We start from the raw sequence: 56168 nt of genomic DNA on the forward strand, positions 1-56168 counted from the left end.
TGCTGTCGAGGCGCTGCAGGACCCGCGAGAGCCGGATGAGCTCAGGTCGGGTGCCGACGACGGTCATGACCTTCATGGGTTGCTACTCCTGGGGGCGAACGGGCTCGGGGAAGGTGTCGGGTGCCTCTGGGCGGAAGAGCTCGTGGCTCCAGAACTGCGTGAAGAGCACCTCGTCACCCGTGTTGGTGATGTTGTGGACCCACCCGACGGGCATGTCGACCGCGGCGGGGGAGTCCCCTTCGGCCTCGAAGGTGATCACCTCGTCGGTGAACATCTTGCGCAGCTCCATCGTGCCCTTGCCGCGGATGACCGCGAAGCGCTCGATCTTCGACAGGTGATAGTGCTCACCGCGCGTGATACCCGGGACCGTCGTGGAAAATGACGTCTGCCCCTCGCCGCCGCGGCACCGCACCGTCTCGACGAAGGCGCCGCGTGGGTCCGCGTGCGGCACCAGCTGGATCGGGTAGTGCTCGGGGAAGAGAGCTGACCGGTAGGTGTTGAAGAGATCGATGCGGAACTTGCTCGACAGGTCGGGGATCTCACCCGTCGGCACATAGGTCGCGTGGAACTCCTGCAGCAGGTCCCAGACCTCCTGCACTCCGTGTGCCTCCGGCTCGGGATGGATCTCGGCGGCCTCGCCGGTCAACCCGTCGAGGAGCGCCTGGGCGGCGTCCTGCACGTGGAGCAGGCCCACTTGGTTGTCGTTGATGGTCACCTCCTCGCCCGTGATGACGGCGTGGACGAAGGTCGCGACGAAGGAGTTGTAGCGGGGGCGCCCGTGCTCACCGAAGATGTTGGGCAGGTGGACGTCGACGAGGGTGCCACCCGCGGCCTCGGTCGCGCGGTCAAGGATGCTCGCGGCCTCTTCCTTGCCGCTGCCGTAGGGGGTGCCGTTGCCGGCCTGGGTGGAGTTTGCGTAGACGACACGAAGGGGGCGCCCGGACCGCGTGATCGCCGTCGCCAGGTCGGTGGCGAGGGAGCGGTTGCCCTCGCGGACCTCGTCGTCGGAGTCGGCCCGGTTGACCCCGGCGATGTGGATGATCGCGTCGGCGTCCGCGACAAGTGCCGGGAGGCCCTGCCACTCGTCCCGGCCGACGGGGATCACCTCGTGCGTGGTGAGGGCGTGCATCCTCAGCCTGGTGTGCCACCCGAGGAAGCCTCGGGCGCCGGTCAGGACGACCTTCATGCCCGACCCTCGATGATCGCCTGCATCTCCGGCAGGGCCGCGATGAGCGTCTTGGCCTGCTCGACGTCCATCTGCTCGGTGTTGTCGGAGTCGAACTCGGACGCGTCCGCCGTCTCGTCGTCACCCTCCTCGACGTACTTCGAGTAGTCGAGGCTGCGGGCGTCCAGGGGGACCCGGAAGTAGTCGCCTTGATCGGCGGCCTTGATCATCTCCTCCGGCGAGAGGAGCGTCTCGTACATCTTCTCGCCGTGGCGCATCCCGATCTTGCGGATCTCCGGCTGCTCCACGCCCATGAGTGACGCAACCGCACGCGCGAGCGTGTCCACCGTGCAGGCTGGCGCCTTCTTGACGAAGAGGTCTCCGGGCTCGGCGTGGAAGAAGGCGTGCTTGACGAGGTCTACGGACTCCTCGAGGGACATGAGGAACCGGGTCATCCGGGGCTCGGTGATCGTGAGCGGCTTGCCCTCGCGGATCTGCCGGACGAAGAGCGGGATGACCGAGCCGCGCGACATCATGACGTTTCCATAGCGGGTGATCGAGACCGTCGTGGGTGAGCCGGGGTTGTTGCGAGCGAAGGCTTGGGCGCTCTTCTCCATCAGGGCCTTGCTCATGCCCATCGCGTTGACCGGGTAGACGGCCTTGTCCGTGCTCAGGCACACGACGGACTTCACCCGGTGGGCGTGGGCGGACTCGATGATGTTCTGGCTGCCCACGACATTGGTCTTGACCGCCTGGTCGGGGAAGAACTCGCAGCTCGGCACCTGCTTGAGCGCCGCAGCGTGGAAGACGAAATCACTGCCGGCCATGGCGGCGTCGACGCTGTGCCGGTCGCGGACATCACCGATGAAGAACTTCACCCGCGAGTCCGCCAACGACTGCCGCATCTCGTCCTGCTTGGCCTCGTCCCGGCTGAGGACGTGGACGGTTGCCGCATTTTCGGCCAGAAGGTACTCGACCATCGTCTTGCCGAAGGAACCAGTGCCGCCCGTAATGGTCACGGTGGCGCCGCTGAAGTCGCTCATCTCACTCCGCTGTCGTCAGGACCCGGGTGAGGTGGTCGATCACCCGGTCGATCTGGTCGTCGGTCAGGGCCGGGCCACTGGGGAGTGTGACTCCGCGCCGGAAGAGGTCCTCGCTCACGCCCGTGGTGAAGGCACGGCAGTGGGCGAAGACGGGCTGCAGGTGCATCGGCTTCCACAGGTGACGCACTTCGATGTCGGCGGCAGACATGGTGTCGACGATCTTGTCCGCCGGAGTGGTTTCGAGGCCACTCCGTCGCTCCTCAACCACCGTCTGGTCGACGACCATGGTGGTGAGCCAGCAGTTGTCACCGTCGTCGGCGCGGCCGGCGGCATCGCGTCCGGGGAAGCGGACCCGGAGGTCGCCGAGCGCGTCGACGTAGCGATCGCGGATCGCACGCCGTCGCTCGATCATGCCGTCGAGCCGCTCGAGCTGTCCACGACCGAGCGCAGCCAGGACGTTGGACAGGCGGTAGTTGTAGCCGACCTCGGTGTGCTCGTACCACGGCACGGGCTCGCGGGACTGCGTCGACAGCTTGCGCGCATGGTCGACGAGCTCCGCGTCGTTGCTGAGGAGCATGCCGCCGCCGGACGTCGTCATGATCTTGTTGCCGTTGAAGGACAGAGCAGCTGCGGTCCCGAAGGACCCGGCCGCACGGCCACCGACGTGGGCACCGAGAGCCTCGGCCGCGTCCTCGAGGAGAGGGACCCCCAGGTCGGCCAGGCCCGGCTCGAGGACGGAGTAGTCGACGGCCCTGCCGAAAAGGTCGACCGGGATGGCGGCCACGACCGTCTCGCCCTCGGCCTGGAGGGTGCGGACGGCCGTGAGCATGAGCTCCGGGTCGACATTGCCGTCGTCGGCGACGCCGTCGACGAAGACCGGCTCGGCACCCGTGTAGACGACGGCGTTGGCCGTCGCGGCGAAGGTCATGCTCGAGAGCACGACCTTGGTGCCCGGGCGGGCCCCGAGGTGGAGCAGGGCGAGGTGGAGCGCGGCCGTGCCGGAGCTGAGCGCGAGGGCGTGGTCGACTCCGACGCGCTCGGCGACCTCGCGCTCGAAGGCATCGACGTGGGGGCCGAGGGGGGCCACCCAGCCGGATCGCAGGGCGTCGAGGACGTATCGCTCCTCGACCTCGGACACCTGCGCCTGGGACATGAGGATTCGATCGGTCACACGGACCTCGCAGTCAGGTCTTCGGTCGCCACCCGGTGCATCCACTCGGCAGAGGCCCGGGGAGAGCCGTGCTCGAGGTCGCCGACGACATCGCTGTCGAGGCGGGGAGCGTGGACGCTGGTGACGAGGTGGTGGGCAGTGGTCTGGATGCTCTCGCCGGGGGTGAAGAGCTCCTCGGACATCTTTTCGCCGGGACGCAGCCCGGTGTAGACGATCTCGATGTCGCGGCGGCCGGAGAGGTCGACCAGGGTCTGGGCCACCTCGACGATCTTCATCGGCTCGCCCATGTCGAGCACCATGACCTCGCCGTCGCGGCCGATCGCGGCTGCCTGCAGCACGAGCTGGCAGGCCTCGGGGATGAGCATGAAGTAGCGCTCGACGTCGGGGTGGGTGACCGTGATCGGGCCGCCCTGCTCGATCTGCGCGGTGAAGGCGGTGATGACCGAGCCGCGCGAACCCAGGACGTTGCCGAAGCGCACGCTGACGTAGGTGTGCTCGTCCTTGTCGGCGAAGTCCGCGGTCAGGCGCTCGGTGACTCGCTTGCTGTAGCCGAGGACGCAGGACGGATTGGCGGCCTTGTCGGTCGAGACGTTGACGAAGGTGCTCACACCGGTGCGGTGGGCGGCACGTAGGACGTTGAGCGTGCCCAGCACGTTGGTCTTCCACGCCTCCTCCGGGTACATCTCGAGCAGCGGCAGGTGCTTGAGCGCGGCGGCGTGGAAGACGACCTCGGGGCGGTGCTGCTCGAAGACCTCCACCATCCGGTCGCCGTCGCGGATGTCGGCGAGCACCACGTCGTCGGACTCGAGGAGGCCCTGACCCGTCACGGACAGCTGGGTGCCGTGCAAGGCCGACTCGTCGCGGTCGAGCATGACGAGCTTCTTGGGGCCGAACCGGGTGATCTGCCGGCACAGCTCCGAGCCGATCGATCCGCCGGCGCCGGTGACGAGCACGGTCCGGCCGGAGATGGAGTCGGTGATCGCCGAGGCATCGAGCTGGATCGTCCCTCGGCCGAGGAAGTCCGCGAGGTCGAGGTTGCGCAGGTCGCCGCCCCCGGGGCCACCGAGCAGCTCGGTGGTCCTTGGCAGGATCTTGGTGTCCAGGCCGGCCTCGTAGGCGCTGGCTCGCAGCCTCTTGACCAGGGCCGGGCTGGCGCTGGGGACGGCGATGGCCAACGTCGTGGCCTCGTGGTGGGCGGCCACCCTGACCAGGTCCTCGGAGGTGCCGAGCACCCGGACTCCGTCGATGCGCATCCGGCGCTTGCTCCGGTCGTCGTCGAGCAGGCCCACGGGGGTCATCTTGGTCCCGGGGTCGCGCGTCAGGGCGCGGACGAGCTGACGGCCACCCTCGCCGGCGCCGAAGACGATGACCCGCGTCTCGGCGACGCCCTGCGGGTCGACCCGACCGCGGAGAGCGCGCAGGACGAAGCGGGCACCGAACATGCCAAGAAGCGCGATGGCTCCGGCGGTGAAGGGGAGCGACCGTGGTCCGAGGGGCCAAGGGCCGAGCAGGGTCGCGACCTGGAGCGGGATGGCCCAGAGGATCGCGGCGCGCGTAATGTCGACGATCTCCTCGTAGGAACCGCGCAGGTGGCCCACGGCATACGGTCCGAAGATGCTGCCGACGAGTAGGTGCCCCGCGGCGGCGACGGCCGCCACGGTGAAGACCGGTGTGGTCAGCGCTGACTCGAGGTCGAAGTCATAACGCAGCCAGGCGGCGAAGCAGACGGCCGTGAAAATGACGAGGACGTCGACCCCGGCCCACACCCAGCGATTGCGACGGTGACGTCGGGACGTGGTCGAGTGGGAGCGGTTCGCTGCCATCGAAGTCACAGTGGGCCATGCCTCCCTTGGGATACTCCGGTACGAGCAGAGTTTGGCACAGCATCTGGCGCCCGGCGACGTGGGTCCGGAGAGAGGGCGGCGATCGGCCCACCACGTCCGGGTCGACGTGGTGGGCCGGTCGCCGTGCGGTCGTGAGATCCTAGTTCAGATCACTGCGGCTGTAGCCGACCTCGATGATCGAGCCGACGGGGAGCCCGGCCACCCCCTGGAGGAGCTCGACGCGGAGCATCGTCACGGACATGCTGCCCTGGCCCTTGATCTGCTGGTGCACCACGACCTTGGCCACACCGGGGATCTCGATCGTCGAGTTGGGTGCGAGGTCGACGTCGGCCACGGGCTTGCCCGCGATCTTCAACCCGACGAACTTGGAGGTGTCGTTGTACGTCGTTCGCCCGCTGTCTTTCCACTTGCCGACAGTGGTCTCCGCCACGATGGCATCGGCTGTGATGAGCCCGCCGAGGAGGCTCGGCGACGCGGTCCGGTTGGTGACCCGGGTCCAGTCACGGGTGGAGTCGGTCAGTCCCCGTGCCGTGGTCTCGGTCGTCCCGGTGTTGACGAGCAGCGGCACGTTGACCCCTGCGAGCTCGTTGCGGTTGGTGCCGCCCAGACAGGGGACTCCAGCGCTCGCGGTCTCTGCTGAAGTGACAGCGCCACCCAGGGCGCGGACTCGAGTCGAGAAACCGCGTCCCGCATATGTCGAGTCCCCGGGAGTGGTGGCTACCGTTGCCGTGGCGCCGGCGATGTTGATCTTCGTGCTCGTCGGCAGACCGAGCGGGTTGTCCTCGAGCAGCTCGACGCTCAGGCCCGTCGTGACGGCGCTGTAGTAACCGGTCTTGCTCAGGCCTTGGGTCTGCTTGTTGACGGTGACCTCGGCAACACCGGGGATGGTGACCTTGGTGTTCTTCGCGACGTTGGCCGAGATCGGGCGTCCCGCGATCGTCAGGTTGGTAAGGGTCAGGGTGTTGACCCCGGTGTTGACGCTGCCGGCCTTAGCGTAGGCGGAGGCATTGGCATTGATGGCGTCGGCCTTGATCTGCCCGCCCAGGAGGTTGACGCCGGCCACCCGTGACTGGGCGTTGGTGCGCTTGTGTGTGCTGGTCTCCGTGGTTCGGACGAGAGTGGTCACCGCACCCACGTTTCCCACGAGGGGGAGCGTCACCCCGGCAAGGGACTTCGTGGTGTAGGTACCTGCCTTGGAGGTGCAGCTCACGGAGGACACGGGCGTCTTGCCTAGCCGGACAGTCGAGTCGAGTGCCGACACCTGAGTGCCGTAAGCCAGACCCGTGTAGGCGACGCTCGGTGATGGCCCTGCTGTCGTATCGGCGTGGGCCGCGGTGGGCTCGGACAGGACGAGCGCAGACGTCGCCGCGCAGGCGGCGACCATGGACAGTTTCATCGTAGGACTCCCCTCGGAAGGCTCGCCCGCTCATGGCATGAGCACGTGCGCAGAGCCTAGTGAGGGGGCGCGCGTCGCGCACCGCTTTGAGGGGATTTTTGTCAGCGAGACCTGGTGAGCACCTTGGACTTGCGGCCGTCCCTGCCCTCGCGCCGCGCCGAGCGCGACGTGGGGTGGGTCTCCGGGTCGTAGTAGCCGTAGTACCCGGCGCCGTAGCCGCCGGAGCTCTTGTGCCCCACCCGGTTGAGCACCAGCCCGAGCATCGTGTTGTCGACTGCGGCCAACGACTCGAGCGTCGCCGCGAGCTGCTCCTTGCGCACGATGGTCGTGCCGACGAGGACGATGACGCCGTCGACCTTGGTGCTCAGCACGACGGCGTCGGTCACTGGCAGCACCGGAGGTGTGTCGATGAGGACGTAGTCGAACCGTGCGGACAGCCGCGCGAGGACGTTCGTCATCGCGTCGGAGGCGAGGAGCTCGCTCGGGTTGGGCGGGATAGCTCCGGCGCCGATGATCTCGAGGCGGTCCGCGCCGTAGGGCTGCAGGACGTCGTCGAGCTCGGCGCGGTCGATGAGCACGTCGGTCAGGCCGGCGCTGCCCTCGAGGCCGAGGTAGTCGAGCAGGCGCGGGCGACGCAGGTCACCCTCGATGAGGCAGACGCTCGAGCCCGACTTGGCGAGGGTCAGGGCAAGGTTGGCGATCGTCGTCGACTTGCCCTCACCCGGGATCGAGGACGTGAGCAGGATCGTGCGCGGGTGGTTGGCCGCGTTGACGAACATCAAGTTGGTGCGGACCGCGCGGAAAGCCTCGGACCGCGGCGACGAGGGGTCGCTCTCGACGATGAGCGGCTCCTTGCCGGCTCGCGGGTCGTAGTGCACCGCACCGATGACCGGCTCCTCGGTGATCTCCTCGACGTCGTTGTCCGTACGCACGGTCGTGTCGAGCAGGTGACGCACCACGGCCAGCCCAAGGCCGAGCAGGAGTCCGAGGAAGACGCCGAGCGCGAGGTTCCGGACGGGGACCGGGCTCGTAGGCTTCATGCTGGTCGATGCAGGCTCCACCAGGGACACCTTGATCGGCGACGCCTGACGCGAACCTTCCGGTCGCTCGACCTCGGCCACGACCCGAGGAAATGTCTCGCCGATGGCGGTGGCGACCTTCTGGGCGTGCCGGGGGGATGTGTCCATGACTGCGACCTCGAGCATCACAGTCTCGGGTGGGGTGGTCACGTTGATGGAGCTGGCGAGATCAGCGGTCTTGGTGCCGTCGTCGAGCTCCTCGACCACGGGATCCAGTGCGCGCGGCGTCTTGAGCAGCTGGGCGTAGGACTTCACCCGCTCCTGGGTGAAGGTGCTCCCCTGCTGCAGGGCAGTGGTGTCCGCCCCCGAGACGGAGACGAAGAACTGCGTGCTGGAGGTGTACTTCTTCTCCTGCAGGGCCGTGAGGAGACCAGCCAGCCCCACGACCACGAGCATGGTCACCACGATGGTGATCCACCTCTTGCGAAGGATCCTCAGGTAGTCCTGCAGCTCCACGCGCCCCGTGCCTCTCATCTGATGAGCGAATCAGGGGAGAGTGTCGCACACGCTCGCGGGCACGGCATGATGTGGCCATGGCCGTGACCCTCATGACCGTCTGCACCGGCAACATCTGCCGGTCCCCCTACGCCCACCTCACTCTGCAGGCAGCCTTGGAGCAGCTGCGGCCCGGGAGCTTCGAGGTCAGCAGCGCCGGGACCGGGGCGCTCATCGACAACCCGGTCGATCCCGGCAGCGCGCACATCCTCGACGCGCGAGGAGTGCCCCACGAGGAGTTCCGGGCACGTCAGATCTCCGAGGCGATGCTCGACGACGTCGACATCGTCCTGCCGCTCGAGGTCAGCCACCGCAAGGCGGTGCTGTCCCACTCGCCGCGGCACCTCAAGCGCGCCTTCACCCTCAAGGAGTTCGCGCGGCTGCTCGACTCCGCCGATGCTCGGGAGCCGTGGACGCAGCGGCTCGCCGGGTTGACCACGCCGGAGGAGCGGTGGGCGGCGCTCCCTTCGCACCTGGCACGTGAGCGGGGGCTGAGCCGGGTGGCCGACGGCGCCGACGACATCGCCGACCCCTACCGGCAGCCCCAGGAGGTCTTCGACCAGATGGCCCGCGAGGTGGACGCCGCGGTCGAGCGGATCGTGGCCTTCGAGCGGCAGTTCGCCTAGCCGCGAGCGGGCCGCGGATCGATCTGGAAGCTAACGTGCCCGGTATGTCATCCAAGGTGTGGAGCTCACGCGTCGTCGCCCTGGCGACCGTTGCCGTCCTGCTGCTCGTCGTGGGAGGCCTGTGGGCCTACGTCTTCGCGTCGGCCGGGCGGGCCAGCGACTCGATCGACCAGCAGGCGTCCCCTTCGTCCTCGTCGGCGAGTACGACGCAGGCTGACACCGAGCCGACCTGGACCACGGACGATGCGCGCGATGCGCTCGCCGGCGACGGGTCGCGGGTGCTCGTGCTCGGGGACTCGACCGGCAACGGCAGCGAGGACTGGGTGAGCCAGTGGGGGCAGCAGGCCCAGATGCCCGTCGCGCTCTGGGACACGGCGGGCGAGGCGGGCTACGTCGACGAGACCGAGGAGACGCGGATCTGGTCGGGCGCCATGAACAGGGGCACTGCCGACTACCCGCTCGACCACGACGCGATCTGGCCCGCGCAGGACCCGGACCTCGTGCTGCTCAACTACGGCCACTACGAGGAGTCGGGCGACGCCGCAGCGGAGGGGCTCGAGGAGCTCAGCGAGCAGGTTGCCGACCGCTACCCCGAGGCGCCGGTCGTCGTCGTCCTGCAGAACCCGCAGGCCGACGACGCCAACGAGCCGACCCGCACCGCCATTGCCGACTGGGCGGAGGGCGCGGGGCTGCCGACGATCGACGTCGCGGCGGCCTTCGAGGACGCCGACTCAGCGCAGGAGCTGCTCGACGGTGAGATCAACCCGTCGGTGGCGGGCTCGCAGCTGTGGGCGGAGACGGTGGCGGAGGCGCTGGGGTAGGGGGGGGCCGAGGCTCCGCAGGGTCTCGGGGCTCGTCGCAGAGCTCCTCGCACCTCGACCAACGGTTAGAGGCAGAGCTCCTCGCACCTCGACCAACGGTTAGAGGAGGTCGAGGAGGTACTGGCCGTAGCCGCTCTTGACGAGCGGCTCGGCGCGCGCGCGCAGACCGTCGTCGTCGACGAAGCCCATGCGCCAGGCGACCTCCTCGGGGCAGCCGATCTTCAGGCCCTGCCGGTTTTCGAGGGTGCGCACGTAGTTGCTCGCGTCGTTGAGCGCGGCAAAGGTGCCGGTGTCGAGCCAGGCCGTGCCGCGGGGGAGCACCTCGACGTGGAGGCGACCCTCGTCGAGATAGGTGCGGTTGAGGTCGGTGATCTCCAGCTCACCGCGCGCGGACGGGCGCAGCCCCCGGGCTCGCTCGACGACGCTCTCGTCGTAGAAGTACAGGCCCGGGACGGCGAAGCGGGACCGCGGTCGGGCCGGCTTCTCCTCGAGGTGACGGGCCCTCCCTTCGTCGTCGAAGTCGACCACGCCGTAGGCGGAGGGGTCCGCGACCTGGTAGCCAAAGACGGCGGCGCCCTCGATGTCGTCGAAGTGCCGCAGCTGGGTGCCCAGGCCCGGCCCGTAGAAGATGTTGTCGCCGAGGACGAGGGCCGACGTGTCGCCGGCGACGTGCTCCTCGCCGATGACGAAGGCCTGGGCCAGCCCGTCGGGGCTGGGCTGCTGGGCATAGGTGATGGTGATGCCGAACTGGCTGCCGTCGCCGAGCAGCCGCTCGAACTGGGGGGCCTCGTGCGGGGTGGTGATGACGAGGACCTCGCGGATGCCGGCGAGCATGAGGGTGCTCAGCGGGTAGTAGATCATCGGCTTGTCGTAGACCGGCACGAGCTGCTTGGAGATGCCCTGGGTGATCGGGTGGAGCCGGCTGCCTGTGCCCCCCGCGAGGATGATGCCGCGCATGGGTCGAGGGTAGCGACGCCGACACCTCCGCGGGTCCGCGGCCGATAGCCTCCGAGCATGGACCTGAGCATCGAGCGCACCCTGATCCCGGGCCTGCTCGTCGTCCGTCGCCCGGTGCACCGTGACGCGCGGGGGTGGTTCACCGAGTCCTGGCAGCGGGCGAAGATGGTCGCGGCGGGGCTGCCCGACTTCGGGCCGGTGCAGCACAACGTCTCGCACAACGCCGCTCGCGGCGCGACTCGCGGCGTCCATGCCGAACCCTGGGACAAGCTCGTCACCGTCGTCCACGGCCGGGTCTTCGGCGCGTGGGTCGACCTGCGGGCGGGCACGGGCTTCGGCGCCACCGTCACCCTCGAGCTCGACGAGAGCACCGCGGTCTTCGTGCCGCGCGGCGTCGGCAACTCCTACCAAGCCCTCGCCGACGAGACCGTCTACTCCTATCTCGTCAACGAGCACTGGCGACCCGACCTCACCTATCCCGCGCTCGCCCTCGACGACCCGACCGCCGCCATCGAGTGGCCGATCCCGTTGTCGCAGAGTGGGTGTGAGGGGGCGCAGATCAGTGACAAGGACCGGACCAACCCGCGACTGGCGGAGGTCACCCCCTTCGTCCCGAAGCCGGCCCTGCTCCTCGGGGGCAGCGGGCAGGTCGGCTCCGCCCTGCGTCGACTCCTGCCCGACGCCGTCGCGCCGGGGCGCGACGAGCTCGACCTCACCGACCCCGCCGCCGTCGAAGCCCTCGACCTCAGCGGCCACGACCTCATCATCAATGCCGCCGCGATGACCGCCGTCGACGCCGCCGAGACCCCCGACGGCAGCCGGCTCGCCTGGCGGCTCAATGCCGAGCTGCCCGCCCAGCTCGCCCGCCGCGCCGCGGCCGCCGGCGCCACCCTCGTGCACTACTCCTCGGACTACGTCTTCGACGGGCAGCGCGAGGTCCATGACGAAGGGGAGGCCCTCACCCCGGTGAGCGAGTACGGCCGCACCAAGGCCGCCGGCGACCTCGCCGTCGGCGTCGCCCCGCGCCACTACGTGCTGCGCACGTCCTGGGTGGTGGGGGACGGGGGCAACTTCGTCGCGACGATGGCCCGCCTGGCGGACGAAGGGAGGTCCCCCCGCGTCGTCGACGACCAGTGGGGCCGCCTGAGCTTCGCCGACGAGATCGCGGCGGCCACGCTTCACCTCGTGGCGAGCGGGGCTCCCTTCGGCACGTACAACCTCACGCAGGCGGGGGAGCCGATGACGTGGGCCGCGATCGCCCGGGCGGTCTTCGCGCTGCGGGGGCGCTCGCCGGACGACGTGACCGCGGTGACGACGGCCGACTACGAGGCCGGGCTCGGCGACCGGGTGAGCGCCCCGCGGCCGCGGCACTCGACGCTCGCGCTCGACCGGCTGGTGGCGACGGGGTACGAGCCCGTGGACCAGGTGGAGGCGCTGCGGGACCACGTGGCTTCGAGACGGCCGCGGACGGCCTCCTCAGCCACCGAGACGGAGGGGAGCTGACATGCGCGTGCTCGTGACCGGGGGAGCCGGCTTCATCGGGAGCAACTTCGTCCACCAGACACTGGCGACGCGACCGGACGCGGAGGTGACCGTGCTCGACGCGCTCACCTATGCGGGGTCGCTGCGCTCGCTCGACGGGGTGATCGACGACGTGCGCTTCGTCGAAGGCCGCGTCGAGGACGCTGCTCTCGTCGACCGGCTCGTCGGGGAGGCCGACGTGGTGGTGCACTTCGCCGCCGAGTCGCACAACGACAACTCGCTGGCGTCGCCGGGGCCCTTCGTCCAGACCAATGTCGTCGGCACCTACGAGCTGCTCGAGGCCGTCCGACGCCACGGCGTGCGCTACCACCACATCTCCACCGACGAGGTCTACGGCGACCTCGAGCTCGACTCGCCGGAGCGCTTCAGCGAGGCCACGCCCTACAACCCGTCGAGCCCCTATTCGTCGACGAAGGGGGCGAGTGACCTGCTCGTGCGGGCGTGGGTGAGGTCCTTCGGCGTCGAGGCGACGATCTCCAACTGCTCGAACAACTACGGCCCCCGCCAGCACGTCGAGAAGTTCATCCCGCGCCAGATCACCGAGCTCATCGACGGGCGCCGGCCGCGGCTCTACGGCGACGGGCTCAACGTGCGCGACTGGATCCACGTCGACGACCACAACAGCGCCGTCTGGGCGATCATCGACCGCGGGCAGCTCGGCGAGACCTATCTCATCGGCGCCGACGGCGAGGTCGACAACAAGACCGTCGTCGAGTCGGTGCTCGAGCTCATGGGCCGCGAGGCCGGCTACGACCACGTCACCGACCGCCCCGGGCACGACCGGCGCTACGCCATCGACTGGAGCCGGCTGCGCGAGGAGCTCGGCTGGGAGCCTCGGTACCGCGACTTCCGCTCGGGGCTCGCCGCGACGATCGAGTGGTACCGCGCCCACGAGGACTGGTGGCGCCCGCACAAGACGGCGACCGAGGCCCGCTACGCCCGGAGCGAAAAGGTGCTGTGATTCCCCTTCGCCCTCGGTTTTTGGGACCATGCCGGGATGCGCAACGGCTATCTCGACCTGCTGCGGGTCGTCGGCACGGTCGCGATCGTCCTCGGGCACATCGAGGGCCTCAAGCCGCTGCCGGACTACGTCTACCCCTGGCACGTGCCGCTGTACTTCATGTTGTCGGGGTGGCTGTGGCGGCCGGGGTCACGTGACTTCGGCAGCGAGGTCAAGGTGCGCGCCAAGACCCTGCTGCTGCCGTACGTCCCGTGGTTTGCGATCGTCTCCCTCGTCTACGGGCTCGAGCTGTGGCGAAGGGGGCGCGACAGCACCGGCAAGGTCGAGGAGCAGCTGCCCGGTGGGGCCTATGCGATCGAGCCGTACTCCGCCTTCTGGTTCATCACCGCGCTTTTCGTCGCCGTCGTCGTCGTCCGCGCCATGGAGGCGCTGCGCCTGCCGCTGTGGCTGCAGATCGGGGTGGGCGTGGGGCTGTGCGCGCTCGTGCAGATCTACCAGGACATCTCGGTGAACTCGCCCTTCGCGATCGCGCAGGGGCTGGGGTGCGTGATCTTCGTGCAGGCGGGCTACCTCGCGCGGCTGCTCACCGGGCGCTCGGGGCAGCGCTCGCGGTGGAGTCGCCGGACGCTGTGGGTGATGGCGATCGCGACCTTCGCCCTCGGGGTGTGGATCACGACCCGGCCGGGGGTGGGCAACCTCAACCTGAAGTTCGCGCAGTTCAACGAGCCGGTGTGGGCCGTCCTCGCGGGGATCCTCATCAGCGCCGGGATGATCATGGCCCCGATCTACATCGGCGGGATCTGGTCGCACCGGATCAGCACGCTCGCCCAGTCGGGCATGGCGGTCATCCTGCTGCACGCGCTCTTCGTGTGGCTGGGCAAGGACTACAACCCGTGGCTCGTCGCCGTCGTGGCGGTGGTCGCCCCGTGGACCCTCGGGCTGCTGCTCGCGCGCACGCGGTGGGGGTGGGTCTTCGGCTGCTCTCGGCCCAAGCCGCTGGCTCCGGCTGCGTGAGCGGCTGGGTCGGGAGGTCGCGAGGTCGGTTGCCCCACCCCCAGCAGCTCGGTTGAGGTAATCGCGACCGTCTATTCGGTCGGAGGTACCTCTACTGGCGGGGTCAGCGGGGCGTGCTCGCGCTCATGGCGCTGGGTCGAGGTAACCGTGACCGACTAATCGGTCGGAGGTACCTCGTCCGCTGATACCTCGACGCGTCGACACGGTTGTCCCCAAGTTTGTCTGGGCGGGTCCAGTTGTCCACCGATCTCGCGAGGGGGGGCCGCGAGGGGAGCACTCTCCTCCACTGTTCGGAGATGACCGACACCACGCCCGAGCAGCCAGAGGATGCCCACAGCCACGACGACGAAGGGGGTCGACCGCACGTCACGCGCGAAGGACCGCTGGACCGCCATCAGCGGGTGCTCGCCGTCGCGGAGGACACCGACTTCGTCGTTAGCCACCAGATGCTGCGCGCCATCGGAGTGAGCCGGCAGCAGGCAGCGCGTCAGGTCTCGGCCGGTCGTTGGACGAAGTGCGGCAGCCGGACCTTCGCTGTGCGCACCGGGCCGTTGGCGTTTCACGCCCGGTGCTGGCGAGGCGTGTGGGAGACGGGGGAGAGGATCGCCGTCATCGACGGGGTGAGCTCGCTCCAGCTCGCCGGGCTCAAGGGGTGGGACGAAGGCGACGTCGTCTTCGTGTCCGTCGTCCACCGGCACGACCGGACCCACCGTGAGGGAGTACAGGTGCGCAAGCTCGCTCGCCGCGTCCCCGACGAGGTCATCTCCTCGGGGGTACCGCGCACGCGCCCCGCAGTGGCAGCGATCCGGGCCGCGCACTGGGCGGCGAGCGACCGCGCGGCAGCGACTCTGCTCGCGATGGCCGTGCAACAGCGCCTTGTCACCCCCGATCAACTCGTCACGGCAGGGCAGATCGTCAAGGGGCGGACGCGCAGAGCCTTCATCGCACAGGTCGTCGCCGACATCGCCACCGGCGCCCACTCGCTCAACGAGCTCGACTTCGCGGCGGCATGCCGGGCGCGCGGGCTTCCGGAGCCGACTCGCCAGGCGGTGCGCACGGGGTCCAAAGGGAGGGTGTACCTCGACGTGCTCTTCGAAAAGCACGGGCTGGTCGTCGAGATCGATGGCGCCGGCCATCTCTGGGGACTCAACGGTGTCGCCGACGCCCTCCGAGCCAACCAGGTCGTCATCGACGGGGACCGCGTGCTGCGCATCAACGTCCTGGGCTGGCGGCTCGATGCCGACGCCTTCATGGATCAGGTGACTGCCGCCCTTCGCTCCGGGTGGGCACGGGAAAACCTCGCCAGACACAACGCAGACACGCTCGAGGTGCCACCGGACGAGGTGTGAGCGACCGGATAGTCGGTCAGAGATACCTCAACCCGCGCGTTGGGGGAGCTGGGGTCGGAGGTTGCCTGCTGGGTTGAGGTGGCGGCGACCGGATAGTCGGTCAGGGATACCTCAACCGAGCGGGCCGGGGGCCCTGCAGGAGGGCTCGCAGGAGGCGAGGAAGGTGGGAAGGGGGACCGGGGTCAGCCGATCCACTCGCCCCAGCCGTGGTGCAGCACGAGCCAGGCGATCAGGCCGTAGCCCGCCTGGCCGGGGTGCACGCCATCAGCGGAGGCGGCGATGTCGGACTCCCACTGGTCGTGGCCGGCCAGCGGGGTGTAGGTATCGACGAAGGTGACGCCCCGGCGGTCGCAGACGTCGCGCTGGGCCTCGACGACGTGGCGCAGCTGGTTGTTGACCTCCGGGTCGGCGGAGGGCGGGGGGCCGACGACGAAGGTCGCGACACCCTGGCTCGAGGCCTCGTCGAGGATGTTGGCGAGGTTGAGCCGCAGGCGGGCGATCGAGGTGGCCTGGGCGACGTCGGCATGGCCGATCTGGACGACCAGCCGCCGCTCGAAGACCCCCTCGAAGCGGGCGGGGGACTCGCGCAGCCAGCGCTCGGCGACCCCGCCGGCGGTCTCGCCGCGCACCCCGAGGTTGTAGTGCGCGACGACCGCGTCCTTGACCTGGGTGCGGGCCATGACCCGACCGACCCACCCAAGAGCCTTGTCGTCACCCTCGCCGGCGACGAAGGAGTCGCCGATGAAGACCAGCGAGATCTCCCGGCGCCCGTCCTCCTGGCCGAAGGTCGCGCTGGGGGTGAACTCGTTGCCGGCTGCGTCCGTCATCGGGTGGCCGCTCACGTGGGGTACTCCTGGGGTGGGTCGGTCTGTGGGTCCCGGCCGACGTTACTCGTCGTCGAGCTCCTCGTCGTCGAGGCGTGCCAGCCACGACGCGAGTCGCTCGATCGGCGTCTCGAACTCGGGGTTGAGGTCGACGAAGGTGCGGAGCTGGTCACTCACCCACTCGAGAGTGACCTGCTCCTCACCACGTCGGTCCGCGAGCTCCTCGATGCCGCGGTCCGTGAAGTACATCAGCGGTCGAAGGCGCGGTCGATGAGGTCCGCCTGCTCCTGCGCGTGCTTCTTCGCGGTACCGGCAGCGGGGGAGGCGCTCGGCGGGCGGGTCACCGCGGTCAGACCGCGGGTCTCGCCGTGCTTGGCCAGGTCGGCCGGCAGGTTCATGGCCAGGAAGGGCCACGCACCCTGGTTCTCCGGCTCCTCCTGCACGAGCACGAGCTCGGCGTTCGGGTACTTCGCCAGCTCGGCCGCGAGTTCCTCACCCGGCAGCGGGTAGAAGCGCTCGAGGTGCAGGATCGCGGTCTGCTCGTCGCCGCGCTTCTTGCGCTCGGCCTCGAGGTCCCACGTGACCTTGCCCGCGGCGATGAGCACCCGGGTGACCTGGTCCCCCTTCGGCTGGGTCATGTCGGGCAGGACCGCGCGGAAGCCGCCGGAGGTGAAGTCCTCGGGCTGGCTGCTCGCGGCCTTCAGGCGCAGCATCGACTTCGGGGTGAAGACGATGAGCGGACGACGCGGACGGTGGTAGGCCTGACGACGCAGCAGGTGGAAGTAGCTCGCCGGCGTCGACGGGAAGGCGACCGTCATGTTGTTCTGCGCGCACAGCGCGAGGAAGCGCTCGATGCGGGCGGAGGAGTGGTCCGGCCCCTGGCCCTCGTAGCCGTGCGGCAGGAGGAGGACGACCGAGGAGTTCTGGCCCCACTTCTGCTCCGAGGAGGAGATGAACTCGTCGATGATCGTGGCCGCGCCGTTGACGAAGTCACCGAACTGGGCCTCCCACATCACGAGCGCGTCGGGGCGCTCGACGGAGTAGCCGTACTCGAAGCCGAGGGCAGCGAACTCCGACAGCAGCGAGTCGTAGACCCAGAAGCGGGCCTGGCCGCCACCGAGGTAGTTGAGCGGCGTCCACTCCTCGCCGTCGTTCTTGTCGATGAGGACCGCGTGCCGCTGCACGAAGGTGCCGCGACGCGAGTCCTGACCGGCCAGACGCACCGGGGTGCCGTCCATGAGCAGGGAGCCGACGGCGATCATCTCGCCGGTGCCCCAGTCGATGCCGCCCTCGCTGACGGAGGCGGCACGCTTCTGCATGGCCTGCTGCAGCTTGGGGTGGATCGTGAAGTCCGCCGGCGGGGAGTCGAAGACGTCACCGATGTGCTTGAGGTCGGTCTCGGAGATCGCGGTCTCGTCGGCCGAGCGGGTCGTCGAGTCGCTCGTCTGCGAGGACGGGCGCTCCAGACCGGCGTTGTCGGGGGCGTCGGAGCCGGTGTCACCGGAGTCGCTCGACGCGTCGGCCGGCGACGCGGGGGCCTTGAGGGCCTCCTTCGTCTCGACGAAGACGCGCTCGAGCTGGGCCTGGTAGTCGCGCAGCGCGGCGTCGGCCTCCTCCGGCGTGATGTCGTTGCGGCCGATGAGGCTCTCCGTGTAGAGCTTGCGCACCGAGCGCTTGGACTCGATGAGCTTGTACATCAGCGGCTGGGTCATCGACGGGTCGTCGCCCTCGTTGTGCCCGCGGCGGCGGTAGCACACGACGTCGATGACGACGTCCTTGTGGAACTTCTGCCGGAACTCGAAGGCGAGCTCGGCGACCCGCACGCAGGCCTCCGGATCGTCACCGTTGACGTGGAAGATCGGCGCCTGGATCATCCGCGCGACGTCGGTGCTGTAGACCGACGAGCGGCTCGCGGACGGCGAGGTGGTGAAGCCGACCTGGTTGTTGACGATGACGTGGATCGTGCCGCCGGTGCGGTAGCCGCGCAGCTGGCTCTGCTGCAGCGTCTCCGCGACGACGCCCTGGCCCGCGAAGGCCGCGTCACCGTGCATGAGGATCGGCAGGACGGGGAAGTCCTCGCCGCCGTGGTTGAGCCGGTCCTGCTTGGCGCGCACGATGCCCTCGAGCACCGGGTTGACCGCCTCGAGGTGGCTCGGGTTGGCCGCGAGGTAGACCTTCGTCGTCTCGCCGTCCTCGCCGGTGAAGACGCCCTCGGTGCCCAGGTGGTACTTCACGTCGCCGGAGCCCTGGACGGACTTCGGGTCGAGCTGGCCCTCGAACTCGCGGAAGATCTGCCCGTAGGACTTGCCCGCGATGTTGGCCAGCACGTTGAGCCGGCCACGGTGCGGCATGCCGATGCAGACCTCGTCCATGCCCTCGCTGGCAGCGCGGGTGAGGATGCGGTCGAGCACGGCGATGACGGACTCGCCACCCTCGAGGGAAAATCGCTTCTGCCCGACGAACTTCGTCTGCAGGAAGGTCTCGAAGGCCTCGGCGGCGTTGAGGCGGCGCAGGATCCGCAGCTGCTCGTCGCTCGTGGTCTTCGCGTAGCCGACCTCGACCCGCTCCTGCATCCAGCGGCGCTGCTCGGGGTCCTGGATGTGCATGTACTCGATGCCGGTGGTGCGGCAGTAGGAGTCACGCAGGATGCCGAGGATCTTGCGCAGCTTGAGGAAGGGCTCGCCGCCGAAGCCGCCGGTGGCGAAGTGGCGCTCGAGGTCCCACAGCGTCAGGCCGTGGCTCGTGATGTCGAGGTCCTCGTGGCGACGCTGCTTGTACTCCAGCGGGTCGATGTCGGCCATGAGGTGACCGCGGACCCGGTAGGAGTGGATGAGCTCCTGCACGCGCGCGACCTTGTTGATGTCGTCGTCGTGCGTGGTGGAGATGTCCTGGACCCAGCGCACCGGCTCGTAGGGGATGCGCAGGCTCTCGAAGATCTCGTCGTAGAAGTTGTCCTTGCCGAGCAGCAGCTCGTGGACGATCCGCAGGAACTCACCCGACTGCGCACCCTGGATGATGCGGTGGTCGTAGGTCGAGGTCAGCGTGAGGATCTTGGAGACCGCGTTGCGGTTGAGCGTCTCGGTGCTCGCGCCCTGCCACTCGGCCGGGTAGTCGAGGGCCCCGACGCCGATGATCGCGCCCTGGCCCTTCATCAGGCGGGGCATCGAGTGCACGGTGCCGATGCCGCCGGGGTTGGTCAAGGACATCGTCGTGCCCTGGAAGTCCTCGACGGTCAGCTTGTTGCCGCGGGCCTTCTTGACGACCTCCTCGTAGGCGCGCCAGAAGGTCGTGAAGTCCATCTGCTCGGCCGGCTTGATCGCGGGCACGAGGAGCTGGCGGGAGCCGTCGTCCTTCTGCAGGTCGATGGCGATGCCGAGACCGACGTGGGCCGGCTGGATGACGACCGGCTTGCCCTTCTCGTTCGTCGTGTAGCCGACGTTCATCTCCGGCATGGCGCGCAGTGCCTTGATGAGCGCGTAGCCGATGAGGTGGGTGAAGGAGACCTTGCCACCGCGGCTGCGGCCGAGGTGGTTGTTGATGACGATGCGGTTGTCGATGAGCAGCTTCGCCGGGACGGCGCGCACGCTCGTCGCGGTGGGCACCTCGAGCGAGGCCTCCATGTTGGTCACGACCCGAGCGGCAGCACCGCGAAGGGGGGAGTGCACGTCCTCGTCGGCCGGCTCGGGGGCCTTGGCCGGCTGCTCGTCGCGCGGGGTGGGCGCGGCCTTCTTGGCGGCCTCGGTCTTCGCGGGCGCGGCCTTGGCCTCCGCCTGCTTCGGCTCGGCCTTGGCCTCCGCCTGCTTCGGCTCGGCCTTGGCCGGGGCGGCCTCCGCCTTCTTGGGCTCTGCCTTCTTCGGCTCCGCCTTCGCCGGGGCGGGGGCCTGCGCGGCAGCCCCCTTCGGGCTGGTGCCGTTGTCCCCGCCGGACTGGCCCGGAGTGTAGTTCTCGAAGAACTCCCACCAGGCCTTGTCGACGCTGTTGCGGTCGTTCTTGAACTGCTCGTACAGCTCGTCGACGAGCCACTCGTTGGGGCCGAAGTCGTTCAGGGACACGGAGCCATCCTGGGGGTCAGGCACGGCGCATACGCCTCTTTCGTCACAGTCGCGAATCAGGGCCCGAAGTCAGCGCGGACCCCACTCGGACCAGCCTAACGTGACGCAGCCCATGCGCGAGCCCCCGGTCCGCTCCCTGAGGCGAGGCGCGAACCGCCACCCCCCGCTCCCCAGAACGTGACGAAGGGGGGAGCGCTCGCTCCCCCCTTCGTCCTGCTGGTGCCTCGCTCCTCAGGCGATGTCCTTGCGGACGGTGAGGAGGGTGCCGATGCCGGCGAGGACCGCGGCGTAGGCGATGAGCACGAGCGCCCCTGCCCACCACTGCAGCTGGTCGCCGCCCGGGCCGCCCATGGCGCTGGCGTCGACCCCGCTGACGATCGCATTGGTCGCACTCGACGGCAGGAACTTCGCGATGTCGGCGCCCCAGTCCCAGAAGCTGAGGATGACGCCGGCGATCGGCTCGACGATCCACGCGACGCCGATGGCGATGAGCAGCGCGGCCACCTGGTTGGGGATGAGGATGCCCACGCCGAGGCCGATGAGCGCCCACAGCCCGAGGACGAGCAGGCTGAGCAGCAGCGTGCGCCCGACCTCCGCGCTCGGGAAGACCTCGGCCCCGCGTGCGGCGAGGACGATGCCGCCGGCGCCCACCGAACCGATGAGCGAGATGACGCCGTAGAAGGCGCCGATGACGAGCAGGGAGATGACCTTGGCGCCCATGACGGTGGTGCGCTTGGGCGTCGAGAGGAAGGTGCTCGTGATCGTCTTGTGGCGGTACTCGCTGCCGATCTGCATGACGCCGATGGCCAGCGTGATGAGGTAGGCGATGCCGAGACCGCCCGTGTAGACGGAGTTGGCGATCTGCGTCGGGTCGGCCTGCATCTGCGACTCCGGCGGCACCCCGCTCTGGTCGAGGGTGTAGACGATGCCGAAGAGGGCCGCGAAGGCGGCGCTCACGAGGAGCACGGCGATGGCCATGCCCCACCACATGCGCGTGGAGAAGTACTTGAGGAACTCGGATCGGATCGCACCCAGCATCAGTGCGTCCCTCCTTCCTGGCCCGGGGCCGAGACCGGGGAGATGCCGGCCATCGGGTCGTCGCCGAGGTTGCGGTTGGTCCCCTCGGTGAGGGAGAAGAAGAGCTGCTCGAGGTCCGCGGAGAGCGGCCGCAGCTCGTGGACCGGCACCCCGGCGCGAAGGGCGACGTCGCCCACCAGCCGCAGGTCGTCGGTCTCGGCGACGATGCCGCCGTCTGCCTGGACCGCGGCCGGCACGTCGGCGATGCGCAGCGCGCCGACGAGCGCGTCGGAGTCGGTCGTGCGCACGAGCGACGTGGCGGTGCCGCGCAGCTCGCCGACGGTGCCCTCCTTGACGAGCTTGCCGTTGGCGATGATGACGACGTCGTCGACGGTCTGCTCGATCTCCTGCAGCAGGTGGCTCGACACGAGCACGGTCTTGCCCTCGGCGGCGAGGTGGCGCAGGAAGCCGCGCAGCCAGCGGATGCCCTCGGGGTCGAGGCCGTTGGCCGGCTCGTCGAGGACGAGCAGCCGCGGGTCGCCGAGCAGGGCCGCGGCCAGGCCGAGGCGCTGGCGCATGCCCATGCTGTAGCCGCCGGCCCGCTTGCGGGCGGCAGCGGGGATCCCGGTGAGCTCGAGCAGCTCGTCGACGCGGGTGGCGGGGAGGCCGGCGGTCGCGGCGAGGGCCCTCAGGTGGTCGCGGCCGGAGCGGCCGGGGTGGAAGTTGGTCGCCTCGAGCGCCGAGCCGACGACCCGCAGCGGCTGGTCGAGCTCGCGGTAGTCCTGGCCGTCGATCGTCGCGGTGCCGGAGGTCTGGTGGACGAGGCCGAGCAGCATGCGCAGGCTCGTCGTCTTGCCGGCGCCGTTGGGTCCGAGGAACCCGGTGATCCTCCCGGGCTCGACGTTGAAGCTGAGGTCGTCGACGGCCGTGAAGCCGCCGAACCGCTTCGTCAGGTTGCGCACCTCGACGCGCGCTCCTGTCGTGGTCATCAGGTCCCCTTCGTCGGTGATGTCGCAGCCCATGCAACCATCCCGGCCGAAGGGAGGGCATCCGCCTTTCGTCTGAACCTCGCCTCCCCCCGTCGGGGGAGACCGCCCAGCCGAACTCTGCAAAACCCTGGGGTTTTGCAGAGTTGGCGCACACAGGCAATGCTCAGCGGGCTCCCCGTAGAATCTCGCCCACCATGACCATAGGTCTTCTCATCCTGGCCCTGGTGCTCACTCTGGGTACCGCCCTCTTCGTGGCTGCCGAGTTCTCCCTCGTCGCCCTCGACCGACCCGCCGTCCAGCGAGCCGTCGACCACGGCGACACCGCGGCCAAGCCCGTGCTGGGCTCCCTTCGCCAGCTCTCCACGCTGCTCTCCGCGTGCCAGATCGGCATCACCGTCACGACCCTGGCGCTGGGCTACATCGCCAGCCCCGCGGTCGGCTCGCTCATCCAGCCGGGGCTCGAGGCCCTCGGGCTGCCGGAGAGCGTGGCGTCCTCCTCGTCCGACGGCCTGGCCCTGATCATCGCCACCGTCTTCTCGATGATCCTCGGCGAGATGGTCCCCAAGACCCTCGCCGTGTCGGCGCCGCTCGGCGTCGCCAAGCTCGTCGCCGTGCCGATGCGCGTCATCGGCGTGCTCTTCAAGCCGCTGATCTTCGTCCTCAACGGCAGCGCCAACTGGGTGCTGCACCGCATGGGCATCGAGCCGCAGGAGGAGCTGTCGGCCGCCCGCAGCCCCGCCGAGCTCGCCTCGCTCGTGCGCACCTCCGTCGAGGCCGGCACCCTCGACTCCGGCACCGCCCGGCTCGTGACCCGCTCGCTCGGCTTCGGCGAGCAGACGGCGGCCGACGTCATGACCCCGCGCAACCGCGCGAGCGCCATCGACCGCACCGCGTCCGCCGAGGACCTCGTGTCGCTCGCGCGCCGCACCGGCCACTCGCGCTTCCCCGTCACGGGGGAGGACTGGGACGACATCGACGGCGTCGTCCACGTCAAGAAGGCCATCGCCGTCCCGCACGAGCGCCGCGCCGGCGTACCCGTCTCCGCGCTCATGATCGACCCGATCGTCGTCCCCGAGACCCTGCGCCTGGACCCGCTGCTCATCCAGCTGCGTGACTCCGGCCTGCAGATGGGCGTCGTCGTCGACGAGTACGGCGGCACCGCCGGCGTCGTCACGCTCGAGGACCTCGTCGAGGAGATCGTCGGCGAGGTGAGCGACGAGCACGACCTCGCACAGACCACCGGTCGCCGCCTCCGCGACGGCGTGTGGACCGTGCCCGGCCTGTGGCGCCCCGACGAGGTGCGTGACCGCCTCGGCGCCGAGGTTCCCGAGGGCGCGGCCTACGAGACCGTCGGCGGCTGGGTCATGGCCGAGCTCGGCCGGGTCCCCGAGGTCGGCGACGTCGTCGACCTCGACGGCTGGCAGGTCACCGTCACCGACATGGACACCCGCCGCGTCGACCGCCTCCGCTTCGTGCGCCAGGCCCCGCCGGAGGGGGACGCCTCGAGCGACGAGCGTGGGACGAAGGGGGGTGAGCTCCAGTGACGACCGTGCTCATCACCGTCGCCCTGCTGCTCGCCAACGGCTTCTTCGTCGGCGCCGAGTTCGCCGCGATGTCCGCGCGGCGCTCGCAGCTCGAGCCCCTCGCCGACGCGGGCAACAAGCGCGCGGCCATCGCCGTCGATGCCCTGCAGCACACCGGTGTCCTGCTGGCCACCTGCCAGCTCGGCATCACCATCTGCTCCGTGCTCCTCGGTGCCATCTCCGAGGCGGCGCTGCACCACGCGCTGCACCCGGTCATGGAGGGCATCGGCGTGCCGCACGCCTTCACCGACGCGACCTCGCTCGTCCTGGCCATCGCGATCGTCGTCTACCTGCACGTCGTCGTCGGCGAGATGGTCCCCAAGAACCTCTCCATCGCCGGCCCCGAGCGCTCCGCGATCATGCTCGTGCCGCCGCTCATGTGGGTCATGAAGATCGCCAAGCCGGTCATCCTCGTCATGGACTGGGTGTCCAAGGCCTTCGTCCGGGCCATGGGCATCGACCCCAAGGACGAGGTCGGCTCGGCCTTCACGGCCGAGGAGGTGCAGCACATCGTCACCGAGTCGCACCGCGAGGGGCTCGTCGAGACCGAGAAGTACGGCCTCGTCGGCGCGGCCCTCGAGTTCTCCGACAAGGACGCCCGTGACGTCGGGGTGCCCGTCGCCGACCTGGTGACCGTGCCGCGCGACGCGACGCCCGACGACATCGAGCGGCTCGTGGCCCGCTACGGCTACTCGCGCTACCCGACGACCGACGAGGCCGGCGAGCTCATGGGCTACCTGCACCTGAAGGACGTGCTCTACGCCGACGAGACCGAGCGCGCCGAGCCGGTGCCCCGCAAGCGGCTGCGCCGCATGGCGACGGTCCAGCCGGCCGACGAGGTCGAGGACGTGCTGGCGACCATGCAGCGCACCGGCACCCACTTGGCCCGCGTCGTCGACGACGCCGGCTCGACGCTGGGCGTCGTCTTCCTCGAGGACGTCATCGAGGAGCTCGTGGGCGAGGTGACGGACTCCACCCAGCGGGGGTGACCCCCTTTGTCCGCCTGCAGACAGACCTCGACCCAGCACTCCGCACGGAGGGCTGGGTCGAGGTATGTCTCTCCGCGAAGGGGGAGAGGGCTCAGTACTGGTAGCCGGCGCAGTGCGGGCTGGTCTGGACGCGACCGGCCGTGACCGGGCCGTCGCCGATCGTGTAGGTGATGTCGAGCCAGGTCGAGCTGGAGCCACCCTCGACGACGTACTCGTAGACGCCGGGCTCGCCGGAGACGGCGATCGGGCCGGAGACGACGGTCTGGGTCTCGCCGCTGCCGTTGACCACGGAGACGAGCACCGGGGCCGGGGCGGTCGCGGGCTCGACGGCGAGGAAGACGCGGTAGCCCTTGTTGTAGCCGGCCGGCTCCTGGGAGCTGCCCTGGCAGCGGGTGCCGTGGCTGCGGCCCTCGTCGATGCTCGGGATCTCGCTCTCGGACGCGGCGAGCGACGGGGCGGTGGCGGCGATGGTGATGGCCGGCGCGGTCCAGGCGATGCCCTTGGCGAGTCTGCGGCGGGAGGGGGTGCTCATGAAGTGACGCTCCTGGTGCGATCGTGATGCCGGGCGGCCGGCGGATCGGGGCGAAGTCGGCGTGGCGTGGGCCACACCTGGGGCGGATACTGGAACATGCTGGGGTTCATCCGACACCAGGAGAGTGACATGTCCAGCACACCAGAGGTGCAGGCCCCCGCGAAGGAAGGCTTCTCCTCGCGCAAGGTCTTCATCTTCGCGGCCATCGGATCGGCGGTGGGCCTCGGCAACATCTGGCGCTTCCCGTACGTGGCCTACGAAGGTGGCGGCGGCGCCTTCATCATCCCCTACCTGTGCGCGTTGCTCTTCGCGGGCATCCCGCTCCTCTACCTCGACTACGCCGTCGGCCACCGCTTCCGCGGATCGGCCCCGCTCTCCCTTCGCCGGCTGCACCGCGGCGCCGAGTGGCTCGGCTGGTGGCAGGTGCTCATCTGCGTCGTCATCGCCATCTACTACGCCGCGATCCTCGCCTGGGCGGCGAAGTACACCGTCCTGTCCTTCACCAAGGGCTGGGGCGATGACCCCAATGCCTACTTCTTCGGCGACTACCTCCAGGCGGCCGAGACCCCCGGGCCGACCTTCGACTTCGTCCCCGGCATCCTCATGACGATGATCCTCGTCTGGGTCGTGACCATCGGCGTGCTCGCCATGGGCGTCCAGACCGGCATCGGGCGCACCGCGGTGGTCTTCATCCCCGTGCTCGTGCTCGCCTTCATCGTCCTGGTCATCCAGGCGCTCACCCTCGACGGCTCGATGGAGGGCCTCAACGCCCTCTTCACCCCCGACTGGGGCGCGCTCACGCACGGCAGCGTGTGGATCTCGGCGGTCGGCCAGATCTTCTTCAGCCTGTCCGTCGGCTTCGGCATCATGATCACCTACGCCAGCTACGTCGACCGCAAGACCGACATGACCGGCTCCGGTGCCGTCGTCGGCTTCTCCAACTCCGGCTTCGAGCTGCTCGCCGGCATCGGTGTCTTCGCCGCACTCGGCTTCATGGCCCAGGCGGCCGGCACCGAGGTCAGCGAGGTCGTGACCAACGGCATCGGCCTGGCCTTCGTCGCCTTCCCGACGATCATCAACGAAGCCCCCGGCGGCGTCGTCATCGGCGTGCTCTTCTTCGTCTCGCTGCTGCTCGCCGGCGTCACCTCGCTCATCTCGATCGTCGAGGTCGTCATCGGCGCCGTCCGCGACAAGGTCGGCATCTCGCGCACCGCCGCGACCTTCGCCGTCGGCGTGCCGATGGCGATCGTCAGCGTCCTGATGTTCTCGACGACCGGCGGCATCTACGTGCTCGACACGATGGACGCCTTCGTCAACAGCTTCGGCATCATCGCCGTCGCGGCCGTGATGATGCTCGCCATCACCTACGTCTTCCGCAAGCTCGGTGTGCTGCAGCGTCACCTCGACGCCCGCAGCTCGATCAAGCTGCGCGGCTGGTGGCCGGCGCTCGTCGCGGTCGTCGTGCCGCTGCTGCTCATCGCCATGCTGTGGCAGGAGCTCAAGGCCAAGATCGACACGCCCTACGAGAAGTACCCGGCTGACCTGCTCAACGTCTTCGGCTGGGGCATGGTCATCGCGCTGCCGATCATCGCGATCGTGCTGTCCTTCATCCCGTGGCGCAAGGACGTCTCGCTCGAGGACCCGACCGTGGCCGTCGACGGAGGTGAGCAGTCATGACCACCACCGCGATCATCATGATGATCGTCGCGATCCTCGTCATCTGGGGAGGCCTCGCGCTGGCGATCACCAACCTGGCCCGCAACGGCGACTCCGCCGCCGAGGACGTGCGTGAGTTCGAGGTCCACCGCGACCTCTGACCCCAGGCAGGACGAAGGGGGCCGACGAGGTGTCGTCGGCCCCCTTCGCACGTCGTGGTGCCGCTATCTTGTGACTGCCGGCGCGGCGATGGGCCGCGCAAGGACCAGGGGAGATGCCATGCGCACGTTGCCGAGCTGGGTCATGTCCGGAGCGCTGGGGGTGGCTCTCGTCGGGATCGCGGCGCCCGCCGCGACCTCCGCGCCGGTCGAGGGGAGCTTCCAGGTCGTCGAGTGGGAGACGCAGGCGTCGTGCCGCAACCACGGCGCGCCCTCGCCCGTGGTGACGTACACGGTGCCGACCGCGGTGACCTCCTGGCGCAACATCCTCTTCGCCGTCGACGACCAGTCCGGCTACTCACGTACCGCGCTGCAGGAGGGGCAGACCACGGTCACCGAGACCCTCGCGCCGATCGCCAGCGGCGAGCACCGGCTGCGCGAGGTCGCCGGGGGCGAGCAGGAGCTCACCGTGACCGCGCCGGAGTGTCCCGAGGGATCGCCGGACCCGACGTCCGACGTGTTCCCCAACGACCGGGTCGCCGCGGCGGTCGTCGACGGGGCCTTCACCGAGCCGACGTGCACCAACCCGACCGAGCAGTCCCTCGAGCCGCCGGTCCTGCCCTTCGACTACGACAACACCGGCACGGACAACGGTTTCATCGCCTACGCCGTCGACGGCCTCGTCCAGCTCGGGACCTTCGTCAGCCCCGGGGGCAGCCGCACCCAGGCGATCGCGATGGAGGAGGGCGAGCACATCTACAGCCTCTACGGGGCGAAGGGGGAGCTGCTCGACAGCGTCACCGTCACCGCGCCCGACTGCAGCGACGACGGAACGGTTGACCCCGGTACGGACGAGCCGGGCAGCGACGAGCCCGGCACCGACGAGCCCGGCACCGACGACCCGGGCACGGACGAGCCGGGCACGGACGAGCCGGGGACCGACGACCCGGGCACCGGCACGGACGAGCCGGGCGACGACGCCGGCACCCCCGTGGTCACGGCGCCGACCCCCGAGATCCCCAAGGTCGTGCAGACCGGCTGAGCGAGCACCTGGGTCGATGTATCCGGGTGAGTCCTGACGCACCCGGATACATCGACCCAGCCCGCGGGAGGCCGCCGGGCACGACGAAGGGCCGCCAGCGATCGCTGGCGGCCCTTCGTGAAAAAACGCGCCCCCGGCAGGATTCGAACCTGCGGCCCCTGGTACCGGAAACCAGTGCTCTATCCCCTGAGCTACGGAGGCGGGGTGGTGCCCGGTGAGATTAGCACCGGGGGTGGGCGTCCCGAGAATCGGCCAGCGCATCGACGCACGTGGTAGCGCACCTAGACTGAGCGACCGTGACCCCCGAAGAGCTTGTCGACGCCATCCGTGCCGCCCTCACCGCCGCCGTCGAGGCCGGCGACCTGACCGTCGAGGTGCCCACCGGGATCAGGGTCGAGCGACCGAAGCAGAAGGGCCACGGCGACTGGACGACCAATGTCGCGATGCAGCTCGCCAAGCCTGCCGGCATGAAGCCCCGTGACGTCGCGACCGCGATCGCCGCCCGCCTCGAGCAGGCCGAGGGCGTGGCCTCCGTCGAGGTCGCCGGCCCCGGCTTCCTCAACATCACCCTCGAGGCCGCCTCCGCGGGTGCCCTCGCGCGCACCATCGTCGAGGCCGGCGCCGACTACGGCCGCAACGACGCGATGGCCGGCCACGTGGTCAACCTCGAGTTCATCTCGGCCAACCCGACCGGCCCGCTGCACATCGGCCACACCCGCTGGGCCGCGCTCGGCGACTCGATGCGCCGCCTGCTCGCCGCCTCCGGCGCCGACGTCACGGCCGAGTACTACATCAACGACGCCGGCGCCCAGATGGACAACTTCGGCGCCTCGGTCCTCGCCCGGGCGAAGGGGGAGCCCACCCCCGAGGGCGGCTACCCCGGCGCCTATGTCGACGAGCTGGCCGCGACCGCCCTCGAGCAGCGTCCCGACCTGCTCGAGCTGCCCGCCGACGAGGCCCTCGCGACCGCCCGCGCCATCGGCTACGAGGCGCAGCTCGCCGACATCCGCAGCACCCTCGAGGACTTCGGCGTCACCTTCGACGTGTGGTTCTCGGAGAAGACGCTGCACGACGGGGGAGCGGTCGAGCAGGCCATCGCCCGCCTGCGCGAGCAGGGCCACGTCGACGACCGCGACGGTGCCGTCTGGCTGCGCACGACCGACTTCGGCGACGACAAGGACCGCGTGCTCGTGCGCGCCGACGGTGTGCCGACCTACTTCGCCGCCGACGCCGCCTACTACCTGAGCAAGAAGGACCGCGGATTCCCGGAGAAGATCTACCTCCTCGGCGCCGACCACCACGGCTACGTCTCCCGGCTCAAGGCGATCGCCGCCTGTGCGGGCGACGACCCGACGAAGAACATCGAGATCCGCATCGGGCAGCTGGTCAACCTCGACGGAGCCAAGCTGTCCAAGCGCGCCGGCAACATCGTCGAGCTGCGCGACCTCATCTCGTGGATCGGCTCCGACGCCGTGCGCTACTCGCTGGCCCGCTACCCCGCGGACAGCCCGCTCAGCCTCGACGGCGAGGAGCTGCGCAAGCAGACCAACGACAACCCGGTCTTCTACGTGCAGTATGCCCACGCCCGCACCTTCAACGTCGCCCGTCTGGCGGCCGAGGACGGCGTGCGTCGTGAGGACGCCTTCGACCCGGGCCTGCTGTCGCACCCGACCGAGGCGACCCTGCTCGCGACGCTCGGCGACTTCCCGCGGGTCGTTGCCCATGCCGCCGAGCTGCGTGAGCCGCACCGGGTCGCGCGCTACCTCGAGACCCTCGCCGGCCACTTCCACAAGTGGTACGACACCTGCCGCGTGCGCCCGCGCTCCGACGAGGAGATCACCGACACGCACCGCACCCGGCTGTGGCTCAACGACGCCACCCGCCAGGTGCTCGCCAACGGCCTCGACCTGCTCGGCGTCTCCGCGCCCGAGCGGATGTGAGGCCGGCATGGCGACGAACATGAGGGCCCACGAGGCCGGCATCCTCCACGCCGACGGCTACGGGGCGGCGCCCCAGTGGCTGCCGACGCCGCAGGACGTCAACGAGCTCCTGCCGCAGCTGTGGCCGGCCAACGTCGAGCGCAGTGCCGACGGCGTGCTCGCGGTGGCGGGCCTGCCCGTCACCGACATCGCCCGTGACTTCGGCACCGCCGCCTACGTCCTGGACGAGGACGACTTCCGCTCCCGCGCACGGGCGTTCAGGGACGACTTCACCGCTCCCTTCGACGCCGTGGCCGGTGCCGACGTCTACTACGCCGGCAAGGCCTTCCTGTGCACCGCGGTCGCCCGCTGGGTCATGGAGGAGGGGCTCAACCTCGACACCTGCAGCGGTGGCGAGCTCGCCGTCGCGCAGCGCGTCGGCTTCCCCGGCGAGCGGATCGCCCTGCACGGCAACAACAAGTCCGTCGCCGAGCTGCGCCAGGCGCTGGAGTACGGCGTCGGCCGGATCGTCGTCGACTCCTTCGCCGAGATCGACCGCGTCGCCGCCGTCGCCGCCGAGCTCGGGGTCGTCGCGCCGGTGATGGTCCGCGTGACCGTCGGCGTCGAGGCCCACACCCACGAGTTCATCGCGACGGCGCACGAGGACCAGAAGTTCGGCTTTTCCCTCGCCGGCGGCCAGGCCCGCGCCGCGATCGACGCCATCGTGGCGAAGGGGGAGCACCTGCGCCTGCTCGGGCTGCACAGCCACATCGGCAGCCAGATCTTCGACGTCTCCGGATTCGAGATCGCCGCCCGGCGGCTCGTCGCGCTGCACACCGAGGTCGCCGACGTCCACGGCATCGCGATGCCCGAGATGGACCTCGGTGGTGGCTACGGCATCGCCTACACCTCGGAGCACACGCCGCTGACCGCCGGCGAGCTCGGCAGCCAGATGGCCGCCCTCGTCGACCGGGAGCTCAAGGAGCTGCGTGACGGGCACCCCGAGGCGCCGCTGCCGCGGATCTCCATCGAGCCTGGCCGTGCGATCGCCGGCCCGAGCGCCTTCACCCTCTACGAGATCGGCACGGTCAAGGACGTCGAGGTCGCCCACGACGCGATCCGCTCCTACGTCAGCGTCGACGGCGGCATGAGCGACAACGTGCGCACCGCGCTCTACGGCGCCGACTACTCGTGCACCCTCGCCAGCCGCACGTCGAGCGCCGGCCCGCGCCTGGTCCGCGTCGTCGGGCGGCACTGCGAGAGCGGCGACATCGTCGTCATGGACGAGTACCTGCCGGCCGACATCACGCCCGGCGACCTCATCGCCGTCCCCGGCACCGGCGCCTACTGCCGCAGCCTGTCCAACCAGTACAACCACACCCCCCGCCCGCCGGTCATCGCCGTGCGGGACGGTGTCGCGCGCGTCATCGTGCGCCGCGAGACGATCGACGACCTGCTCGCCCTCGACGTGGACGAGCCCGCCCCGCAGGAGGTCCGATGACCACCGACCAGCAGACCCCCCTTCGCGTCGCCCTGCTCGGTGGCGGCGTCGTCGGCGGCAGCGTCGCCCGCCAGCTGATCACGCAGGCCGACGACCTCGCCCAGCGCATCGGTCGCCCGCTCGAGCTCGTCGGCATCGCGGTGCGCCGCGCCGGCCGCGACCGCTCCGACCTGGGCGTCGACCCGGCGCTCTTCACGACGGACGCCGCCGAGCTGGTGACCCGCGCCGACATCGTCGTCGAGGTCATCGGCGGCATCGAGCCGGCCCGCAGCCTCATCCTCTCGGCGATGGAGCACGGCGCCTCCGTCGTGACGGCCAACAAGGCGCTGCTCGCCGAGGACGGCCCGACCCTGTACGCGGCGGCCGCCGACCACGGCGTCGACCTCTACTACGAGGCGGCGGTCGCCGGGGCGATCCCGATCCTGCGCCCGATCCGCGACTCGCTCGCCGGCGACTCGATCCGTCGGGTCATCGGCATCGTCAACGGCACGACGAACTTCGTGCTCGACGCCATGGACTCCACGGGCGCCGGCTTTTCCGAGACGGTCGAGCGCGCCCAGGCACTCGGCTACGCGGAGGCGGACCCGACCGCCGACGTCGAGGGCTTCGACGCGGCGGCCAAGGCCGCGATCCTGTCCTCGCTGGCCTTCCACTCCCGGGTCGGCAGCGCCGACGTGCACCGCGAGGGCATCACCGAGGTGAGCGCCCGCGACATCGCGGCCGCGCGCGACATGGACTGCACCGTCAAGCTGCTCGCGATCTGCGAGCGGGTCGAGGGCCCCGACGGCACCCCGGGCATCTCCGCTCGGGTGCACCCGGCGCTCATCCCGCTCAGCCACCCGCTCGCCTCCGTGCGCGAGGCCTACAACGCGGTCTTCGTCGAGGCCGAGGGCGCGGGCGACCTGATGTTCTACGGCCAGGGCGCCGGCGGCGACCCGACGGCCAGCGCCGTGCTCGGCGACATCGTGGCCGTCGCGCGCACCCGGGTCACCGGCGGTCGCGGGCCGGGGGAGAGCGCCTATGCGCACCTGCCGGTCCTGCCCATCGGGCAGGCGATCACGCGCTACCACGTGAGCCTCGACGTGGCCGACCGTCCGGGTGTCCTCGCGAGCGTCGCGCAGGTCTACTCCGACCACGGCGTGTCCATCGAGACCGTGCGCCAGCAGGTGGTCACCGACGACCACGGCGAGGCGCGGGCGATGCTCATCATCGTCACCCACGCGGCGACCGATGCCGCACTCTCCGCGACCGTCGCCGAGCTCGCCCGGCTCGAGACGGTCAACGAGGTCACCTCCGTCATGCGTGTTGAAGGGAACTGACACATGGCAGCCCACCAGTGGCGCGGCGTCATCACCGAGTACTCCGACCGGCTGCCGATGCTGGCCGGTGCCCCGACCGTCACCCTGCGCGAAGGGGGGACCCCCCTCATCCCCGCCGAGCACCTCAGCGAGCTCGTCGGCGCGCAGGTCCACGTCAAGTACGAGGGCCTCAACCCCACCGGGTCCTTCAAGGACCGCGGCATGACGACCGCGATGTCAATGGCCGCGGCGAAGGGGGCCAAGGCGGTCATCTGCGCCTCCACCGGCAACACCTCGGCGTCGGCCGCCGCCTATGCGACCAAGGCCGGCATGACCTGCGCCGTCCTCGTGCCCGAGGGCAAGATCGCCATGGGCAAGCTCTCGCAGGCGATCGCGCACGGCGCGACCCTGCTGCAGGTGGACGGCAACTTCGACCACTGCCTCGACGTCGCCCGCAAGCTCGCCGAGACCTACCCGGTCGAGCTGGTCAACTCGGTCAACCCCGCGCGCATCGAGGGGCAGAAGACCGCGTCCTTCGAGATCGTCGACGCGCTCGGCGACGCCCCGGACATCCACTGCCTGCCCGTCGGCAATGCCGGCAACATCACCGCCTACTGGCGCGGCTACCGCGAGTACGCCACCGAGACCGAGGGCGTCTCCGGCACGCTGGCGCCGGTGTCGACCCGCACCCCGCAGATGTGGGGATTCCAGGCCGCCGGCTCCGCGCCGATCGTCCTGGGTCACCCGGTCGACGAGCCCGACACGATCGCCACGGCCATCCGCATCGGCAACCCCGCCTCGTGGCAGCAGGCCGAGGCGGCACGTGACGAGTCCGGCGGGCGCATCGAGGCGGTCACCGACGAGGAGATCCTCGCCGCCCACCGCATCCTCTCCGCGCGCGAGGGCATCTTCGTCGAGCCGGCCTCCGCCGCCTCGGTCGCCGGCCTGCTCAAGGCCTCGGCCGCTGGCCGGGTCCCGGCCGACGCGACGATCGTCTGCACGGTCACCGGCCACGGCCTCAAGGACCCGCAGTGGGCCCTGAAGAACGCCGACGGCTCCGACGTCGCTCCCGTGAGCGTGCCCGCCGAGGCCTACGCGATCGCCCGCGAGCTCGGTCTGCAGGACTGACCATGTCGATCCCCGTCGGGACGTCGGTCACCCTCGCGGTGCCCGCGTCCAGCGCCAACCTCGGCCCGGGATTCGACTGCGTCGGGCTCGCGCTCGGCGTGTGGGACGAGTGCACGGTCACCGTGACCGAGCAGCCCGGCCTGCAGGTCGAGGTCACGGGCTCGGGCGCCGACTCGGTGCCCCGCGACGAGAGCCACCTCGTCGTGCGGACGATGGCGACCACCTGGCAGCACCTCGACGTCACGGCTCCGGCCGGGCTGCGGCTCGAGGCGACCAACGCGGTGCCCCACGGACGCGGGCTGGGCTCGTCGGCGACGGCGATCGTCACCGGCGTGGCAGCTGCCCACGCCCTGGCCGTGCGCGGCGGCGCACTCGCGGGGGAGGAGCTCGACCTCGAGGTCGTCAACACCATCGCGGCAGCTCTCGAGGGGCACCCGGACAACTCGTCCGCCAGCGTCTTCGGTGGGGCGACGCTCTCCGTCACGGAGGCCGGCGCGCCGCTGCCGCGGACCCGGACCGTCCCCCTTCGCCTCGACCCGCGGATCACGCCGGTCGTGCTCGTGCCGGGCACGACGCTGAGCACGCACACCGCACGCTCCGTGCTGCCGGAGGTCGTGCCCCTGGCGACCGCCGCGGCCAACTCCGCGCGTACCGGCCTGCTGGTCCACGCGCTGACGAGCGCCCCCGAGCTGCTCGTCGACGCCACCGCGGACCTGCTGCACCAAGAGGCCCGTCGCCCGAGCTATCCGGAGAGCATGGGGCTCGTCGACGCCCTGCGGGCCGCGGGGCTCGCCGCGACGATCTCCGGTGCCGGGCCGTCCGTGCTCGTCCTCGCCGGCGCCGACCGCGTCGACGAGGTGCGTCGGGTGACGGCCGAGGTGGCCGCCGGCTGGCAGGTGCTCACCCCGGGGGTGCCCGAGCGCGGGGTGCAGCTGCGCGGGTGACCTGCACCCGGCATCGCAGTGATACATTGGCGGTGCTCCTTCAGGTCCGGTGCGTCGGCGACGTCGTCGATTCGCACACGATGGGCCGGAGCCTCCTCCCACGTGAGTGCCATCGGCCTCCGGGTCCGGCACGCAGCCGTGGGGATCAGTGAAAAGTCGTCCCGCTCTTGACGGGATTCATCAGGCCTGCCCGTCCCGGGTGGCCCCAACGAGGGAAGGGTCCTTCGTGACCGACACCACGACTGGCGACAGCGCTGCTCCCGCGACCAGCGAGCAGCCCCGTCGCTCCGGCGCCCTGAGCGCCATGCGCCTCGCCCAGCTCCAGCAGCTCGCCTCGAGCATGGGGATCACCGGCACCGCCAAGATGCGCAAGAGCGACCTCATCTCCGCCATCCGCGCCCAGCAGTCCGGCTCCTCCGCGCCCGCCCCGGCGAAGTCCGCGGCAAAGAGCGCTCCGGCAGCGCAGAGCGCCCCGGCCAAGCAGAGCGCCCCGGTCGAGCAGGCCGCTCCGGCCGAGCAGGCCGCTCCCGAGGCGAAGGGGGGCGAGCGCCCCTCCCGCGAGTCGGCTCCCGCCGAGCAGGACCGCGGCCAGCAGGACACCGACCAGCAGGAGCGCGGCCAGCGCGACTCCGGCGAGCGCCGCGGCGGCAACGACCGTCAGGGCAATGACCGCCAGCAGGGCGGCAACGACCGCCAGCAGCGCGGCGACCGCAACGACCGTCAGCAGGGCGGTGACCGCCAGCAGGGCGACCGTCAGGGCGGCAACCGCAACGACCAGCAGGGTGGTCGCAACCAGGGCGGCAACCGCAACGACCAGGGCGGCAACGACCGTCAGGGCGGCAACCGCAACGACAACCGCAACCAGGGTGGCAACCAGCAGGGTGGCAACCAGGGTGGCGGCGGCCAGCAGGGCGGCGACGACGAGCGCGGCGGCCGTCGGCGCAACCGCAACCGCAACCGCAACCGGGACAAGCGTCGCGGCGGCGGCCAGCAGTTCGACGACACCGAGCCGCAGATCTCCGAGGACGACGTGCTCGTCCCGGTCGCGGGCATCCTCGACGTCCTCGACAACTACGCCTTCGTGCGCACTTCGGGCTACCTGCCCGGCCCGGGCGACGTCTACGTGCCGCTCGGCATGGTCAAGCGCAACGGCCTGCGCAAGGGTGACGCCGTCACAGGCCAGGTCAAGGCCGCCCGCGAGGGCGAGGAGCCGCAGCAGCAGACCGTCGGAACCAAGGGCAACCGCGGCAAGTACAACCCGCTGGCCAAGCTCGAGACGGTCAACGGCATGACCCCCGACGACGCGAAGCGCCGCGCGGAGTTCGGCAAGCTCACGCCGCTCTACCCGCAGGACCGACTGCGCCTCGAGACCGAGTCCAACGTCCTCACGACGCGGATGATCGACCTCGTGGCCCCGATCGGCAAGGGCCAGCGTGGCCTCATCGTCGCCCCGGCCAAGGCCGGCAAGACGATGGTCATGCAGTCGATCGCCAACGCGATCACGACCAACAACCCCGAGTGCCACCTCATGGTCGTCCTCGTCGACGAGCGCCCCGAGGAGGTCACCGACATGCAGCGCGCGGTCAAGGGTGAGGTCATCGCCTCCACCTTCGACCGCCCGGCCGACGACCACACGACGGTCGCCGAGCTGGCCATCGAGCGCGCCAAGCGCCTCGTCGAGATGGGCCACGACGTCGTCGTGCTGCTCGACTCGATCACCAAGCTGGGTCGCGCCTACAACCTCGCCGCCCCGGCGAGCGGGCGCATCCTCTCCGGTGGTGTCGACTCGGCGGCGCTCTACCCGCCGAAGAAGTTCTTCGGCGCGGCCCGCAACATCGAGAACGGCGGCTCGCTGACCATCCTCGCGACCGCGCTCGTCGAGACCGGCTCGCGCATGGACGAGGTGATCTTCGAGGAGTTCAAGGGCACCGGCAACATGGAGCTCAAGCTCGACCGTGGCCTGGCCAACCGCCGCATCTTCCCCGCGGTCGACGTCAACGCGTCCGGCACCCGGCGCGAGGAGATCCTCCTCGCGCCCGAGGAGCTGAAGATCATGTGGAAGCTGCGTCGCGTGCTCGCTGCCCTCGACACCCAGCAGGGCGTCGAGTTGCTCATCGACCGGCTGCGCAAGACCAAGACGAACTACGAGTTCCTCATGCAGGTCCAGCAGACGAGCTCGATCAAGCTTGACGACGAGGACGAGACCGCCTGAGTCTCGACCACACACGGCTGGGGGGCCGCTGCGCTACGTGTGCGGCGGCCCCCCTTCGTCGTCAGCACTCATCCTGCGCGACCGGGGGCGCGGCCCCTAGGGTTGCTGCACGCGTCGACCCGACACGGAGGTCGCACATGAACGAGAGGACCCCACAGATGGCCGCGGGCGATCCGACCGCGGCCTGCCCCACGAGACCGAGGCGACCGGCCCGGGCGAGCGAGGGCGGCCATGGGTGACCTCGTGGGCCAGCTCTGGTTGCTGCGGATGGTCCTATGGATCGTGGTCGGAGCGGTCATCCTGCTCGTGGTGACGGGGGTCGGCACGAGGCTCCTCGCGCGCCGCCGCGCGTCGAGGGGTGCCGGCCGCAGTGACTGTCGGACGTCTGCGGCGGTCGAGGTCGACGCGCTCGTGGCCCGGGGCCCGACCGCGGCACCCGCCATCACCGCAGGTCTGACGAGCGACGACCCGAGGACACGCACGATCGCTGCCGTGGCGATCGGCCGGGCTCGGCACCGTGACCAGACGCCGGCACTGCGAGCGCTGGTCGACCACGAGGAGGACCCGGTCGTGCTCACGGCGGCGGTCGGTGCCCTCGGGTTGGTGAGTGGGCCGGGCGATGTCGTGGTCGTGCTTCCGCTGACCGCCGCGGGGCGACCCCGGTCCGTGCGTCTGGCCGCCGTGCTCGCCCTCGGCGCTCTCGGAGGGGCCGCCGCCGTCGACGGTCTCGCCGACCTGCTCGGTGACGAGGACCGGTGGCTGGCGGAGCTCGCCGCAGAGGTTCTGGGCGACGTCGGGCCAGCCGGCCCGGCAGCCCTCGAGGCGCGCGTCGACGACCCCGGTCACGTGGGTGAGGCCGCGGCCTACGGCCTGGCGATGTACCGGCTGCGGCGAGACGGACCCTGATCGCCGAGAAGCGCGCGAACCTGCCGGGTGCGCCGCAGCAGGTGACAGCGGGCCGAGGGGTCAGCTCCCCGGGTGCGGTGCCTCGGGCTGCGGGATGGACCGGTCGATGCGTCGGCGCATCTCGGGGAAGGCCGCCTCGGTGAAGCCGAAGTCCTCGTAGATGTCGCGGCCCATCTCGGTCGCGTTGAGCGAGAGCACCTCGACGTCGGTCTCGTCCTCGAACCACGCGATGAGCTCGGCGACGACGGCGTGGGTGAAGCCCAGGCGACGGTGCCGGGGGAAGGTGGCGATGTTGGACACGAGGCCACCCGTGCCGCGGCGGCCGGGCGCCGGCATGAGGTCGGTGACCTGACCCATGGCGCACGAGACGACGGTGCCGTGGGCCTCGGCGACGACGACCCGCACGTCGTCCTCACCGAGTCGCAGCTGCAGCCAGCGGGCGGCGTCCTGCTGCCAGCCGATGTCGGAGACCTCCTCGGAGGAGGTGCCCATCGCCTCGAACATCAGTGCCCGCAGGGCGACGATGGTGCCGATGTCGCCGGCCGTGGCCGGCCGGATCACCGAGCCCTCCACGGGCCCGGGCGCGGGCTCCCTTCGCCGGTCACGGGTGGTGCGGCGGGGCAGGCGGGGGGCTCGAGGTGCCATGCGCCCATCCTGCCCCAGCCGGGTGCGCCCGCACGGGAACATCCGGGACCGACGTCGTGTTTGGACCACCGTGCCTGCTCTGGCACAATCGACTGCTGGTCCGGTTCACGGCACGCGGCACAGACGCTCGCAGTTGTCGGCCCCAGCGAGGGCGCAACGCCGACCCGGACGACACGACCAAGGAGCACCACGTGAAGAAGGACATCCACCCCACCTACGAGGCCACCAGCGTCTCGTGCACCTGCGGCAACACCTTCACCACCCGCAGCACCAAGCCGGGCGGCGAGATCCGCGTCGAGATCTGCAGCAACTGCCACCCCTTCTACACGGGCAAGCAGAAGATCATGGACACCGGTGGTCGCGTGGCCCGCTTCCAGAAGCGTTACGGCCAGAAGACCGAGGCCAAGTAACCCACTCGATGCGCCGGTCAGCCCACAGGGCTGGCCGGCGCATCAGTCGTTTCCACCACCCCTCCACCTCCGCTCCACCCACCGACCGCCGGGAGGCCACCGTGCTCGAGTCCGTCGAGGCGCTGCTCGCCGAGCACGCCGAGCTCGAGGCGTCGCTCGCCGACCCGGCCGTCATCGGTGACCCCGACCGCCTGCGCGACGTCAACCGGCGCTATGCCGAGCTGACCCCGGTGGTCACGGCCCAGCGTGAGCTCGACCTGGCCGTCGGTGACCTCGAGGCCGCCCGCGAGCTGGCCGCGGAGGACGCGGCCTTCGCCGCCGAGGTCCCCGCGCTCGAGGAGGCGGTTGCCGCCGGCGAGGACCGGATGCGCCGCCTGCTCATCCCGCGCGATCCCGACGACGACCGTGACGTGATCCTCGAGATCAAGGCGGGCGAAGGGGGAGAGGAGTCCGCCCTCTTCGCCGGCGACCTGCTGCGCATGTACCTGCGCCATGCGGAGAAGCGCGGCTGGACCACGCGCCTGCTCGACGCCACCGAGTCCGACCTCGGCGGCTACAAGGACGTGCGGGTCGCCGTCGGCGCCAAGGGCACGCCGGAGCCGGGCGCCGCCCCGTGGGCCCGCCTCAAGTACGAAGGGGGAGTCCACCGCGTCCAGCGCGTCCCCGTCACCGAGAGCCAGGGTCGTATCCACACCTCCGCGGCCGGCGTGTGGGTCATGCCCGACGTCGGCGACGTCGTCGAGGTCGAGATCGACCCCAACGACCTGAAGATCGACGTCTACCGCTCGTCGGGCCCCGGCGGGCAGTCGGTCAACACGACCGACTCGGCCGTGCGGATCACCCACCTGCCGACCGGCACCGTCGTCTCCTGCCAGAACGAGAAGTCGCAGCTGCAGAACAAGGAGTCGGCGATGCGCGTGCTGCGCGCCCGGCTGCACCAGATGGCGATGGACGAGGCGGCCGCCGAGGCGAAGGAGGCGCGCGCCTCGCAGGTGCGCACCGTCGACCGCTCGGAGCGGATCCGCACCTACAACTTCCCCGAGAACCGGATCAGCGACCACCGCACCGGCTTCAAGGCCAACCGGCTCGACACCGTGCTCGACGGCGACCTCGACGCGGTGATCGACTCCGCGGTGCAGGCCGACGAGGAGGCGCGGCTCGCGGCTCTCGCCGGGGACGGGGAGTGACCTCCCTTCGCTCGGCGGTGGGGGAGGCCACGGCCAGGCTCACCGCTGCGGGCGTGCCGACCCCACGACCTGACGCGCTGCTCCTCGCGGCGCACGCGCTCGGCTGCGACCGGGCCGAGGTGGAGCGCCGGATGCTGCTCGGTGCCGACCTCGACGAGATGACCTCGCGGCGGCTCGACGTGCTCGTCGAGGAGCGCGCCACCCGGGTGCCGCTGCAGCACCTCACCGGCACGGCCCCCTTCCGCCGGCTCGAGCTGCACGTCGGGCCGGGGGTCTTCGTGCCCCGCCCCGAGACGGAGGCCGCCGTCGACCACGTGCTGGCGGCGCTCGACGGGCTCGACGCGCCGGTCGTCGTCGACCTGTGCACCGGGTCCGGGGCGCTCGCCCTCGGGGTCGCCGACGAGGCACCCGCCGCCGAGGTCGTCGGGGTCGAGCTCAGCGAGCTCGCCCTGGCCTGGGCCGCGCGCAATGTCGAGGCCACCGGGCTGCCGGTCCGGCTCGTGGCCGCCGACGCTACGGCCGACCCCGCCACCGTCCCCGACCTCGCCGACCTCGTCGGCCGGGTCGACGTCGTCGTCTCCAACCCGCCCTACATCCCCGTGGGCATGGTGCCGCTCGAGCCGGAGGTCGCCGAGCACGACCCCGAGCTCGCGCTCTACGGCGGCAGCGCCGACGGGCTGGCGATCCCGCTCGCCGTCGCGGCGACGGCGGCGGCCCTGCTGCGCCCCGGCGGTCGGCTCGTCATGGAGCACGCCGACAGCCAGGGCGAGAGCCTGCCGCGAGCCCTGTCCGCGACCGGTGCCTGGCTCGACGCCACCGACCACGCAGACCTCGCCGGGCGCCCCCGGACCACCACCGCGCGTCGCTCCTGAGTCCACACGAGCACGACGAAGGGGGCGTGGCCGGTCGGCCACGCCCCCTTCGGTGGTGCTGGGAACTTCAGAGGATGTACATCAGCAGCACGATGATCAGCAGCACGCCGACGATCGTCCAGATGAGACCTGAGCCTCGCATGTTCTCCTCCTCGAGGGATCGGTTGTGGGCGGTCGTTCAACCTAGCGGCGCGAGCAGCGCGTGGGGGCGAAGCGAGGTCACCAATTCGGCGACTCCTTGACCGGGCCCGTTCCGCCGCGAGCCGGCGGCATAGGGTGGGGCCCATGAGTCCTGTCGTCGATGCGACCACCGCAGACCGCGAGCAGAGCGTGACGGCGACGGTCGACGCCGTCCGCCGCGGCGAGGTCGTCGTCATCCCCACCGACACCGTCTACGGGGTCGGGGCCGATGCCTTCGACCCCGAGGCCGTGGCCGCCGTCCTCAGCGCGAAGGGGAGGGGCCGCGAGATGCCCCCGCCCGTCCTCGTCCCCGACGTGCGCACCGTCGACGGCCTCGCGCGCGCCGTGCCCGAGTGGGCCCGGCGCCTCGTCGACCAGCTGTGGCCCGGCCCGCTGACCCTCGTGCTGTGGGCGCAGCCCTCGCTGCACTGGGACCTCGGCGAGACCGCCGGCACCGTCGCGCTGCGCATGCCCGACGACGAGATCGCTCTCGAGGTGCTGCGCGAGACCGGCCCGATGGCCGTGACGAGCGCCAACCGGACCGGCGAGCCGGCCGCCACGACGGTCACCGACGCCGCCGTGCAGCTCGGCCCGGCCGTGAGCGTCTACCTCGACGGTGGACCGCGGGCCACGCAGGAGCCGTCGACGATCATCGACTGCACCGGTGAGCACCCCGTCGTGCTGCGCCAGGGCGCCGTCGGCCGCGAGCGGCTCGAGGAGATCCTCGGTGTCGGCTTCGACCGGCCGGACGACGCGGGGGAGGGCGTTGCCGACGTCGCGGACGCCGATGCCGAGCCCGAGCCCCAGCCCGAGTCGCCCGTCGCCGACGTGGCAGAGGCCGAGTCCGAGCCGCAGCGCGGCGACCTGCCGACCTACGACGACGAGGACCCCGAGGTGGCGGCCGCCGAGGCCGCCCGCCTGCGCGAGCCGCGTCACGGCACCGGCGGTGACGCCGCCGACGCCGAGTGGGAGGATCTCCCTTCGTCAGACCGTGCGCCGGCGCAGGCCGCGCCCACCGACCCGCCGCAGACCGACCCCACCACCCCCACGGAGGCCCCGCGATGACCGACGACACCTTCTACGGCTCCGACTTCGGCGCCCTGAGCGCCTTCGACCCGGAGATCGCCGGTGTCCTCACCAGCGAGCTCGACCGCATCCGCGGCGGCCTCCAGCTCATCGCGAGCGAAAACATCTCCTCGCCCGAGGTGCTCACCGCGCTCGGGTCGACGCTGAGCAACAAGTACGCCGAGGGCTACCCGGGGCGTCGCTACTACGGCGGCTGCTCCGAGGTCGACAAGGCCGAGAACCTCGCCATCGAGCGCGCCAAGAGCCTGCTCGGCGCCGAGCACGCCAACGTGCAGGCCCACTCCGGCGCCAGCGCCAACCAGGCCGTCTACGGTGCCTTCCTCCAGCCGGGGGAGAAGATCCTCGCGATGTCGCTGCCGCACGGTGGCCACCTCACCCACGGCACCAAGGTCTCCTTCTCGGGCAAGTGGTTCGACGCCGTCCACTACGGCGTGCACCCGGAGACCGAGGACGTCGACTACGACGAGATGGAGCGCCTGGCCAAGGAGCACCGTCCCAAGGTCATCTGCTCCGGCGGATCCGCCATCCCGCGCCTGCTCGACTTCGAGCGCATCCGCGCGATCTGCGACGAGGTCGGCGCGATCATGTGGGTCGACGCGGCGCACTTCATCGGCCTCGTCGCCGGCAAGGCGATCCCGAGCCCGGTCCCGCTCGCCGACGTCGTCACCTTCACGACGCACAAGGTGCTGCGTGGTCCCCGCTCCGGTGCGCTCGTGTGCAAGGAGGAGCACGCCAAGGCGCTCGACAAGGCGATCTTCCCGATGATGCAGGGCGGCCCGCAGATGCACACGATCGCCGCCAAGGCGGTCAACTTCAAGGAGTGCGCGACGCCCGAGTACCAGCAGTACGCGGTCGACGTCATCGCCAACTCCAAGGTCCTCGCCGACGAGCTGCGGGGGCGCGGCATCCGCCCGACGACCGGCGGCACCGACACCCACCTCGCGCTGCTCGACCTGCAGGGTGTCGGCGTCACCGGTGTCGACGCCGAGGCGCGTTGCGACGCGGCCGGCATCACGCTCAACAAGAACGCCATCCCCAACGACCCGCAGAAGCCCTCGGTCGCCTCCGGCATCCGCGTCGGCACCCCCTGCGTCACGACGCAGGGCATGGGTACCGACGAGATGGTCAAGATCGCCGAGCTCATCCACACCGCCGTGACGACGGGCGACGCCGACCCCGAGCACGCCGTCTCCCGCGAGGTGCGTGCCCAGGTGAGCGAGCTGGTCACCACCTTCCCCGCCTACCCGCGCTGATCCCCCTCCGGACCGTGGTCGAGGTGCGAGGAGCTCCGCGACGGGGCCTCGATGCCTCGCAGGGGAGGGGTGAGCGGTGAGGGAGTACCTCTTCGTCTTCCTCGTCGCGCTCGCGACGACCTATGTCCTCGTCCCGCTGATGCGCACCATCGCGGTGCGCGTCGGCGCCTTCACCGAGGTGCGGGAGCGCGACGTCCACGTCGTGCCGATCCCGCGCCTCGGTGGGGTGGCGATGTTCTTCGGCTACGCGGCCGCGACCCTCGCGGCCTCGCGCATGCCCTTCCTGCGGCAGGTCTTCGAGACCGGTGAGCTCATCGGGATCCTCGTCGGCGCGGCCGTCGTCTGCCTCGTCGGGGCGATCGACGACGTCAAGGAGCTCGACGCCCTGACCAAGCTCGGCGGCCAGCTCGTCGCCGCGGCGATCATCGCCTTCGCGGGGGTGCAGTTCTTCTCGCTGCCGCTGGGCACCGTGACCGTGCTGCCGGCGCCGCTGCTCGTGCTGCTGACGATCTTCGTCGTCGTGCTGTGCATCAACGCGGTCAACTTCATCGACGGGCTCGACGGTCTGGCCGCGGGGCTCGTGGCGATCGCTGCCGGTGCCTTCTTCGTCTACAGCTATGTCATCTCGGGCAGCTACGACCCGCCCAACGTCTTCTCCTCGGCGACCTTCGTCTCCGCGGCGCTCGCCGGGTGCTGCCTGGGCTTCCTGCCGCACAACGTCTTCCCGGCGAAGCTCTTCATGGGTGACTCCGGCGCGCTGCTCCTCGGCCTGCTGCTCGCGGCCGCGACGATCTCCAACGTCGGTCAGATCAACCCCGACCAGGTGAGCGCCAACGCGCTCGCCGCCACCGTGCTGCCGCTGCTCATCCCGATCTCGATCATGCTGCTGCCGCTGCTCGACGTCGTGTGGGCGGTCGCGCGGCGCACCGCCCGCGGCCAGCGCCCCTGGGACGCCGACAGCCAGCACCTGCACCACCGGATGCTCCAGATCGGCCACGGTCACCGGCGTGCGGTCCTGCTGCTGTGGCTCTGGGCGGCCGTCGTCGCCCTCGGCGCCGTGAGCCTGGTCTTCCTGCCCCTGCTCGTCGCCGGCATCGGGGGAGTGGTGATGCTCGTCGTCGCCGCCGTCCTAACGATCTGGCTGCCGCGGTTCTCGCGCCCGGGCCACCGCCCGAAGACGTACGACACCCAGGGCCAGCGCCTCGACGTCTGAGGGCCGGCCAGGGCGAATTGGTGGCCCTCGCGGCGCTTGTGTAAACTTTCACAAGCGCCCACCGGACCGTTCGGTCCGACCCGCCAGAGCACCTCGTGCTCCCGTTCCCGAAGTGAGCCGATGACCACGACTCAGCGCCGCAGCCCCGTGCCGGGCATGCGCCGTGGTGTCCTCGTCGCCGGTGTCGTCGGGACGGTCCTGATCACCGCCGTCGCGGCCGTGGCGAAGGGGGGAGACGCCGCCCTCAGCGCGCTGGCCGGCTCCCTGCTCGCCTTCTTCGTGATGCTGCTCGGAGTCCTGGCGATCTCCTTCGTCGTCGCCGGCGACCCGGCGGCATCCATGGCCGGCGCCGGTCTGGTCTACCTGGGGCAGCTCATCGTCCTCGTCGCGGCCATCGCGGTCCTGCGTGAGGCCGCCTGGCTCGACGGGACGGTCGCCGCGATCGCGGCGGTCGTCGAGACGGTCCTCGTCCAGGCCGGCCAGCTGATGGGCTACGTCCGCTCGCGCCACGTGATCTACCCCCAGGGGGGCCACGCATGAGCGCCCACCCCCACCGAGCGAAGGGTGGCGAGCGCGCCCGTCTCGTCACCAAGGCGCCGGCAACGGCCGAGCAGACCGCGGCCGATCGCGCCCGATGGTCCGCGACCGAGGACGACGGCGGACCGAGCCCCACATCGCGCGCTGACGCCATGGGGTCGACGATCCTCGCCTACCTGATCACCGGCCCGATCCTCTTCGGGGGGATCGGCTGGCTCGTCGACCGTTGGCTCGGTGTGACCGGCTTCATCGCCGTCGGCATCCTTGCCGGGATGGCTCTGTCGCTCTACATCATCTGGCTCCGATACGGTACGTCCCAGGCACCCCATGACGATGACCCCGCGGAGGGGTCGACGACGGCTGCCCAGCCACACAACGAGGAGAACCCGTGACCTTGACTGCGCTCGCGCTGCCCGCCGCCGGTGGGGAGAGCTACCAGCCGCCGACCCCCGAGATCTTCTGGCAGCCCCTCTTCGAGGTCGGCGGTCTCACGGTCACCAACCAGATGGCCTGGTCGGCCATCATCACCGCCGTGCTGTCGATCGGCCTCCTCGCCCTGAGCAAGAACGCCTCGGTCGTCCCCAGCAAGGGACAGTGGCTCCTCGAGGGCATCTACAACTTCCCGCGCAACGCCGTGGCCCGCGACATGATCGGGACCAAGGAGTTCAAGAAGTTCGTCCCGCTGCTCGTCACGCTCTTCCTGTCGATCCTGCTCTACAACTGGGCCGGCTCCTTCTTCCTCGCGATGAACCCCGTCAACGGCAAGATCGGCTTCCCGATCGCGCTGACGCTCGTCGTCTACGTCGTCTACCACTGGGTGGGCATCCAGCGGATGGGCCTCGGTGGCTACTTCAAACACATGGTGCCTCCGGGCCTGCCGGGCTGGATCGTCCCCTTCGTCTTCCTGCTCGAGCTGATGACCTACTTCATCACCCGGCCGTTGACCCTGGCGCTGCGACTCTTCGGCAACATGTTTGCCGGCCACATGGTCGTCTACCTCTTCGTCACCGGAGCTTTCTACTTCCTGCTCCACGGCGACGGAGTCCTCATGCAGGCCCTGTCGCTGCCGACCTTCCTCATGGCCGGCGTCATGATCATCTTCGAGCTCCTGGTGCAGTTCCTCCAGGCCTTCGTCTTCACCCTCCTGGCGGCCAGCTACATTGCCGGCGCCGTCGCCGACGACCACTGATCGTCGGACTTCGACCCACAACTGCATAGCCCCACCAAGTACTTCCCCGCGGGACAGACCTCGCGGCGGATCACAGAAACACGAAAGAGGAATCATCGTGGAAATCTCCGGCTCCGTCTCCCTCATCGGTTACGGCCTCTCCGCCATCGGCCCGGCCATCGCCGTCGGTCTGATCTTCGCCGCGTACATCAACGGTGTCGCCCGCCAGCCCGAGGCCCGCAACCTCCTGCAGCCGATCGCCATCCTCGGCTTCGCCCTCGCCGAGGCGCTCGCGATCTTCGGTCTGGTGCTCTTCTTCATCAACAACTGACGCGAGCCGGCAACGGCATCGTCAACCGGCACCAGTCACTAGGAGTACCCCGTGCACATCACCGCAACCGCGTCAACGGTCGTGGGGCTCGCCGCGGCGGGTGAGGGCGAGACCATGCCCCTCATCCCGCACTGGGAGGAGCTCGTCTTCGGGCTGATCATGTTCGCGATCCTCTTCTGGGTCGTCGCGAAGAAGGTCGCCCCGAACCTCGAGAAGGCCTACGAGGAGCGCCACGCCGCGATCGAGGGTGGCATCGCCCAGGCCGAGAACGCGCAGGCCGAGGCCGAGGCTGCCAAGGCCCAGTACGAGGCCCAGCTGGCCGAGGCTCGCGCCGAGGCCGCGAAGATCCGTGAGGACGCACGCGCCGAGGGCGCGGCCATCGTCGCGGAGATGCGCGGGCAGGCGCAGGACGAGGCCAACCGCATCACCGAGTCGGCGCACAAGCAGATCGAGGCCGAGCGTCAGCAGGCGTCCGTCTCGCTGCGCGGTGAGGTGGGTCGTCTGTCGACCGACCTGGCCGGTCGCATCGTCGGCCACGAGCTGCAGGACTCCTCCAGCCGTCAGGGCCTCATCGACCGCTTCCTCGCGGAGCTCGAGTCGGGCCAGGTCCAGCCGGAGAAGGTCGGGCAGACGCAGCAGGGTGACGCCTGATGCGAGGCTCTTCCCGCGCCGCCGTGGCCGAGGGACGTCAGTCCTTCGAGACCGCGCTGACGTCGGGTGACGCGGCCGTCGTGGCCGACGAGCTCTTCGCCGTCACCGGGCTGCTCGACGACAACGCGGCCCTGCGCCGCAGCGTCGCCGACCCCTCCCGCGAGGGCAAGGACCGGTCCGACCTGGTCACCCGCCTGCTCCACGGCAAGGTGTCCAACGAGACCGTCGGCATCGTCTCGGTGCTCGCCGGTCAGCGCTGGGCCCAGGAGCGCGACCTCACCGACACGCTCGAGCGCTTCGCCGTCGAGGCATCCCTCAAGGGAGCCGAGGCCGCCGGTGCGCTCGACCAGGTCGAGGACGAGCTCTTCCGCTTCGAGCGCCTCGTCGACAGCTCGCCGGAGCTGCGTGACGCCCTCGCCAACCGGCAGGGCGACCCGCAGGGCAAGGCCGAGGTCATCAGCCGACTGCTCGACGGCAAGGCCCGTCCCGAGTCCGTGCGCCTGGCCCGACAGGCCGTGCTCGCGCCCCGGGGCCGCCGCTTCGACCGGACGATCGAGGAGTTCCTCGACTTCGCCGCGGAGCGTCGCCAGCAGCTGACCGCCGTCGTCACGACCGCGGTCGACCTCACGCAGGAGCAGCGCACCCGGCTCGCCGCCGCGCTGCAGCAGATCTACAGCAAGCCCGTCCAGCTGCAGATCGTCCACGACGAGGACGTCATCGGCGGGATCCGGGTCCAGATCGGCGACGAGGTCGTCGACGGGACCGTCCTGCGACGTCTCGACGAGGCGAAGCGCCACCTGGCCGGCTGAGCCCGGGTCCAGACCCACCATGCAGACCACATATTCGGCCACCACAGCGGCCGGCAACGAGGAGAAGACAACATGACGGAGCTTTCGATCCGTCCGGAGGAGATCCGGGACGCCCTGGACGGCTACGTGCGGTCCTACAACCCGGGCGCGGCCTCCCGCGAAGAGGTCGGCCGCGTCACCGACACCGGTGACGGCATCGCCCACGTCGAGGGACTCCCTTCGGCCATGACCAACGAGCTGCTCGAGTTCGAGGACGGCACCCTCGGCCTCGCGCTCAACCTCGACGTCCACGAGATCGGTGTCGTCGTCCTCGGCGACTTCTCCAAGATCGAGGAGGGCCAGGCGGTCAAGCGCACCGGCGAGGTCCTCTCGGTGCCGGTCGGCGAGGGCTTCCTCGGCCGCGTCGTCAACCCGCTCGGCCAGCCGATCGACGGTCTCGGCGACATCGAGTCCGAGGAGCGCCGCCAGCTCGAGCTGCAGGCTCCCAGCGTCGTGCAGCGCAAGTCGGTCCACGAGCCGCTGCAGACCGGTCTGAAGTCGGTCGACGCCATGACGCCGATCGGCCGTGGCCAGCGTCAGCTGATCATCGGTGACCGCCAGACCGGCAAGACCACGGTCGCGGTCGACACGATCATCAACCAGAAGCAGTTCTGGGAGACCGGCGACCCGCAGAAGCAGGTCCGCTGCATCTACGTCGCCATCGGCCAGAAGGGCTCCACGATCGCGTCCGTCAAGGGCACGCTCGAGGAGGCCGGCGCCATGGAGTACACGACGATCGTCGCGGCCCCCGCGTCCGACGCCGCCGGCTTCAAGTACCTCGCCCCCTTCACCGGCTCGGCCATCGGCCAGCACTGGATGTACCAGGGTAAGCACGTCCTCATCGTCTTCGACGACCTGAGCAAGCAGGCCGAGGCCTACCGCTCGATGTCGCTGCTGCTCCGCCGCCCGCCGGGCCGCGAGGCCTACCCGGGTGACGTCTTCTACCTGCACTCGCGTCTGCTGGAGCGCTGCGCCAAGCTCTCCGACGACATGGGCGCCGGCTCGATGACCGGTCTGCCGATCATCGAGACGAAGGCGGGCGACGTCTCGGCGTACATCCCGACCAACGTCATCTCGATCACCGACGGTCAGATCTACCTGCAGGCCGACCTCTTCAACTCCGACGTCCGCCCCGCCATCGACGTGGGTGTCTCGGTCTCGCGTGTCGGCTCGGCCGCGCAGACCAAGGCGATGAAGTCGGTCTCCGGTCGCCTCAAGCTCGACCTGGCCCAGTACCGCGCGCTCGAGGCCTTCGCGATGTTCGCGTCCGACCTCGACCCGGCCTCGAAGCAGCAGCTGGCCCGCGGCGCCCGCCTCGTCGAGCTGCTCAAGCAGAAGCAGGCCGACCCCTACCCGGTGCCGGAGCAGGCCGTGGCGATCTGGGCCGGTACCACCGGTGAGCTCGACTCGATCGCGGTCGAGGACATCCGCCGCTTCGAGTCGGAGTTCCTCGCCCACCTGCGTCGCAACAAGAACGACCTCATGGAGGGCATCCAGGAGACGGGCAAGCTCGAGGACTCGACGATCTCCGCCCTCGAGGCCGAGATCGCCAGCTTCCGCGACACCTTCGCCCCCTCCAACGTCGAGGACGTCCCGGTGGGCTCTGCCGAGGAGTCGGGCGAGGACGCCCAGGACTCCGAGCAGGTCCAGATCGTCAAGCAGAAGCGCTGACCCACCACCGGTCGGGCGTCGCGAGCGGCGCCCGACCGGGGGAGCAGCACCCCCGACCGGCCACCCCGGGTGAGCCGACCACAGACCATCAGAGAGGCGGAAGCACATGGGAGCGCAGATCCGGGAGTACCGGCAGCGCATCCGGGCCGTCAGTTCGACCAAGAAGATCACGCGCGCCATGGAGCTCATGGCGGCGTCGCGTGTCGTCAAGGCCCAGCAGGCGGTGCGTGAGTCCACGCCCTATGCCCGCGCGCTGACCCGCGCGGCCTCGGCCGTGGCCACCCACTCGGACGAGGACCACCCGCTGACGACCGAGCCGGAGACGGTGCGTCGCGCCGCGGTGCTCGTCGTCGCGGCCGACCGCGGTCTCGCGGGCGGCTACAACGCCAACGTCCTCAAGGAGGGCGAGCGGGTCTCTGCCGCTCTGCGTGACCAGGGCAAGGAGGTCCAGACGTACCTCGTGGGTCGTCGCGCGGTCTCCTACTACTCCTTCCGCAAGAGGGAGTTCGTCGCCGAGTGGACCGGCTCGTCCGAGAAGCCGACCTTCGAGAACGCCCGCGAGATCGGCGAGCGCCTCGTCGCGGACTTCATCAAGGACTACGAGGACGGTGGCGTCGAAGAGGTCCACGTCGTCTACACCCGCTTCGTCTCCATGGTCACCCAGGAGGCCGAGGTCATCCGGCTGCTCCCGCTCGAGGTCGTCGAGGGCGTCGAGGAGCCGGCCGAGGACGAGGTGCACCCGCTCTACGAGTTCGAGCCGAGCGGCGAGGAGCTGCTCGACACGCTGCTCCCGCGCTACGTCAACGCGCGCATCTTCAACTGCCTCCTCATGGCGGCGGCCTCCGAGCTCGCGGCCCGTCAGCGCGCCATGAAGTCGGCGACCGACAACGCCGAGGAGCTCATCAAGAAGTACACCCGACTGGCCAACCAGGCCCGTCAGGCCGAGATCACCCAGGAGATCTCCGAGATCGTCGGCGGGGCCGGGGCCCTGGCCGAGTCCAAGTGAGAAGGTAGAGAGAACCCATGACTGCCACCGTCACCGAAGAGAACACCACCCAGGCGGGTGGGGTCGGGCGCATCTCCCGCGTCACCGGCCCGGTCGTCGACGTCGAGTTCAGCGCCGACACCATGCCCGACCAGTACAACCTGCTCACCACCGAGGTCGCGCTGGGGGACACCACCCGCACGCTGAACCTCGAGGTCGCCCAGCACATCGGCGACAACATGGTCCGAGCCATCTCCCTGCAGCCCACCGACGGCCTCGTCCGCGGCGCCCAGGTCCAGGACACCGGCGGCCCGATCAGCGTCCCCGTCGGCGACGTCACCCTCGGCAAGGTCTTCAACGCGACCGGCGCCTGCCTCAACCTCGAGGAGGGCGAGACCCTCGAGGTCAACGAGCGCTGGGGCATCCACCGCTCCGCCCCGGCCTTCGACCAGCTCGAGTCGAAGACGCAGATGTTCGAGACCGGCATCAAGGTCATCGACCTGCTCACCCCCTATGTCCAGGGTGGCAAGATCGGCCTCTTCGGTGGTGCCGGTGTCGGCAAGACCGTCCTCATCCAGGAGATGATCGCCCGAGTCGCACGCGACCACGGCGGTGTCTCCGTCTTCGCCGGTGTCGGCGAGCGCACCCGTGAGGGCAACGACCTCATGGTCGAGATGGAGGAGGCCGGCGTCCTCGGTCAGACCTCCCTGGTCTTCGGCCAGATGGACGAGCCGCCGGGCACGCGTCTGCGCGTCGCCCTGTCCGCGCTGACGATGGCGGAGTACTTCCGCGACGTGCAGAAGCAGGACGTCCTGCTCTTCATCGACAACATCTTCCGCTTCACGCAGGCCGGCTCCGAGGTCTCCACGCTGCTGGGCCGCATGCCCTCCGCCGTGGGCTACCAGCCGACCCTCGCCGACGAGATGGGCGTCCTCCAGGAGCGCATCACCTCGACGCGTGGTCACTCGATCACCTCGATGCAGGCGATCTACGTGCCGGCCGACGACTACACCGACCCGGCCCCGGCGACGACCTTCGCCCACCTCGACGCGACGACCGAGCTCAACCGTGAGATCGCGTCCATGGGTATCTACCCGGCCGTGGACCCGCTCACCTCGACGAGCCGCATCCTCGACCGTCGGTACATCGCGGAGGACCACTACAACACCGCGGTGCGCGTCAAGCAGATCCTCCAGAAGAACAAGGAGCTGCAGGACATCATCGCGATCCTCGGTATCGACGAGCTGTCCGAGGAGGACAAGATCCTCGTCAACCGTGCCCGTCGCATCCAGCGCTTCCTGTCGCAGAACACCTACGTCGCCAAGCAGTTCACCGGCATCGAGGGTTCGACGGTCCCGCTGAGCGACACGATCGAGGCCTTCACCAAGATCGCCGACGGTGAGTACGACCACGTCGCCGAGCAGGCCTTCTTCATGTGCGGTGGCCTCGACGACGTCGAGCGCCAGTGGGCGGACATCCAGAAGAACCTCTGACCCGACCCCGCGTCACCGTGACGGCCGCTCCCTTCGCTCGAAGGGGGCGGCCGTCGCCGTCCCGGACCCGTTGGGGCGAAGGGGGCAGCGTCACCTACACTGGCGGCCATGACGACTCCCGGTGAGCACCCCGACCAGCAGCCCGGCCCGCCCCCTCCGCCCGGCGGCGCGCAGAGCGCCCCGCAGGGGCAGGGTGGCCAGCCGGCGACCGGCGGCTTCCAGCAGCACGGTGGCTACCAGCAGCAGGGTGTTTACCAGCAGGCGCCCGGCTTCCAGCAGGCGCCCCAGCTGACCGGCGACGAGCGCTACCACCTCAACGTCATGGGCCAGGAGTACGGCCCCTACGGCCTGACCGAGCTCGCCGGCATGGCGACCGGCGGCCAGCTCAAGGGCGACACCCCGGTGCGTCCGGAGGGGCAGCAGAACTGGTTCCCCGCGTCGCAGGTGCCCGGACTCTTCTCCAGCCGCGAGTGGATGACGACCCTGCTGCTGTCGATCTTCGTCGGTGGCTTCGGCGTCGACCGCTTCTACCTCGGCCAGATCGGCCTCGGTGTCCTCAAGCTGATCACCTGCGGCGGCTTGGGCATCTGGTCGCTCATCGACATCATCTTCGTCGTCACGCGCAAGATGGTCGACGTCGACGGGCGGCCGCTGCGGTGACCCAGCAGGTCCACGGCCGGGTCCACCTCGCGCGAGGCGTGAGCATCGCGGAGCGATGGGTCGTGCCCGTCGTCGCCGCGATCAGCCTCTTCGGGCTGGTCATCGCCCGGCTGTGGCCCGTCCCGTCCGTCGACGGCGGGACACCGACCTGCCTCATGCGCACCCTCACCGGTCTGCCCTGCCCCGGGTGCGGCATGACCCGTTCGTGGGTGCACCTGGCCCACGGCGACGTCGCGACCGCCTTCGAGTACAACCTCTTCGGCCCGGTCGCGATGGCCGCGGCCGCCGGCATCGTCGTGTGGACCGTCTACGCCCTCGTGCGACGGGTGCCGACGCATTCGCTGCTCGACAAGGTCAACCCCCGCATCCTGCTCGGCCTGACAGTGCTGTGGCTGGCCTACTCCGCCGTGCGGATCATCAGCCTCTCGCTGGGGCAGGACTACTTCGCGCTCGTCGTCGCCTGAGGCGCGCGCAGCCACCCTCCGGGTGCGGGATACGATGGACTCCCGCACCACCCCGAGACGAAGGACCCCGCAGTGAGCTCCCTCAACGTCGAACTCGTCGCCGCCGACCGCAAGGTCTGGTCCGGCGAGGCCAGCATGGTCCGTGCCCGCAGCACCGAGGGCGAGATCGGCATCCTGCCCGGCCACACCCCCCTGCTCGGCGTCCTCGTCGAGGGCGACGTCGTCATCCAGACCGAGGGTGGGGAGCAGACCGCCACGATCGATGGCGGCTTCCTGTCCGTCGACAGCGACACCGTGACCATCGTCGCCGAGACCGTCCAGACCCCGGCCAAGGCCTGACACAGGTCCCATGTCCACCCTGCAGGCGGTCGAGCTCGTCCTGCTGGCAGGGTGCGTGGTCATCGCGCTCTGGCTCGTCGTCCTCTGGCTGCGACGCCGGTCGCTGGCCGCCCACGGACCCGTCAGCCCTTGCGCCGTCAAGCTGCCCGAGTCGCCCCGCTGGCGACTCGGGCTGCTGCGTCTCGGCCCCGAGCAGCTCGACTGGTTCAGCGTCGGGGGAGTGACGACCCACCCGACGATGTCCTGGCACCGCCGCGGCCTCGAGATCTCCACGCCGACGTCGGGGGAGACCATCTCGATCCCCGGGCTGGACTCGGCCGTCGCCATCACACTGACCACCCACGGCAGCGAGGTCGCCCGGCTGGCCCTCGAGCCGAAGATCTACCCGGCCGTGCGGTCGTGGCTCGAGTCGGCGCCCCCGGGCCACAACGTCAACGTGACCTGACCCCCCTTCGCCTGCGGGAGCCCGGGGAATGTCGATCAACCCTGCAAGACCCTAGGGTCTTGCAGGGTTTGCAGAACCCTAGGCCCGGGCGCCCTTGGTGGGGCGCCCCTCGCGGCCGCCGCCGGGCTGCCACAGCACGTCGCCGCCGATCGGCAGGTTGGCCACGCGGGCGAGGATGAAGAGCAGGTCCGACAGCCGGTTGAGATAGGTCGTCGTCAGCGGGTTGACCCCGCCCACGCCGCGCTCGTCGGCGGTCTCCGTGCCGTAGTCCTCGCGCGCCGCCCACGCGGAGCGCTCCGCTCGGCGCACGACCGTCGTCGCGTGGTGCAGGTGGGCGGAGCCCGGGGTGCCGCCGGGGAGGATGAAGGAGCGCAACTTCTCCACCTGCGTCAGGTAGCGGTCGCAGTCCGCCTCGAGCTCGTCGACCCACTCCTGCTTGACCCGCAGCGGTGGGTACTCCGGGTCGCTCTGCAGTGGCGTCGACAGGTCGGCCCCGAGGTCGAAGAGGTCGTTCTGCACCCGGGTGAGCGTCGTGACGACCTCCTCCGGCAGCTCGCCCGTCGCGATGGCCACGCCGATGACGGCATTGGCCTCGTTGGCGTCGGCGTAGGCCTGCAGGCGGGAGTCGGTCTTGCTCGTGCGGCTGAAGTCGCCGAGCGCGGTCGTCCCCTCGTCGCCGGTGCGGGTGTAGATCCGGGTGAGGTTGACCATGCCGCCATCGTGGCAGACCCCGCCGCCTGACCGCCCGGCGGTGCGGTCCTGACTCGCTGCAGGAGATGACGTGATCGCATCGTGACGGCTGGGTGCAACCGGATCGGTGTCTCGCACGTCACACTGGATGACAACGGTTCGGCAGGGGAAAGCAGGTAACCGTCATGAGCGCAATGACCGCGCTGAGCCCAGTGGGCGGCACCGGGACCACTCGCGTGCGGGTGCACGTGCCCTTCGACATCCGGCACAGCGCCGACCTGCGGCAGGGCTTCGTCGCCGCCCTGCACGAAGGGGGCGACCTCCTCCTCGTCGACCTCACCGAGTCCACGGTCGTCGACAAGGTCGGCTTCGCGACCCTCGTGGGGGCGCATGCCCGGGCCGCGCGCGCCGGCCGTCGTCTGCGCTACGTCGGCGCCGACGAGCGCACCACCCGTCTGCTGCGCCGCGCCGGCCTCGCCCGGCTGCTCCACGGCACCCCGGAGCCCGCCGTCGCCGTGCGGCGCCGCCGCGCCGCCGTCTGACCGCGCCCGCTCCTGCCTAGACTCGCGCGGGTGATCGACGTCGACTCGCCCTCTGGGAGTGCCCGAGCCCGGATGCCCTGGGACGGCCACCGCGACCCCGCCGTCGACCTCGCGCGGGGCATCGCCGTCGTCTGCATGGTCATCGCCCACGTGCGGGTGTGGTCCCCCTTCGACTCCGGTCCTGCCCGGCTCGTCCTGCTGCTCGTCAACAACGTCGCCTCGCCGCTCTTCGCCCTCGTCATGGGCATCTCGGCCGGCATCGTCCTCACCCGCCGAGAGCGGAGG

55 protein-coding genes and 1 tRNA gene (2 of these 56 only partly in view) are annotated in these 56168 nt (G+C 70.4%); 39 read left to right on the plus strand and 17 right to left on the minus strand.

Going from position 1 to position 56168, the window contains the following annotated elements:
- The 7 genes from wecB to ACQBJO_RS04480 all read right to left on the minus strand — a co-directional run.
- A protein-coding gene (gene wecB / locus ACQBJO_RS04450; protein ID WP_421007010.1) for a non-hydrolyzing UDP-N-acetylglucosamine 2-epimerase crosses the window boundary here: on the minus strand, positions 1-76 show its beginning. It extends 1058 nt beyond the left edge of the window; 76 of the gene's 1134 nt are visible here — the first part of the coding sequence; it begins with the start codon at positions 74-76; its stop codon lies beyond the left edge, outside the window.
- 6 nt (positions 77-82) lie between these two features.
- On the minus strand, positions 83-1186 hold the full coding sequence (locus tag ACQBJO_RS04455) for an NAD-dependent epimerase/dehydratase family protein (protein ID WP_421007009.1): 1104 nt from the start codon (positions 1184-1186) through the stop codon (positions 83-85).
- Positions 1183-2208: an SDR family NAD(P)-dependent oxidoreductase gene (locus ACQBJO_RS04460; RefSeq protein WP_421007008.1), complete on the minus strand. Its 1026-nt coding sequence runs from the start codon at positions 2206-2208 to the stop codon at positions 1183-1185. Before ACQBJO_RS04460 ends, ACQBJO_RS04455 begins: the two co-directional genes overlap by 4 nt.
- Before the next feature lies 1 nt (position 2209).
- Positions 2210-3361, minus strand: a complete 1152-nt coding sequence (locus ACQBJO_RS04465; protein ID WP_430407151.1) for a DegT/DnrJ/EryC1/StrS family aminotransferase — start codon at positions 3359-3361, stop codon at positions 2210-2212.
- 14 nt (positions 3362-3375) lie between these two features.
- Entirely contained in the window at positions 3376-5202 is a 1827-nt protein-coding gene (locus ACQBJO_RS04470; protein WP_421007006.1) for a polysaccharide biosynthesis protein, read from the minus strand.
- 160 nt (positions 5203-5362) lie between these two features.
- On the minus strand, positions 5363-6619 hold the full coding sequence (locus tag ACQBJO_RS04475; RefSeq protein WP_430407152.1) for a choice-of-anchor P family protein: 1257 nt from the start codon (positions 6617-6619) through the stop codon (positions 5363-5365).
- 101 nt (positions 6620-6720) lie between these two features.
- Positions 6721-8154: a polysaccharide biosynthesis tyrosine autokinase gene (locus ACQBJO_RS04480; RefSeq protein WP_421007005.1), complete on the minus strand. Its 1434-nt coding sequence runs from the start codon at positions 8152-8154 to the stop codon at positions 6721-6723.
- A gap of 77 nt (positions 8155-8231) precedes the next feature.
- On the opposite strand from ACQBJO_RS04480, the gene ACQBJO_RS04485 reads away from it, so the two are divergent.
- Together ACQBJO_RS04485 and ACQBJO_RS04490 are read left to right on the plus strand one after the other, a co-directional pair.
- A complete protein-coding gene (locus tag ACQBJO_RS04485) occupies positions 8232-8819 on the plus strand; it encodes a low molecular weight phosphatase family protein (RefSeq protein ID WP_421007004.1) in 588 nt (195 codons plus the stop codon).
- Between the two features lie 44 nt (positions 8820-8863).
- A complete protein-coding gene (locus tag ACQBJO_RS04490) occupies positions 8864-9640 on the plus strand; it encodes an SGNH/GDSL hydrolase family protein (RefSeq protein ID WP_421007003.1) in 777 nt (258 codons plus the stop codon).
- 99 nt (positions 9641-9739) lie between these two features.
- Here the strand turns inward: ACQBJO_RS04490 and rfbA are convergent, their stop codons facing one another.
- Positions 9740-10597, minus strand: a complete 858-nt coding sequence (rfbA, locus tag ACQBJO_RS04495) for a glucose-1-phosphate thymidylyltransferase RfbA (RefSeq protein ID WP_421007002.1) — start codon at positions 10595-10597, stop codon at positions 9740-9742.
- 57 nt (positions 10598-10654) lie between these two features.
- On the opposite strand from rfbA, the gene ACQBJO_RS04500 reads away from it, so the two are divergent.
- The 4 genes from ACQBJO_RS04500 to ACQBJO_RS04515 all read left to right on the plus strand — a co-directional run bounded on the left by ACQBJO_RS04500 (position 10655) and on the right by ACQBJO_RS04515 (position 15463).
- A complete protein-coding gene (locus ACQBJO_RS04500; RefSeq protein WP_421007001.1) occupies positions 10655-12100 on the plus strand; it encodes a sugar nucleotide-binding protein in 1446 nt (481 codons plus the stop codon).
- A gap of 1 nt (position 12101) precedes the next feature.
- Complete coding sequence (gene rfbB / locus ACQBJO_RS04505; RefSeq protein ID WP_421007000.1) at positions 12102-13100, plus strand: dTDP-glucose 4,6-dehydratase; 999 nt, start codon at positions 12102-12104, stop codon at positions 13098-13100.
- 36 nt (positions 13101-13136) lie between these two features.
- Positions 13137-14114: an acyltransferase family protein gene (locus ACQBJO_RS04510; RefSeq protein WP_421006999.1), complete on the plus strand. Its 978-nt coding sequence runs from the start codon at positions 13137-13139 to the stop codon at positions 14112-14114.
- A 296-nt stretch (positions 14115-14410) separates the two neighbouring features.
- Positions 14411-15463: a hypothetical protein gene (locus ACQBJO_RS04515; RefSeq protein ID WP_421006998.1), complete on the plus strand. Its 1053-nt coding sequence runs from the start codon at positions 14411-14413 to the stop codon at positions 15461-15463.
- A gap of 182 nt (positions 15464-15645) precedes the next feature.
- On the opposite strand, the gene ACQBJO_RS04520 is transcribed toward ACQBJO_RS04515, so the two are convergent.
- The 5 genes from ACQBJO_RS04520 to ACQBJO_RS04540 all read right to left on the minus strand — a co-directional run bounded on the left by ACQBJO_RS04520 (position 15646) and on the right by ACQBJO_RS04540 (position 22378).
- The gene (locus tag ACQBJO_RS04520) at positions 15646-16305 is read right to left on the minus strand and encodes a GDSL-type esterase/lipase family protein (RefSeq protein ID WP_421006997.1); all 660 of its coding nucleotides are present in this window, start codon (positions 16303-16305) and stop codon (positions 15646-15648) included.
- A 45-nt stretch (positions 16306-16350) separates the two neighbouring features.
- Positions 16351-16536, minus strand: coding sequence for a DUF6104 family protein (locus ACQBJO_RS04525; protein WP_255185589.1), 186 nt, complete (start codon positions 16534-16536; stop codon positions 16351-16353).
- Positions 16536-20339, minus strand: coding sequence for a multifunctional oxoglutarate decarboxylase/oxoglutarate dehydrogenase thiamine pyrophosphate-binding subunit/dihydrolipoyllysine-residue succinyltransferase subunit (locus tag ACQBJO_RS04530; protein ID WP_421006996.1), 3804 nt, complete (start codon positions 20337-20339; stop codon positions 16536-16538). The genes ACQBJO_RS04525 and ACQBJO_RS04530 overlap by 1 nt, the downstream gene beginning before the upstream one ends.
- Positions 20340-20570: 231 nt before the next feature.
- Complete coding sequence (locus ACQBJO_RS04535) at positions 20571-21377, minus strand: ABC transporter permease (protein ID WP_255185591.1); 807 nt, start codon at positions 21375-21377, stop codon at positions 20571-20573.
- Complete coding sequence (locus ACQBJO_RS04540; RefSeq protein WP_421006995.1) at positions 21377-22378, minus strand: ABC transporter ATP-binding protein; 1002 nt, start codon at positions 22376-22378, stop codon at positions 21377-21379. The genes ACQBJO_RS04535 and ACQBJO_RS04540 overlap by 1 nt, the downstream gene beginning before the upstream one ends.
- A gap of 161 nt (positions 22379-22539) precedes the next feature.
- Here ACQBJO_RS04540 and ACQBJO_RS04545 point away from each other — a divergent pair, with 161 nt between their 5' ends.
- Both ACQBJO_RS04545 and ACQBJO_RS04550 read left to right on the plus strand, forming a co-directional pair.
- Positions 22540-23889 carry a hemolysin family protein gene (locus ACQBJO_RS04545; RefSeq protein WP_421006994.1) on the plus strand — a complete coding sequence of 450 codons (1350 nt, stop codon included), beginning with the start codon at positions 22540-22542 and terminating at the stop codon, positions 23887-23889.
- The gene (locus ACQBJO_RS04550; protein ID WP_421006993.1) at positions 23886-24917 is read left to right on the plus strand and encodes a hemolysin family protein; all 1032 of its coding nucleotides are present in this window, start codon (positions 23886-23888) and stop codon (positions 24915-24917) included. The genes ACQBJO_RS04545 and ACQBJO_RS04550 overlap by 4 nt, the downstream gene beginning before the upstream one ends.
- A gap of 91 nt (positions 24918-25008) precedes the next feature.
- Here the strand turns inward: ACQBJO_RS04550 and ACQBJO_RS04555 are convergent, their stop codons facing one another.
- A complete protein-coding gene (locus ACQBJO_RS04555; RefSeq protein WP_421006992.1) occupies positions 25009-25449 on the minus strand; it encodes a hypothetical protein in 441 nt (146 codons plus the stop codon).
- Positions 25450-25578: 129 nt separating this feature from the next.
- Here ACQBJO_RS04555 and ACQBJO_RS04560 point away from each other — a divergent pair, with 129 nt between their 5' ends.
- The 3 genes from ACQBJO_RS04560 to ACQBJO_RS04570 all read left to right on the plus strand — a co-directional run bounded on the left by ACQBJO_RS04560 (position 25579) and on the right by ACQBJO_RS04570 (position 28305).
- On the plus strand, positions 25579-27126 hold the full coding sequence (locus ACQBJO_RS04560) for a sodium-dependent transporter (protein ID WP_421006991.1): 1548 nt from the start codon (positions 25579-25581) through the stop codon (positions 27124-27126).
- Positions 27123-27266 carry a methionine/alanine import family NSS transporter small subunit gene (locus ACQBJO_RS04565; protein WP_255185599.1) on the plus strand — a complete coding sequence of 48 codons (144 nt, stop codon included), beginning with the start codon at positions 27123-27125 and terminating at the stop codon, positions 27264-27266. Before ACQBJO_RS04560 ends, ACQBJO_RS04565 begins: the two co-directional genes overlap by 4 nt.
- A gap of 118 nt (positions 27267-27384) precedes the next feature.
- Positions 27385-28305, plus strand: coding sequence for a hypothetical protein (locus tag ACQBJO_RS04570; protein ID WP_421006990.1), 921 nt, complete (start codon positions 27385-27387; stop codon positions 28303-28305).
- A gap of 128 nt (positions 28306-28433) precedes the next feature.
- Here the strand turns inward: ACQBJO_RS04570 and ACQBJO_RS04575 are convergent.
- Positions 28434-28506: transfer RNA gene (locus ACQBJO_RS04575), tRNA-Arg, on the minus strand.
- Positions 28507-28601: 95 nt separating this feature from the next.
- Between ACQBJO_RS04575 and argS the strand changes: the two genes are divergently transcribed.
- The 7 genes from argS (at position 28602) to ACQBJO_RS04610 (ending at position 38213) form a co-directional block, all read left to right on the plus strand.
- Positions 28602-30245, plus strand: coding sequence for an arginine--tRNA ligase (argS, locus tag ACQBJO_RS04580; RefSeq protein WP_421006989.1), 1644 nt, complete (start codon positions 28602-28604; stop codon positions 30243-30245).
- Between the two features lie 19 nt (positions 30246-30264).
- Entirely contained in the window at positions 30265-31725 is a 1461-nt protein-coding gene (gene lysA / locus ACQBJO_RS04585; protein ID WP_421007270.1) for a diaminopimelate decarboxylase, read from the plus strand.
- On the plus strand, positions 31722-33044 hold the full coding sequence (locus tag ACQBJO_RS04590) for a homoserine dehydrogenase (RefSeq protein WP_255185602.1): 1323 nt from the start codon (positions 31722-31724) through the stop codon (positions 33042-33044). The genes lysA and ACQBJO_RS04590 overlap by 4 nt, the downstream gene beginning before the upstream one ends.
- Before the next feature lie 3 nt (positions 33045-33047).
- Positions 33048-34151, plus strand: coding sequence for a threonine synthase (thrC, locus tag ACQBJO_RS04595; RefSeq protein ID WP_255185603.1), 1104 nt, complete (start codon positions 33048-33050; stop codon positions 34149-34151).
- Positions 34152-34153: 2 nt separating this feature from the next.
- Entirely contained in the window at positions 34154-35095 is a 942-nt protein-coding gene (thrB, locus tag ACQBJO_RS04600; RefSeq protein ID WP_421006988.1) for a homoserine kinase, read from the plus strand.
- Positions 35096-35321: 226 nt separating this feature from the next.
- Positions 35322-37307: a transcription termination factor Rho gene (gene rho, locus ACQBJO_RS04605; protein ID WP_421006987.1), complete on the plus strand. Its 1986-nt coding sequence runs from the start codon at positions 35322-35324 to the stop codon at positions 37305-37307.
- A 231-nt stretch (positions 37308-37538) separates the two neighbouring features.
- Positions 37539-38213 carry a HEAT repeat domain-containing protein gene (locus ACQBJO_RS04610; RefSeq protein ID WP_421006986.1) on the plus strand — a complete coding sequence of 225 codons (675 nt, stop codon included), beginning with the start codon at positions 37539-37541 and terminating at the stop codon, positions 38211-38213.
- Positions 38214-38273: 60 nt separating this feature from the next.
- Here ACQBJO_RS04610 and ACQBJO_RS04615 read toward each other — a convergent pair whose 3' ends face one another.
- Complete coding sequence (locus ACQBJO_RS04615) at positions 38274-38858, minus strand: GNAT family N-acetyltransferase (protein ID WP_421006985.1); 585 nt, start codon at positions 38856-38858, stop codon at positions 38274-38276.
- Positions 38859-39049: 191 nt separating this feature from the next.
- On the opposite strand from ACQBJO_RS04615, the gene rpmE reads away from it, so the two are divergent.
- The 19 genes from rpmE (at position 39050) to ACQBJO_RS04710 (ending at position 54651) form a co-directional block, all read left to right on the plus strand.
- Positions 39050-39268 (plus strand): 50S ribosomal protein L31, encoded by a 219-nt coding sequence (rpmE, locus tag ACQBJO_RS04620; RefSeq protein ID WP_072623991.1) that lies wholly within the window; start codon positions 39050-39052, stop codon positions 39266-39268.
- Positions 39269-39369: 101 nt separating this feature from the next.
- Positions 39370-40455 carry a peptide chain release factor 1 gene (gene prfA / locus ACQBJO_RS04625; protein ID WP_255185611.1) on the plus strand — a complete coding sequence of 362 codons (1086 nt, stop codon included), beginning with the start codon at positions 39370-39372 and terminating at the stop codon, positions 40453-40455.
- Positions 40452-41327, plus strand: a complete 876-nt coding sequence (prmC, locus tag ACQBJO_RS04630) for a peptide chain release factor N(5)-glutamine methyltransferase (RefSeq protein WP_421006984.1) — start codon at positions 40452-40454, stop codon at positions 41325-41327. Before prfA ends, prmC begins: the two co-directional genes overlap by 4 nt.
- A gap of 285 nt (positions 41328-41612) precedes the next feature.
- Positions 41613-42572 carry an L-threonylcarbamoyladenylate synthase gene (locus tag ACQBJO_RS04635; protein ID WP_421006983.1) on the plus strand — a complete coding sequence of 320 codons (960 nt, stop codon included), beginning with the start codon at positions 41613-41615 and terminating at the stop codon, positions 42570-42572.
- Complete coding sequence (gene glyA, locus ACQBJO_RS04640; RefSeq protein WP_421006982.1) at positions 42569-43846, plus strand: serine hydroxymethyltransferase; 1278 nt, start codon at positions 42569-42571, stop codon at positions 43844-43846. Before ACQBJO_RS04635 ends, glyA begins: the two co-directional genes overlap by 4 nt.
- A 76-nt stretch (positions 43847-43922) precedes the next feature.
- Positions 43923-45059: a glycosyltransferase family 4 protein gene (locus ACQBJO_RS04645; RefSeq protein WP_421006981.1), complete on the plus strand. Its 1137-nt coding sequence runs from the start codon at positions 43923-43925 to the stop codon at positions 45057-45059.
- 120 nt (positions 45060-45179) lie between these two features.
- Positions 45180-45599 carry a hypothetical protein gene (locus ACQBJO_RS04650; protein WP_421006980.1) on the plus strand — a complete coding sequence of 140 codons (420 nt, stop codon included), beginning with the start codon at positions 45180-45182 and terminating at the stop codon, positions 45597-45599.
- Complete coding sequence (locus ACQBJO_RS04655; protein WP_421006979.1) at positions 45596-45988, plus strand: AtpZ/AtpI family protein; 393 nt, start codon at positions 45596-45598, stop codon at positions 45986-45988. Before ACQBJO_RS04650 ends, ACQBJO_RS04655 begins: the two co-directional genes overlap by 4 nt.
- Complete coding sequence (gene atpB / locus ACQBJO_RS04660; RefSeq protein ID WP_421006978.1) at positions 45985-46785, plus strand: F0F1 ATP synthase subunit A; 801 nt, start codon at positions 45985-45987, stop codon at positions 46783-46785. Before ACQBJO_RS04655 ends, atpB begins: the two co-directional genes overlap by 4 nt.
- A 97-nt stretch (positions 46786-46882) precedes the next feature.
- The gene (locus tag ACQBJO_RS04665; protein WP_421006977.1) at positions 46883-47095 is read left to right on the plus strand and encodes a F0F1 ATP synthase subunit C; all 213 of its coding nucleotides are present in this window, start codon (positions 46883-46885) and stop codon (positions 47093-47095) included.
- A gap of 51 nt (positions 47096-47146) precedes the next feature.
- Positions 47147-47746, plus strand: coding sequence for a F0F1 ATP synthase subunit B (locus ACQBJO_RS04670; protein WP_421006976.1), 600 nt, complete (start codon positions 47147-47149; stop codon positions 47744-47746).
- The gene (locus ACQBJO_RS04675) at positions 47746-48555 is read left to right on the plus strand and encodes a F0F1 ATP synthase subunit delta (RefSeq protein WP_421006975.1); all 810 of its coding nucleotides are present in this window, start codon (positions 47746-47748) and stop codon (positions 48553-48555) included. Before ACQBJO_RS04670 ends, ACQBJO_RS04675 begins: the two co-directional genes overlap by 1 nt.
- A 72-nt stretch (positions 48556-48627) precedes the next feature.
- Complete coding sequence (atpA, locus tag ACQBJO_RS04680) at positions 48628-50265, plus strand: F0F1 ATP synthase subunit alpha (protein WP_255185621.1); 1638 nt, start codon at positions 48628-48630, stop codon at positions 50263-50265.
- Positions 50266-50371: 106 nt separating this feature from the next.
- Positions 50372-51271, plus strand: a complete 900-nt coding sequence (locus tag ACQBJO_RS04685) for a F0F1 ATP synthase subunit gamma (protein WP_421006974.1) — start codon at positions 50372-50374, stop codon at positions 51269-51271.
- A gap of 17 nt (positions 51272-51288) precedes the next feature.
- A complete protein-coding gene (atpD, locus tag ACQBJO_RS04690) occupies positions 51289-52743 on the plus strand; it encodes a F0F1 ATP synthase subunit beta (protein ID WP_421006973.1) in 1455 nt (484 codons plus the stop codon).
- A 108-nt stretch (positions 52744-52851) separates the two neighbouring features.
- On the plus strand, positions 52852-53403 hold the full coding sequence (locus tag ACQBJO_RS04695; protein ID WP_421006972.1) for an NINE protein: 552 nt from the start codon (positions 52852-52854) through the stop codon (positions 53401-53403).
- Entirely contained in the window at positions 53400-53867 is a 468-nt protein-coding gene (locus ACQBJO_RS04700) for a DUF2752 domain-containing protein (protein ID WP_421006971.1), read from the plus strand. Before ACQBJO_RS04695 ends, ACQBJO_RS04700 begins: the two co-directional genes overlap by 4 nt.
- Positions 53868-53939: 72 nt before the next feature.
- Positions 53940-54206 carry a F0F1 ATP synthase subunit epsilon gene (locus ACQBJO_RS04705; RefSeq protein WP_255185626.1) on the plus strand — a complete coding sequence of 89 codons (267 nt, stop codon included), beginning with the start codon at positions 53940-53942 and terminating at the stop codon, positions 54204-54206.
- Positions 54207-54216: 10 nt separating this feature from the next.
- The gene (locus ACQBJO_RS04710; RefSeq protein ID WP_421006970.1) at positions 54217-54651 is read left to right on the plus strand and encodes a DUF2550 family protein; all 435 of its coding nucleotides are present in this window, start codon (positions 54217-54219) and stop codon (positions 54649-54651) included.
- Positions 54652-54729: 78 nt separating this feature from the next.
- Here ACQBJO_RS04710 and ACQBJO_RS04715 read toward each other — a convergent pair whose 3' ends face one another.
- Positions 54730-55362: a cob(I)yrinic acid a,c-diamide adenosyltransferase gene (locus tag ACQBJO_RS04715; RefSeq protein ID WP_421006969.1), complete on the minus strand. Its 633-nt coding sequence runs from the start codon at positions 55360-55362 to the stop codon at positions 54730-54732.
- 164 nt (positions 55363-55526) lie between these two features.
- Here ACQBJO_RS04715 and ACQBJO_RS04720 point away from each other — a divergent pair, with 164 nt between their 5' ends.
- Positions 55527-55883 carry an STAS domain-containing protein gene (locus tag ACQBJO_RS04720; protein WP_255185629.1) on the plus strand — a complete coding sequence of 119 codons (357 nt, stop codon included), beginning with the start codon at positions 55527-55529 and terminating at the stop codon, positions 55881-55883.
- A gap of 30 nt (positions 55884-55913) precedes the next feature.
- Positions 55914-56168 carry the 5' portion of a DUF418 domain-containing protein gene (locus ACQBJO_RS04725; protein WP_421006968.1) on the plus strand. It continues 813 nt past the right edge of the window, so only the first 255 of its 1068 coding nucleotides appear in the window; the start codon lies at positions 55914-55916; its stop codon lies beyond the right edge, outside the window.

Origin of the sequence: Janibacter zhangyanbonis (assembly GCF_050507325.1) — a bacterium.
GTDB lineage: Bacteria > Actinomycetota > Actinomycetes > Actinomycetales > Dermatophilaceae > Janibacter.

Bases quoted from the DNA above. Each gene is read 5' to 3' on its own strand.
- thrB (WP_421006988.1), top strand. From the start codon at position 34,154: ATGTCGATCCCCGTCGGGACGTCGGTCACCCTCGCGGTGCCCGCGTCC.
- ACQBJO_RS04500 (WP_421007001.1), top strand. From the start codon at position 10,655: ATGGACCTGAGCATCGAGCGCACCCTGATCCCGGGCCTGCTCGTCGTC.
- atpA (WP_255185621.1), top strand. From the start codon at position 48,628: ATGACGGAGCTTTCGATCCGTCCGGAGGAGATCCGGGACGCCCTGGAC.
- ACQBJO_RS04510 (WP_421006999.1), top strand. From the start codon at position 13,137: ATGCGCAACGGCTATCTCGACCTGCTGCGGGTCGTCGGCACGGTCGCG.
- rfbA (WP_421007002.1), bottom strand. From the start codon at position 10,597: ATGCGCGGCATCATCCTCGCGGGGGGCACAGGCAGCCGGCTCCACCCG.
- ACQBJO_RS04490 (WP_421007003.1), top strand. From the start codon at position 8,864: ATGTCATCCAAGGTGTGGAGCTCACGCGTCGTCGCCCTGGCGACCGTT.
- ACQBJO_RS04685 (WP_421006974.1), top strand. From the start codon at position 50,372: ATGGGAGCGCAGATCCGGGAGTACCGGCAGCGCATCCGGGCCGTCAGT.
- ACQBJO_RS04635 (WP_421006983.1), top strand. From the start codon at position 41,613: ATGAGTCCTGTCGTCGATGCGACCACCGCAGACCGCGAGCAGAGCGTG.
- ACQBJO_RS04655 (WP_421006979.1), top strand. From the start codon at position 45,596: ATGAGCGCCCACCCCCACCGAGCGAAGGGTGGCGAGCGCGCCCGTCTC.
- ACQBJO_RS04475 (WP_430407152.1), bottom strand. From the start codon at position 6,619: ATGAAACTGTCCATGGTCGCCGCCTGCGCGGCGACGTCTGCGCTCGTC.
- ACQBJO_RS04715 (WP_421006969.1), bottom strand. From the start codon at position 55,362: ATGGTCAACCTCACCCGGATCTACACCCGCACCGGCGACGAGGGGACG.
- thrC (WP_255185603.1), top strand. From the start codon at position 33,048: ATGGCAGCCCACCAGTGGCGCGGCGTCATCACCGAGTACTCCGACCGG.
- ACQBJO_RS04535 (WP_255185591.1), bottom strand. From the start codon at position 21,377: ATGCTGGGTGCGATCCGATCCGAGTTCCTCAAGTACTTCTCCACGCGC.
- ACQBJO_RS04565 (WP_255185599.1), top strand. From the start codon at position 27,123: ATGACCACCACCGCGATCATCATGATGATCGTCGCGATCCTCGTCATC.
- ACQBJO_RS04470 (WP_421007006.1), bottom strand. From the start codon at position 5,202: ATGGCAGCGAACCGCTCCCACTCGACCACGTCCCGACGTCACCGTCGC.
- ACQBJO_RS04615 (WP_421006985.1), bottom strand. From the start codon at position 38,858: ATGGCACCTCGAGCCCCCCGCCTGCCCCGCCGCACCACCCGTGACCGG.
- ACQBJO_RS04515 (WP_421006998.1), top strand. From the start codon at position 14,411: ATGACCGACACCACGCCCGAGCAGCCAGAGGATGCCCACAGCCACGAC.
- ACQBJO_RS04545 (WP_421006994.1), top strand. From the start codon at position 22,540: ATGACCATAGGTCTTCTCATCCTGGCCCTGGTGCTCACTCTGGGTACC.
- ACQBJO_RS04455 (WP_421007009.1), bottom strand. From the start codon at position 1,186: ATGAAGGTCGTCCTGACCGGCGCCCGAGGCTTCCTCGGGTGGCACACC.
- ACQBJO_RS04485 (WP_421007004.1), top strand. From the start codon at position 8,232: ATGGCCGTGACCCTCATGACCGTCTGCACCGGCAACATCTGCCGGTCC.
- ACQBJO_RS04610 (WP_421006986.1), top strand. From the start codon at position 37,539: ATGGGTGACCTCGTGGGCCAGCTCTGGTTGCTGCGGATGGTCCTATGG.
- lysA (WP_421007270.1), top strand. From the start codon at position 30,265: ATGAGGGCCCACGAGGCCGGCATCCTCCACGCCGACGGCTACGGGGCG.
- ACQBJO_RS04540 (WP_421006995.1), bottom strand. From the start codon at position 22,378: ATGGGCTGCGACATCACCGACGAAGGGGACCTGATGACCACGACAGGA.
- ACQBJO_RS04525 (WP_255185589.1), bottom strand. From the start codon at position 16,536: ATGTACTTCACGGACCGCGGCATCGAGGAGCTCGCGGACCGACGTGGT.
- ACQBJO_RS04695 (WP_421006972.1), top strand. From the start codon at position 52,852: ATGACGACTCCCGGTGAGCACCCCGACCAGCAGCCCGGCCCGCCCCCT.
- ACQBJO_RS04650 (WP_421006980.1), top strand. From the start codon at position 45,180: ATGACCACGACTCAGCGCCGCAGCCCCGTGCCGGGCATGCGCCGTGGT.
- ACQBJO_RS04720 (WP_255185629.1), top strand. From the start codon at position 55,527: ATGAGCGCAATGACCGCGCTGAGCCCAGTGGGCGGCACCGGGACCACT.
- ACQBJO_RS04710 (WP_421006970.1), top strand. From the start codon at position 54,217: ATGTCCACCCTGCAGGCGGTCGAGCTCGTCCTGCTGGCAGGGTGCGTG.
- rfbB (WP_421007000.1), top strand. From the start codon at position 12,102: ATGCGCGTGCTCGTGACCGGGGGAGCCGGCTTCATCGGGAGCAACTTC.
- ACQBJO_RS04590 (WP_255185602.1), top strand. From the start codon at position 31,722: ATGACCACCGACCAGCAGACCCCCCTTCGCGTCGCCCTGCTCGGTGGC.
- ACQBJO_RS04460 (WP_421007008.1), bottom strand. From the start codon at position 2,208: ATGAGCGACTTCAGCGGCGCCACCGTGACCATTACGGGCGGCACTGGT.
- glyA (WP_421006982.1), top strand. From the start codon at position 42,569: ATGACCGACGACACCTTCTACGGCTCCGACTTCGGCGCCCTGAGCGCC.
- ACQBJO_RS04555 (WP_421006992.1), bottom strand. From the start codon at position 25,449: ATGAGCACCCCCTCCCGCCGCAGACTCGCCAAGGGCATCGCCTGGACC.
- ACQBJO_RS04465 (WP_430407151.1), bottom strand. From the start codon at position 3,361: ATGTCCCAGGCGCAGGTGTCCGAGGTCGAGGAGCGATACGTCCTCGAC.
- ACQBJO_RS04560 (WP_421006991.1), top strand. From the start codon at position 25,579: ATGTCCAGCACACCAGAGGTGCAGGCCCCCGCGAAGGAAGGCTTCTCC.
- atpD (WP_421006973.1), top strand. From the start codon at position 51,289: ATGACTGCCACCGTCACCGAAGAGAACACCACCCAGGCGGGTGGGGTC.
- ACQBJO_RS04675 (WP_421006975.1), top strand. From the start codon at position 47,746: ATGCGAGGCTCTTCCCGCGCCGCCGTGGCCGAGGGACGTCAGTCCTTC.
- ACQBJO_RS04570 (WP_421006990.1), top strand. From the start codon at position 27,385: ATGCGCACGTTGCCGAGCTGGGTCATGTCCGGAGCGCTGGGGGTGGCT.